This window comes from Streptomyces sp. NPDC036822 (genome assembly GCF_055609145.1).
This window is the reverse complement of the sequence record NZ_JBVJPY010000013.1, coordinates 1-56,890: the sequence shown is the minus strand read 5'-3', so window position 1 is coordinate 56,890 and position 56,890 is coordinate 1. Positions and strand designations below refer to the sequence as shown.

Here is a 56,890-nt window from a genome sequence, read left to right as displayed (position 1 = left end):
GGGCGGCCCGCTCCGATGCCGGACGAGCCGGCCCTCTCGCTGCCCGCGGAGGGTGCGGCGATTCGGGTCATGTCATGTGTTCCGAGTCCGGATTTCAGGGAGCTCACGAGGTCGGCAGCGCCTGCATGGCCTTGATGAACGCGTCCTCGTCCATCGAGCCGTTGAAGAACTGCTGCAGGGCCTGGTACATCGTGGTGGCCGCCGACTGGGGGTACGCCTGGTCCCAGGAGAGCTGGAACGCCGGGGCCGCCTTGACCAGGTCGTACTGGAACTTCGCGTACTCGGGGCTGGCGGCGGTGTCCAGGAAGCCTTCGGTGTTCGTCGTGGTGGGCAGATTGCCGATGGCGAGCTGCGCCTTGACGAACTGGTCCGAGTACATGAGCTTCAGGAACTCGGCGACGGCTTCCGGGTGCTTCGTCTTCTTCAGCACGGAGTAGAAGTTGTTGGTGTTGCCGACGACGTTCGCCGGGTCGCCCTTGCCGCCCTCGACGGAGGGGAAGGTGCCGTATCCGAGGTCGCTCTTGGCGAATGCGGGGTGCGCGTCCTGCTGCGTCGAGTACTCCCATGAGCCCATCAGCTCGAAGGCGGCCTTGCCGGTCGCCAGGAGCGTGGGGGAACCCTGGTCGGTGAACTTCACCGAGTCGTAGTTGGTGCCGAAGGCCCCGGCGTCCACCAGTTCCCTGATCTTGCCCAGCGCCTTGCGGCTGTCCGGGCTCGCCCAGGCGTCCTTGTCGCCGTCCAGGGCCTTCTGGAAGAGTTCCGGGCCGGCGATGCGGTCGTAGAGGTACTCGAACCACATCAGTGTCGGCCACCGGTCGCCGCCGCCCAGTGCGATCGGGGTGACGCCGTCGGCCTTCAGCGCCTTGACGGCCCCGAGCAGGTCGTCCCAGGTCTTCGGGGGTTCGACACCCGCCTCCTTGAGCACCTTGCCGTTGTGGAACAGCAGCACGGGCTGGGTACCGCGCATGGGGACCCCGTAGGACTGGCCGTCGACCACCGCGCTGTTGAACACGGACGGCAGGAACTTCGCCTTGAGGTCGGGGTCCTTGGCGATGAAGGAGTCCAGCGGGAGCAGCAGGCCGGCGTCGACGAACGGCTTGATGCTGCCGCCGCCCCAGTTGAAGAAGACGTCCGGCGCCTGCTTGCTGCTGATGATCGTCTGCAGCTTGGCCTGGTAGTCGGCGCCCGGGATCGTGTCCAGGACGGCCTTGACCTTCGATGTCTTGTTGAAGGTGGCGACGAGTTCCTTCTCCACCTTGTTCGCCGCGTCCCCGTAGACCAGGACGTGGATGGTGTCGTCGCCGCCGGCCGCATCGGAGTCCCCTCCGCACCCGGACAGGGAGAGCAGCAGGGCCAGCGCGGCACCACCGACGACAACGGTCCGCGGGAACCGTGCGCGTTGCTTCATCGACTCGCCTCTCGAAACTTTTCGGTGTGAGTACCGAAACTTCATGAGTCGGGACGCTAGGACTCCGCACCTGAGGGGTCAACCCTCGGTCGCCGCGTTATCAAAGCGTTACGCCTCGGCGGCGGTTGCTGCGTGCTTTATGCTCCTCGCCATGCGCGATGACGAGGAAATGGGCCGCATCACCCTGGCCCAGGTGGCCCAGCAGGCCGGCGTCTCCATTTCGACAGTTTCGAAGGTCCTCAACGGACGGCAGGACGTGTCGCCCCCCACGCGGGTCAAGGTGGAGCGCCTGCTGGAGGCCCATGCGTACCGGCGCACCACACGGTCGGCCCGCGAGGCGCCGCTCATCGAGATCGTGTTCCACGAGCTGGAGAGCATCTGGGCGATGGAGTTGATCCGAGGGGTGGAGAACGTCGCCAAGGCCCACAACGCCGGCGTCGTCCTCACCGAAAGCGGAACGCGCCACTCGCCCGGCCCCGAGTGGATGGAGGCGATGCTCCAGCGCCGGCCGCTCGGCGTCGTCCTGGTCTTCTCCGCCCTGCCCGGCGAAGTGAAACAGCAGCTCAGGGCGCGCTCGATCCCGTTCGTCATCATCGATCCGGCGGGCGACCCCGATCCGGACGTGCCCTCGGTCGGCTCGGCCAACTGGAATGGCGGACTGGCCGCCACCCGCCATCTCATCGAGTGCGGGCACCGGCGCATCGGGATCATCACCGGGCCCGAGGACATGCTCTGCTCCCGCGCCCGGCTCGACGGCTACCGGTCGGCGATGTCCATGGCCGGGCTGGAGGTGGATCCCGGACTCATCCTGTTCGGCGACTTCCACGTGGAGGGCGGATACGACCGCGCCACGGAGATGCTGTCCCAGCCGCAGCGGCCGACCGCGATCTTCGCGGGCAGCGACCTGCAGGCACTCGGCGTGCTGGAAGCCGCCCGGGTGCAGGGCCTGCGCGTGCCCCACGACCTCTCGGTGGTCGGCTACGACGACGTGTCCATCGCCCGCTGGGCCAGCCCGGCACTGACCACGGTCCACCAGCCGCTGCGCCAGATGGCGGAGGAGGCGGCGCAGATGCTGATGCGGCTACGGGCCCAGGAATCGGTGTCCACGCGACTGGAGCTGGCCACGAGTCTGGTCGTACGCAAGAGCACGGCGCCGCCGCCCGCGACGTGAGCGCCAGGGCCCGGTCCACGAGCCGATCGCCCGGCTCGGGCCGGCATCGGCTTCGTGGACCGGGCCCGGCGCGTCAGCGCTGCAGGGTGAGAACGCCCGGCCGGTACGGCAGCCGGTCGTAGTCGCCGCCGGCGGTGGGCGACTTGCCCTGGTAGAGGAACTGGAGGTTGCAGGGGTCGATGGTCATGGTCTGGTCGGGGTTGTCGCGCACCAGGTCACCGTGGCTGATGTCGTTGGTCCAGGTGGCACCGCTGTTGGCCTTACCCGCGAAGGGGTTGCTCTCGGTCGCGGCCTGCGGGGTCCACGTACCGCTCAGGCTGGAGGCGGTGAACGAGCGGAAGTAACGCCCCTGCGCCCCCATCGCCTCGACGATCATGAGGTACTGGTTCTGGCCCTGCACCTTGTAGACCTGCACCGCCTCGAACAGGTTGTTCGTCGAGTCGCTCATGATGGTCGTGTACGACGAGCCGAAGCTGCCCGGGAAGTTCCCGATGGGCATGCTCGCCCGGTAGATCTTGCCGTTGTCACCGGCGAAGAACAGGTACATGTTCTGGCCGTCACCGATCAGGGTCTGGTCGATCGGGCCGGTGGCGGAACCGGAGATGCTGCCGGTGAACAGCGGCTGCGGGGAGGACCAGCCGTGGGGGTTGGCCGGGTCGCTCGACATGCGGTAGACGAAGGCCGACGCGCCCCACTGGTACGCCAGCACCCAGATGTTCTTGGGCGCGAAGTAGAAGAGCGTGGGCGCCACAGCGGCCTGGCTCATCCCCGTCTGGCCCGCCGACGCCATGTCCGACCAGTTCGTGAAGGGACTGAACATCATGGAACCGTACGACATCCCCGACGAGTTGGACGCGTAGACCAGGCGCTTGCCGTTGTGCATCACGCTGGTGAAGTCCTTCAGCGAGACCCACCCGTTCGCCGGCTGCGCCAACGCTCCCGTCGACGTCCACCGGTACGTCGACGGAAGGGAGCAGGTGCCGCCCGTGGAGAGGCCGGTCCATTTCTGGCTGCTTGCGCCGTTGCAGGTCCGGATCTCCACCGCCGTTCCGTTGGCGGTACCGGAGCCCGCTGCGTTCAGACACAGGCCGGACTCCACGCCGACGATCGTGCCGTCCGCGTTCACCCGCCACTGCTGGTTGGCACCGCCGGAACACGTCCAGATCTGCACCCGCGTACCGGCCGTGGTGGCATGGCCCGGGACGTCCAGGCACTTACTGCCGTACACGGTCAGCTGATTGGCGTCCGTCAACGTCCACTGCTGGTTGGTCCCGCCCCAGCAATCGTAGATCTGCAGGTACGTGCCGTCGGCCTGGTTGGCGCCCGGCACGTCGAGACACCGGCCGGACCCGGCACCGCGCAAGGCGCCACTCGTGGCCGCCTGAGCCGGGGCGGCGATGAGCGTCGCCGCCACTGCGACCAGGGCCACGATGCAGGCGGTGAACACCGCGGACAGATGTCTGCGGCCGATACTTCCACTGCGCATGGGGAGTTCCTCGACTGTGAGTCAGTGGTTCCGGGTCGGCCCGTCGAAGGCTGCCCGGACTGTCGATGTGGCGCGGTTCCTCGCGGAGCCACGGTTTGCCCTGCACATGACATACGCACGGCATCGCGGTGGCGCCTGCCGCAGGGGTGGACCCCTCGGCGCCCCGGTCACGTCGCACGCAATCTCACTTCGTCCGATATTTCGAACGTGGTTCGAAGATTCGAGCAACCAGAATGATAGAGAGCGAGCAAGCCGCGTCAACGCTTTTCACATGATTCGCAAAGAACGCCGAAAACTTCGCGGGTCGATGGCTGCCGATCGAGTGCCGACTTGCGCGGTTCGTTTACCTTTGAGAAGAACAGGAGGGTGATGCGCGGAACCGGAAGACGTCGAGCGCGCCTTGCCCTACCGAGGGCGCTCCAGACCTGCCCGGAGCGCCTCGAAACCTTTCGTAGCCTTTCAGCGGCTCTGGCGGACCGAAGGAGGCCACGCCGAAGAGCCGGCCGGCTCGGGGCCGCTGGTGCGGCCGCCGAGCACGGTTTCAGGGCCGGAGCCGGTAGGAGAGGCGGGCGAGAGGCCGGATGTGCTGCCGGCCGTCAGGTGCATTCCTGGGTGGCGCTCACGGGGGTCCAGTCCGAGGGGCCGTGCCGGTTGGCCGCCCGCACTTGGTAGCACTGCCGCTCCGTCGGCTGGTCGGTGAAGGTGAACGACGTGGTGTTCGGGCCCACGCTCACGGTCGTGTTGAGGGTGCTGTTGCGGAGCTGGAAGTGCGTCTCGTCGGTCACCACGTCCTCCCAGTCCACCCGGACCCGGGAAGGATCCGCGGGATCGGGCCTGCTGGCGACCACGCCCGACACCGGGGCGGGACGCCCGGCCCCCATGCCCGAACCGGTCGCGTGTCGCAGGTCGAAGGACACCGAGGCGCTGTCGGGGGAGAACGCTTCGCTGTTACGGACGGACAGTCTCGCGTCCGTCAGGCTTTCGCCCGGGCGCATGCCCTGCTGGATGCCTTCGGACAGGTCGTCGAGGTCGTCGGTGAGGCAGCTCGACCCCTCAAGCAGCCGGAACGTCGGCGTTTCCACGACCGTCTCGTCGGTTCTGAGCCGGACCTGGACGCTCAGTTCGCCCACGGTCTGGTCGGCCACGCAGTGCGAGGTGGTCAGCGTGTCCGTCGGGTTGTCGTGGGTCAGGCGGACCTGCCTCCTGAAATCGAAGGTCTGGGTCGTGTCGTCGTCGAACACGCCACCCGCGTTGGTCACCGTCATCCTTCCGGTCAAAGAGATGGTGTGTGTGGTGGCGGCGGAGGCGGGCGGAGCCAGCCATACGCACAGCAGGGGGATCGGCAGAGCCGCAGCGGCGGCGGCGCGTCGCAGCTTCATCGCACACCTCGCGATCGGGGGAGAGGGAAGTCGGCGGTCGGCGTCCGGCGCGCCGCGGGCGCGGGTACCGTCGGGGAAGTCATCCCGGCACCTCCTTCGCGCCGGACCCTGTCGCGGCGCTCCCTCCAGCATGCCGAGGTCGTTCCGTACCCGCACCCGCAGCTCGGCGCGGCGCGCGGGAGGCCCGGCCGGGCAGGACTCCCGCCCCGTGACACGGTCGGCTGCCGCCTGCCCTCCGGCGAGTAGACCGGCGGCTCGTCGACAGCCCGGCCCTCACACTCCGGGTCAGGGCCGGGCTGTCGATAGCGTGGCCGGGGCCGACACTTCCACCGTGGCGGTGGCGGGGCGTCAGCGGTGGCTCAGGACGTTGACCACCCGTCCGCTGGGATCGCGGACGAAGAAGCGTCGCACGCCCCACTCCTCATCCCGCAAGGGATGCACGATCTCCGCACCGCTCCCCCGCATGACCGTATAGGCCGCGTCCACGTCGTCCACCTCGATGCTCATGTCCGGTGTGACAGGCGCGGTCTTGTCACCGGTCATGACGCTGATCTGTGCCGCCGGGGCGAAGGGGGAGGCGAGCGTCATGATCCAGCCGTGGTTCATCACCTCCTCGAAGCCCAGCAGGCCGTAGAACTCCCGACTCTCCTGGCCTGCCTCCGACTGGATGTTGGGTACGACTCGGCGAACGGTCATCAACGCCTCCATGTGAGTACGAGCGTTTCCCTGTGAGCGTTTTCAGCTTCGCCACTCCAGGGTGACACCGTGGTCTTCGTTTGAGTCCTGGAAGCTCCTCGGCTGGGCCCGCCGGGCACGGTGGGTTGTCTGTGAGAAGACGCGGGCGGTCCCTTCGCTGAGGGCCGGGCTCCGCGCTTCGGGGCGGAAGACGATCGCGGGGGAGATAGAACGCATGCTCGAAGTACCATCCCTGCAAGGTTCTCCGGCCGGTACTTCCCGACCTCCGCAGTGGCGTAGTCGGACGGAGACATCCCTGTGGAGAGGACAGAGAGCGATGAGTGTGGCTGAGAGTTGGTCGCGTGTGATGAGTCTGCTTCGGGAGCACGCGCCGGCCGATCACGCGGATCTGCCGGGGCCCGCTACGGAGCAGATGCTCGCGGCAGCCGAGGAACGGATGGGGATCTCCCTGCATGGGGACCTGCGGACGTGGCTGTTGCAGAACAATCTGGATCTGCCGGAGGAAGATGTCGACGATGAAGTGCAATGTTGCGGTTTCGACGGGTTCCCCGACGAGGGGATCTTCTTTCTGGGCATCCGGGCGATGGAGAGGCTCTACGCGAACCGCTCCACGTCCTGCGGATTCGACCCGCCGGACCAGCCGGACTACCCGTTCTGGCGTAACGAGTGGATCCCGTTCCTGTCGGACCAGGACGGCTGGAGGGGAAAGTTCATCGATGTGCGGGACGGGCGCGTCGGCCGCTGGTTCGTGGGTGCCCCCACGGTCACGGGCGAGTACGAGTCGATGGCCCAGTATTTCGACTCTGTGGCGGAGACGCTGACGAGGATCGCCGGTGGAAGCTCCCGGGTCAGTGGGTTCGTCGAAGGTCGGCTTGTCTGGTCGTGAGACGGTTCCCGACTGGATGACGGCCATTGCCCATCCGTCCTCACCCTGGAACGACCATGAGATTCATCAGCGTTGACGTTCCAGGGTGAGGATGGCTGCGGCGATGACGGTCATGCGGTTGGGGCTGCAGCGTGCCCGGCGGAAGATCTGCCAGGACTTCAGCCTTGCGATGCTTCGTTCGACCGCGAGGGCGCGCTGGTGGGGCGGTCGCTTGCAGCGTCGGTCACCCTCACGGGTGACGATGAGCATGGACACCCACTCGACCAGGGCGTGCGGCAGGTCGAGTGCGGCAGGGCGGCGAACCAATGAGGCTCCTATGTTGATGAGTTGAGATGTCGAACATCTCTCTCAACGGCACGGGAGCCTCGTGCGTTGCGGAACGCTGGCCCGTCACCCGATCGGTGGCCACTCTGAAAGAGCTCTGTGTCTCCCCACGATTCATACGCCGCGTCCACCGCCGCGCGCACGTCAGGGCCCCGCGGGTCGCCCGCTGTCAGTGCTGCGCCGGATACTCGCACCATGTCGAACTCAGGACTCGATGCCGCTGCCGTCTCCTTAAGGGCCTGGCTCAACAGCCGGCATTTCACCGACCTGTCAGCGCCGGAGGTGACGAGGTTCTTCACCGAGTCGATATCCGTGTGGGCCACAGGCCTCGGATACGAGGCCCGGCGGGAGGTCCTCCTGCCCTCCCGACCGGACGTCCATCGCGCCAGGCGGCTCGATCTGCAGCTCAGGCACCGCTCCGGCAAAGGAGCGCCCATCAGCATCGAGATCGACCGGACCAGCAAACTCCTCTCGCTCGACAAGCTCACGCAAGCCGCGGAGCTCGGCCATCTGTCGCTGTGGCTCCGCTGGGGCCGCGAACCCGTCCGTGTGCCCATCCCGCCGAGCGTCCGCCTCATCCGTGCCCACGTACTGCGCCGCCACGTGGTCAACGGCCCGGACCGGGTCTCTCTCCAGGTCGACAGCTGCGGGTAGAGCGGCCGCGAGACCACTCCCCCGGCCTCCGCCTCCCCGCGGCCGGCACCCCGGCCTCAGGAACCGCCGCGCTCGCGCGGGATCTTCAGACCCGCCTCGATCGCCACCGGCAGCCGGTTCTCGGCCGGCGGCAGCGGGCAGGTGGCCAGGTCCGTGTAGGCGCACGGCAGGTTCGCGGCGCGGTTGAAGTCCAGGACGACCGTGCCGTCGGCCGCGGGCGGCTCGACGGTCAGGGACCGGTTGGCGGAGTAGGTGGTGACCCCGGAGGTCGCGTCGGTGAAGAGCACCATCAGCCGCCCGCCCCCATGTCCGGGGAACGCGGTCAGGGACAACTGCCGCCCGTGCAGCTCGAACTCGATCCTGCCCGGGGCGTCGTACACGTGCTCAAGGCCCTCCACGGCCGCGCCCACGGTGGTCGGCCGCGGCTCGTCGAAGGGGACGTACCGGCCCGTCACGGACCAGCGGGGATCGGGGTCGTAGGCCGGTGTTCCGGCGAAGGCGGTGCGCAGCGGCGCGTCCGGGTGCCGGGGGCGCACGATGTCGTGGCCGCCGCGCTTGGCGACCTCGATGACGGCGTCTCCCCAGACCGCGTCGACGCCACTGCGCTCGGCGAGCACGCCGAAGCGGTGTTCACCGCGCACCGGCGTACCGCCGACGACGAGTTCCTCGCCGTCGGCGAGCCGTACCGTGACCCCGTCGCGGCCGGTGTGCCACGCGCCGGGCGCGTCGGGGAAGCGCTGCGGCCGGTCGTCCAGCCAGTGCAGGCCGGTGATGGCCAGGAACCCGTGCGGGTCGGCGAGCCTGGCCTCCTGGGCGCGGTACCAGTCCGCCCAGTTCTCGGTGAAGGCCTGGAGGTCGGTCGTGGTCACTTCGGTGGTCATGCGTTCTCCTTCGTCACGCGAGGCTCGGCCTCGCACAGGGGCGCGGGGCAGCGGCCGGGCCGATGCCCGAGGGGCCCGCTCATCCGGCGAGCCGGCCGAGGAGTGCCCACGTGCGACGGCGGGCCGCCTCTCCCGCGATCTCGGTGCTCGAGAACACGACTTCGGTGGCTCCGGCGTCGCGGTAACGCCGGACCTCGGCCTCGACCGCCTTCTCGTCGCCGATCACGGCCACGTCGGCGGCCCGGCGGCCGCCGGACAGTTCGATGACCCGCGCGTAGGACGGGATCCGTTCGTAGAACGCGAGGCTGTCGATGGCCTTGGCCCGCACCGCGTCCACGTCGTCCGTGACCACGCCGGGCACCAGGGCGACGATCCTGGGCGCGGGACGGCCGGCGGCCTCCGCCGCCGCGGTCAGGGCGGGGACGATGTGTTCCGCCAGGGCGCGCGGGCCCGCCAGGTACGGCAGGATTCCGTCCGCCAGCTCACCGCTGACCCGCAGCGCCTGTGGCCCCATCGCGGCGACCAGCACGGGGACGCCCCCCTCGGCGCCCGGTACGCGTGCAGGGAGCGGAGTGGTCGCGGTGAGCAGCTCACCGTGGAAGTCGGCCGCGCCGGTCCGCGTCAACTGTGTCAGTGCGGTCAGGAATTCGCGTAGGCGGGCGATGGGGCGCTCGAAGGGCAGGCCGAAGCCGGTCTCCGTCAGCAGCTTGGTGCCCAGGGCCAGACCGAGGTGGTAGCGGCCGTGCGTCGCGGCCTGGGCGGTCTGGGCCTGGCTGGAGACGAGCAGGGGGTGCCGGCCGAAGATGGGGATCGCGGAGGTGCCCACCTGCAGTCCGGGTACCGCGCGCCCGACGATCGCGGCGAGCTGGGGTGAGTCCGCGCCGAAGGTCTGGCCGAACCAGGCCGACCGCAGACCGGCGGCCGCGGCCTCCCGGGCCAGCTCCACGCCGGCGTCGACCTGGTTCCGGGCGCCGGAGGCGTTAAGTGCTACTCCAACAGTCATGTCATGCAGAACGGGCGTCCGCCGGACCCGCATTCCGGTCCGCGTGTGACAGCTTCTTGTCAGTCATGTGTACGGAAGACGTACTCTCCGCGAGGGCATACCCGCCGAAACGGAACAGGACGAGGGTGCCGGCATCCCGCACCATGCCCGGCATGACAAGCTGTGCTCGCCCATCCCCGAACCCCAGGAGGTCACCATGACCGCAGAGCCCGTGCCCACGGAAGGTTCGGAGCCGACTGCCTCCGAGGCGTCCCCTCTGGTGCCGGACAGCGAAGGCAACGACGACCTCAAGCGCAAGTTCCGCGAAGCCCTGGCGCACAAGCGCGGTGCGCAGGCGGACGCGGCCGATGTCGCCGCCAAGCCGGGTGGGTCGAAGGTCCGGGCGGCACACGGACCGGCGTCGAGCCAGCGGTCGTTCAGGCGGAAGAGCGGCGGCTGAGTCGACAGCCGTCCCGCCCGGCCGGACTCGGCGTTCCCCGTAGCGTCATCATGGACGGAAGGGGGCCGGCCACGCGCCCGGCTGGTCCGTGCGAGCGCTTCCGGTGGAGAGAGAAGAGACTGCGATGAGTGAACCGACGAAACCCGAGATCGAGCTTCCGGAGGGCGACGCTCCCTCGGAGCTGACCATCCGGGACCTCGTCGTCGGGGACGGGCCTGAGGCGAAGCCGGGCAGGGTTGTCCAGGTTCACTACGTCGGGGTCACCTTCGCGTCCGGCAGGGAGTTCGACGCCTCGTGGGACCGGGGGCTGCCGTTCAAGTTCGCGGTGGGTGGCGGCAGGGTCATCAAGGGCTGGGACCGGGGTGTCAGGGGGATGAAGGTCGGCGGTCGGCGCGAGATCATCGTGCCCCCACGCCTCGGCTACGGCAGCCAGTCCCCCTCGCCGTTGATCCCGGCGGGTTCCACGCTCGTCTTCGTGGTGGACCTGCTCTCCGTGGTCTGAGGTCGTTCTGCCGCTCGCCGCCTGGTGGCCCGTGTGGACCTTGGCCGGGCGGCACCTGCTCGGCCGCACGGATGGGTGCCCGTCCACCACCTCGCGCAGGCAGCGACCGGGGTCCCTGTCCGCCTGTTCCGGCGCCCGGTGCCGAGGTCGACCTCGCTGGCGACAAGATCGCTGGGTTACCGTACGGACGGCTCGCGACGGTGTGAGCCGCCCGGCCCCCTGCCGTACGGCTCGGCTCCCTCGCGCGGACTCGCGGGCGGAGTGCCGCCCACCCGCGGCACGGTCTCCTTCGACTTGCTGTGAGCAGACGACATGAGCGACGACACCCTCTGGAACGTCCTACTGGACGCCGCCCGGCAGGCTCCCGAGCAGGTGACCGTGCACGTGCGTGGCGACGGCACGGAACATGTCGTGACGTACCGGCAGTTGCTGGCGGACGCGGTGCGGGCTGCCCAGGGGCTGCGGGCGTCCGGTGTCGTGCCCGGCACCTGTGTTCCGCTGGTCGCTGAGCGCAGCGAGGACTTCCAGGTGATGTTCTGGGGGCTGATCGGTGCCGGTCTCGTCCCGGTGCCCCTCGCCGCGGACGCCCGGCGGGTGGTGCCCGTATGGGAGCATCTGGGCCGGCCGCCGCTGTTCGTGGACGCGGCGGGCGCGGAGGTGGCGGCCCACCTGCCCGCGGGTGCGGAGCCGGCCGTCCTGCGGGTGGACGGGCTGCTGGACGGCGAGGCCCCGGACGGTGACGTCCTGTCGGGCGCGGTCGTTCCGTGCCGGCCGGACGATCTGGCGTTCGTGCAGTTCTCCTCGGGCAGTACGGGACAGCCGAAGGGGGTGGAACTGACCCACGCCGCGGTGACGGCCAACCTGCGTCAGATCGTCGCCGTCTCCGATCTGGGCGCTGCCGACGTGGTGGTGAGCTGGATGCCGTACTTCCACGACATGGGGCTGATCGGCACTCATCTCGCGCCGCTCGCCGCCCGTGCACGGCAGGTCAAGATCGGGCCACTGGCGTTCGCCCGACGGCCGGGGATCTGGTTCGAGACGGCCACCGCGCACCGCGCCACCCATCTGTCGGCCGCCAACTTTGCGCTCGCGCTGGCTGCCCGGCGGATACCGGACGCGGACATGGCGCTTTTCGACCTGCGAAGCGTCCGGCGCTTGGTGGTCGGGGCCGAACCGATCTCCGCCACGGTCTGGCGCGACTTCGTCCGCCGCACCCGGCCGGCGGGGTTGGCGGCGGACGCTCTCCAGCCGGTCTACGGACTGGCCGAGGCGACGCTCGCCGTGACGTTCCCGCCGCCGAGCGAGGTCGCCGTGCCGCTGGCGGTGCGGCGCGGCGCGCTCAGCCGCGGCAGGGTGGTGGACGCCTCCGAACCCGGCGAGACCGCCACCACCTCCGTCGCTTCCGAGACGGCGGAAGGTGCGGCCGGTGACGTCGTGGAACTCATGGACCTCGGCCACCCCGTGCCCGGCTGCTCGGTGCGGATCGTCGGCGACGACGGACGGGCGCTCCGGGAGCGGCGCGTGGGACACGTCGAGGTGCGCGGGCCGCAGCTCGCCCGCGGCTACCGGGGACTGCCCGACGCCACTGCCGCGGCCTTCACCGCCGAAGGCTGGCTCCGCACCGGCGACCTTGGTTTCCTTCGGGACGGGCGGCTGTGTGTGAGCGGCCGGCACAAGGACGTGCTCTTCCTGAACGGGCTGAAGTTCCACGCCCCCGACCTGGAGGAGGTCGCCGCGGCCACGCCCGGGCTGCCGAGCGGGCCGGCAGCGGTGGTCGGCTCCACCGACCCCGTCACGGGCCACGAGCGCGTGGTGGTGTGCGTCGCCTGGGCCCGTCCGCCGCGCTCGGCCGACGAGGTGCTGCGACGCGTCGCGGACCGGGTGGGCGAGGCCCTCTTCCACGACGACGTACGGGTCGTCGCCCTGCCGCCCGGCCAGTTCCCTCGCACCACCAGCGGCAAGATACGCCGCCACGTGCTGCGCGACCGGTTCGAGGCCGGCCGTTACACCCGCGTCGTCGCCCGCGTCCCCGGTGACACGGCGCCCCCTCCCACCACGCGCGAGACGGGAAGCCCAGGCGTGCCCCGGTCGCGAGCGGCGGTCGAACGGGCCGTGCGCGAGGTGTGGGCCAGGGTGCTCGGGCTCCCCGTGGAGAGGATCGACACCCGTACGCCGTTCCAGGCTCTCGGTGGGACCTCGCTGAAGGCGATGGAGGTACTGGTCACGCTCGAGGACGTCTTCGGCGTACCGCTGGAGACGGCGACGCTGCGCGCCGGGGCGGCGGACACCGTCACCGGTGTCGTCGACCACCTGCTGGAACGGACGGAGGTGGAGACCCGGCCGGACCCGGGGCCGGCGGAGCCCGTCGAAGGGACCGACGGATCCGGCGAGCCCCGTCGGCCGGCGGACGGCACCCTCGCCGTCGTCGGTCTCGCCTGCCGTTTCCCCGGAGCCGCCACCCCTGACGCGTACTGGCGGCTGCTCTCCGAAGGGCGGGACCTCGTCACACCGGCACCGCCCCACCGGTGGGACGACGAGCACGTGCCCGAGGTCCGGTGGGGGGCGTTCCTGAAGGACCCGGCGGGTTTCGACGCCGCTCATTTCGGGATCGGCGACGCGGAGGCCCACGCCCTCGACCCACAGGCCCGGCTCCTGCTGGAGCTGGCCCATGAGGCCCTGGAGCGGGCCGGGTACGCCGGTCCGCGCCGCCGCGGCCGGCGCATCGGCGTCTTCACGACGGCCGGGGACAGCGGCTACCGGGAACTGCTGGAGCGGGCGGCACGGGCCGAGGGCACGGAGCTGCCGCCCGCCGCGCTGACCGGGAACCTGCCCAACCTCCTCGCCGCCCGGATCGCCCAGCACTTCGACCTGGACGGTCCGGCCCTCGCCGTCGACACCGCCTGTTCCTCCGCCCTGGTCGCCCTCCACCTGGCCCGCCGCAGCCTCGCGGACGGCGAGTGCGACCTCGCCCTCGTCGGCGGCGTCAATCTGCACCTCACCCCGACCGCGCATCGCATGCTGCATGCCGCGCAGGCCCTGTCGCCGACCGGCCGCAGCCGGGCCTTCGGTGCCGACGCGGACGGCTTCGCGCCCGGTGAGGGCGGCGCGGTGCTCGTCCTGCGGCGTGCGGTGGACGCCCTGCGGGCCGGGGACGACCTGCTCGCCGTGGTCCGCGGCACCGCCGTCAACAACGACGGCACCTCCCTGAGCCTGCTCGCGCCCAACCCCGCCCGACAGCGCGAGGTCATCACCGCCGCCCACGCCGCCGCGGCCGTCGACCCGGCCGAGGTGACGTACGTCGAGGCGCACGGCACCGGTACGGCCCTCGGTGACCCGGTCGAGGTGGCGTCGCTCGCGCATGCCTTCCCGCCCCTGCCCGGCGGACGTTCACGGTTGTTGGGCTCGGCCAAGACCAACATCGGCCACCTGTTGAACGCCGCCGCGCTGCCCGGCCTGGTCAAGGTGGTGCTGGCGCTGCGCCACGGCCAGGTGCCGCCCTCGCTGCACGCCGAGCCGCCCGCGGCGCTGGTCGCGGGGTCCGGGTTCCAGGTACCCGGCAGGCTCGTGTCCTGGCCCGCGCCGACCTCGGGCGGCCCGCTCGTCGCGGGCGTCAACGCCTTCGGTTTCGGCGGCACCAACGCGCACGCCGTACTGGAGCGGGCCCCCGCACCCTGCGGTCGTACGGCTGCGCCCTCCGGTCGTACGGCTCGGGCGAAGGGGCCGACGGGCAGCCCCCATCTCCTCGCGCTCTCCGCCACCACACCGGCCGCGCTGCGCGCCCTCGTCCGGGACCTCGCGGCCCACGTGGCCGCCCACCCCGACATCACCGAGGCCGACCTGTGCCTCACCGCGGGGACGGCCCGCGACGCCCACCGCCACCGGCTCGCGATCGTCTGCGACGGGGACGTACGCGCACGGCTGGCCGCTCTCGCCGCACCGGACGGTCCCGCCGACCTCCCGACGGCCGGACCGGGCGTGTCCGCCGGCACCGTGCGAACACGCCCCCGTCTCGCCTTCCTCTTTCCGGGACAGGGCACGCAGCGGCCGGGAATGGCGGCGGGTCTGTACGCCACCGCCCCCGTGTTCCGGGACAGCCTCGACGAAGCGTCCGCCTGCCTCGGCCCGTTGCACGGCCGTACGCTGACCGACTGGTGCGTCGACCCCGGTGTCGACCCGGCCGACCTGGCACGCACCGAGATCGCCCAGCCCGCCCTGGTCGCCTTCGCCGTGGCGCTCACCCGGCAGTTGGGGGCGTGGGGCGTCACCCCGGACGCCGTCTGCGGCCACAGCGTCGGGGAACTGGCCGCCGCCTGCGTGGCGGGCCGGCTGTCGCTGTCCGACACGGTGCGCTTCGCCGCCGAACGCGGCCGGCTCCTCGCCGAGCTGACCGAGCACGGCGCGATGGCCGCCGTCCATGGGGCAGACGACGCCGTGGAGGCTCTGGTCGCCGCGTCGGACGGTGCCCTCACCGTCGCCGCGCGCAACGCCCCTGGCCGGCTGGTGCTGTCCGGGACCGTGCGCGCGGTCGAGGACGCGGTGGCCGAGCTGACCGGGCGGGGAGTCGCCGCGCGCCGGCTCCAGGTCACGCGGGCCTTCCACTCACCGCTGATGGAGCCGGCCGCGCGGGCGCTGTACGACGCCGCCCGCGCCTTGACGCCCGGGATCACCCGGGTGCCGCTGCTGAGTACGCTCACGGGCGACTGGGCGTCGGCTCCCGACCCCTCCCACTGGCGGGAGCACGCGCTGCGGCCGGTGGTGTTCGAGGCCGCGGCCCGGCGGCTTGTCGAGGACGGTTTCGACACGTTCGTCGAGATCGGGCCGGGCACCGATCTGCCGGGGGCCGTGCGTCTCGCCGCGGCCGGCCGGCCGGGCCCGGCGCCGGTCACGCTCGCCGCCCTGTCGGCCCCACGCGACGAGGACGGCGAGGGCCGGGGCGGTCTTGTACGAACCGTCGCACGGCTGTGGACGCGTGGAGTCGCCGTCGATCTCGGCGCGCTCGCGCCGACGGGACGACGCGTACCGCTGCCCACCTATCCCTTCCAGCGGCGGGCCTACTGGCCCGGCCGCGACGCCGCCCGGCTGCTGCACCGGGTCGCGTGGAAGCCCGTTCCGCTCCGAGCGGTCGGGCCGATGCCTCTCACGCTGGTCGCCGGGCCCGACGGCACGGCGGTGCGGGAGCTGTCCGCGCGCCTTGCCGAACAGGGGGTGCCGATGGCCGAGGCGGGCACGGAGTCCGCGCACACGGTCGTCCACCTCGCGCGGACGACGGACGATGACACCACCGGTACGGAGGTGGCCGTGGCCGCCTTCCGGGACACGCTGCGGCAGTTCGACCGGGCGGGGGCGCAGCGCTTGCTGCTGCTCACCGAGGACGCGCACGACACGGGCGCGGAGGACGAGGCGGTGCCGCGTCCTGAGCAGGCCCTGCTCACCGGGCTTGCTCTCGCGTTCCCGGAGGAGACCGAGGGCGCCGGACTCGTCTGCGCCGACCTGTCCTCTCGCGACACGCCGGAACGGAGACTCGCGAGCGTGGTGGCCGAGCTGTCCGCGTCGGACGGTCAGGTCTCCGTGGCCGCCTGGCGCGGCGGCACGCGGCTGCTGCGGGGGGTCGAGCCATGGCCCGGGGACACCACGCCGGACCGGACGAAGCCGGCGGGCCGGGTTGTGCGGGCTGTGCGGGCTGTGCGGGCGGATGCTGTGGCGTCGTCAGGCCGGGCTGTACGGGGGGACGAAGCAGCGTCGGCACGACGAGTTGTGCGGGAGGACCAAGCTGCGTCGGCAGGCCGAGCCGGACGGGAGGACCCCGCCGCGTCGGCACGCCGAGTCGGGCCCGAGGCCCAGGCCGCCTCGGCAGACCGAACTGTACGGAGGGACCAAGCGAGCCCGGCTGGGGAAGGAGACCAAGCCGACCCGGTCGGCCCGTTGCCCGCGGACGGTGTCTATCTGATCACCGGTGGCGCGGGCGGCCTCGGCGCCGCCTTCGCGCGGGACCTCGCCGGGCGTGGCCGCCCCACGCTCGTCCTGACCGGCCGGTCCCCGCAGCCCCCGGCCGCCCTGCTCGCGGAACTCGTCGCGCTCGGTGCGGACGCCCGCTACCGGCAGGCCGACGTCACCGACGAACGCCAGCTCGACGCCCTGCTCTCCCAGGTCCCGGCGCCCGACATCGTGCTCCATCTGGCCGGGGTGGTCACGCCCGGCTCCCTGCGCGGCACCGACCAGGACGACACCGGGCGCTCCCTGGCCGCCAAGACCCTCGGGACCCGGCTGCTGGCCCGGGCACTGCACCGCCATGGGCACCGTCCGGCGCTGTGCGTGGCCTTCTCCTCGGTGGCCTCCGTGCTCCCCGGCGCCGCCGGAGCGCTCGGCGACTACGCCGCTGCCAACGCCTATCTCGACGCCTTCGCGGCGGCCGAGCGCGCCGCGGGCCGCCGATGGCTGGCGCTGAACCTCGGCGCCGTCGCCCGCACGGGGCTCGCCGCCACGGCGGCGGAGCGCATGCCCCTGCGCGCCGGGGGCACCCCTCTCGCGCCGGCCGAAGCGCTGCGGGCCGTGCGGGCAGCCTGCTCCGTCGACGCCGCTCAACTTGTGGTCGCCGACCTCCGTGGCTCCGACGACACCGGCGATGTCCATGCTTTCGGCGGTGCCGGCGACAGCGATGGCTTCGACGGTGCCGGCGACGGCGGCCTCGTGGCACCGGTACGTCGTCCTCGACGCCTGGCACCCACTCCGGTTCCCCCTTCGCTTTCCCCTTCGGCTCCCTCATCGGTTCCAGCTCCGGCTCCGGTTCCGGCTCCGGCCGACGCCTCGTCAGCCGATACAGCGGGTGACACGCGCTCCCTCGTACGCACCCTCCTCGCCGGCGCCCTCCAGTTGCCAGCCGAGGCGGTCGACGATGACGCGGCCTTCTTCTCCCTCGGACTGGACTCGCTCACCGCGGTCGATCTGGTGCGGCGGCTGGAGCGTGCCCTGGGGCGGGACCTGCCGACGACGCTGTTCTTCGAGTACCGGACGGTGCGGGAACTCTGCGCCCACCTCGACGCTGCCGCCGCGCCGGCCGAGCAGGGAAGCACCGGCTCGGCCGGCGTCACGCGGAGCCCCGGCGCGAAGGGGACGACGGGCGGCGTCGCGGAGGGCGTGCCGTTCCCTCTCACGCCCGTACAACTGGCCCTGCACACCAGCAGCATCCTGTACCCCGAGACCCCGGCCCGGGGCTGGGTGCGGCAGACCGTCCACGGGCCGCTCGACCCCGGTCTGCTGCGCCGCGCCCTCGCCACGCTCGCCGAGCGGCACGGCATGCTGCGCCTGCGGATCGGACTGGACGAGGACGGTCCCTCCCGCGCACCGCACCAGACGGTGATGTCGGGTACCGACTCCTCCGTGTGGTTCGAGACCCGGCCGTGCCCCCAGGGCGAGGATGCCCTCGAAGCGCTCGAGACGGAGCTGGCCAACCGGCCGCTGGACCTCACCGAGGAGCCGCCCTTGCGGGCGCTGCTGTTGACCGGGAAGCCCGACGTGGCGCATCTGGTTCTCGCCGTGCATCACGTCGCCGCGGACGGATACAGCCTCAACATCCTCTGTACGGAACTCTGGACGATCTACACCGACCTCGTCCTGGGCCGCGCCCCGGCCCCGTTGCCGCCCGCCGCGGACTTCGCCGCCTTCGCCTCCTTCGCCGCGGGAGGAGGGTCCGCCGTCCGTGCCGAGGACACCGCGTACTGGACGGCCCGCCTGGCCGGCCGCTCCCCCATGACGCTGCCTTACGACGGACGTCCCGACCCCGACATGGGCTCCGGACCGCTCGTCGCCGAACACCGCGTCTTGGACGAGGCCCTCGTCGCCGTCCTGCGCGAGCGGGCCGCCCGCGGGAACGTCTCCCTCTTCCACCTCCTGCTCGCCGCCTACGCCCGCTGCCTGGCCAGGTGGAGTGGACAGCGCGACGTCGCCGTCAACGTCGCCCGCGCCTGCCGTGACGCCCGGCTGCCGGGGCTCGACCGGCTGGTCGGCCCCCTCGCCGACACCCTGCCGGTGCTGCTGGATGCCGACCCCGACGAGCCGCTCCCCCGGCTCGCGGCACGCGTGCGCACGGCCTGGCTGGAGAGCGAACGGCATGCCTCGGTCGGCAGCCTCGATCTCGCCCGGCTGCTGCCCGGCGACGCGTCGGGCCCGCGGACGGCGAGCCCCGCGAGCTTCAGCTACGCCCACTTCCCCGCGCCCCTGGACCCGGGCTGTCCCGTCACGGTACGGCCCACCGCGGCGGGCACCGGCTCGGCCGCGACCCGGCTGAGTCTGCTGTGCTGGGAGGACGGGCCCGCGCTGCGGCTTTCCTGGAACTTCCCCGAGCGCCTCTTCATCCCCGCGACGATCACCCGTCTCGCCACCGCCTTCGAGCGGGAGCTACGCGCCCCTGACGCCGGACCCGAGCCATGCCCGGCGGACGGGCGCCGGTCGACCGTGGTCGCCAGGCTCCTCCAGCGGTTCCGCGCCGCTCCCGACGCGGTCGCCGTCGACGACGGCCGACGCGCCCTGACGTACCGGGAACTGGACGAGGCCACCGGTACCCTCGCCCGACGTCTGCGGGAGAAGGGCGTACACCGCGGCGACCTGGTGGGCATGCTCACCACGCCCGGCCCCGACACCGTGATCGCCGTGGTCGGCATCCTCCGCGCGGGCGCCGGATGGGTGCCGCTGGACGCCGAGTCCCCGGTGGCCCGGCTGGCGGACCAGACCGGGCGGTGCGGGGTGCGCTTCGTCATCCACGACGACCGCACCGACGCCACCGCGCGGGCGATCACCACCCTGACGGCCGTGCCCGTCGCCGCGGCGGACTCCGCCGCGGGCACCGGGCCGGCCGAGGACGGCCCGACCGAGACGGCGGATGCCGACGCGACGGCGTACGTCATCTTCACCTCCGGCTCCACCGGCCGTCCCAAGGGCGTGCCCATCACCTTCCGTGCCATGGAGAACTACCTCGACTGGGCTTCGGCCACCTTCGACTACGGCCCCGGCGACCGGCTCGCCAACACGTCCTCGCCCTGCTTCGACGCCTCCGTACGGCAGTTGCTCGCGCCGTTGCTGACCGGTGCCACCGTGGTGACCGCCGACCGCGATCTGGTGCGCGACCCGGAGCTGCTGCTGCACCACGTGGCGCGATCCCGGATCACCGTGTGGAGTTCGGTGCCGTCGCTGTGGGAGCGGCTGCTGTGCGCGGCCGAGGACCTCGTCCGGCGCGGGGAGCCGCTGCCGGACCTGTCCGCGCTGCGCCTCGTCCACGTCGGCGGTGAGGTGCTGTGGGCGGACTGGGTGCGACGCTGGTACGACCTGTTCGGGCCGGGGCAGACGATCGTCAACCTCTACGGACCGACCGAGACCACCATCAACGCCACCTTCCACGTCGTCACCGAGCGCCCGGGCGAGGAGGTCGCGGCCCTGCCGATCGGCCGTGTGCTCTCCGGAACCGAGCTCCTCGTCGTCGGCCCCGACGGCGCGCCGCTCGGCCCGGGCGGCACCGGTGAGCTGCTGATCGGAGGCGTGGGTCTTTCCGCCGGATACCTCGGCGAACCCGGTCTCACCCAGGCCGCGTTCACCGAGCGGGACGGTCGCCGCTGGTACCGCAGCGGGGACCGGGTGAAGGTGCTGCCCGACGGCGCGCTGCGGTTCGTCGGCCGCCTCGACGACCAGGTGAAGATACGCGGCCACCGGGTGGAGCCGGGCGAGGTGGAGGCCGTACTGCGCTCGTGTGCGGACGTCGCGCAGACGGTCGTACTGGCCGACGAGGGACGGCTGGTCGCCTTCGCCGTGCTCCGGGACACCGCTGCCGGTACGGGCGTGGACGCGGTGGCCCTGCGGCGCCACATGGCGCGGACGCTGCCGCCCTACATGGTGCCGGCCCGGGTCACCGTGCTGGACGCGTTGCCGCTGACCGGGACCGGCAAGGTCGACCGGCGGGCGCTGCCGACGGCACGTGACAGGGCCGCGGTGGCGGACGTACCGCCGTCCGCCACCACCCTGGGCACCGAGGAGCGGCTGGGGCGCATCTGGTGCGAACTGCTCGGCGTCGACCGGGTCGGTCCGGACGACGACTTCTTCGAGCTGGGCGGCGATTCGCTGCTGGCGCTGCGGGTGTTCGGCCGACTCGCCCGGCACGGAGTCGGTCCGCTGCCCAGGCCCACCGCCGTGTACCGGCACCGCACGCTGGCCGCGCTGGCCGGGGCGATAGACAGGGCCGCCGGTGACGCCGGATCCGAGTCCGAGGCTGAGGGCGGAGCCGGTGGGGACCACCCCGCCGGCGCCGGTGCGGACGCGGGTGCCGGGGCGAGTGCCGGACCGGGTGCGGGTGCCGGGGCGAGTGCCGGACCGGGCGCGGCCGCCGGGGCGAGTGCCGGTGCGGGTGACCTCGCCTGCGCCGGGGTGTCGGGCCTGGCCGGCGCGTCGGCCTACCCGGTCACCCCGAGCCAGCGCGGCTTTCTGCTCGCCGAGGCCCTCGCCCCCGGCACCGGGGCCTCCTGGCTGGCCCGGCTGCGGCTGACCGGCCCGCTCGACCGGGAGTTGTTCCAGCGGGCCGTGGACATGCTGGTGGCCCGGCATCCGATGCTGCGCACGGTCTTCCCGGCCGGGGCGCGGCCGCCGGTGCAGCAGGAACTGCCCGCGTCGCTGCGGCTGCCTGTCGACTTCGCGGCCGTGTCCGGGCCGGACGAACTGGCGGAACGGTTCGAGGAGGAACGGTGCCGCCGTTTCGAGCCGTGGGCGTGGCCGCTTCTGCGGCTGCGGGTGCTCACCTCGGGCCCTCGCGAGCACGTGCTCGTCGTGCACGCCCACCACGTGATCGGCGACGGCTACAGCGCCGCCCTGCTGCTCGGCGAACTGACCACCGCGTACGACGCGCTGAGCCGTGGCAACGCGCCCGAGCTGCCCGAACTGCGGGGCACCTTCCGCGCGTTCGCGCAGGAGCTGGCCGGGCGGGCGGGAGAACCGCGGGCCGAGGACGCCGACGCGCGGCGACGGCGCACGGTGGTGTCCGCGCCCTACGCCAAGCCCGAGCTGCGCACGGCACCCCGCCGCAACGGGACGGCGCGGCCATCGTCGCCCTCGCCGGAGTTCCACTCCCGCGGCTTCGTCCTTGACGCCACCGCCACCCACGCGCTCCGCCGGATCGCCGCCGACGCGCGTTCCACTCTCTACGCTCCGGTGCTCACCGCCTACCACGAGGTGCTCGCCGCCCACACCGGGCAGCAGGACCTGGTCATCGGCATGGCCGTGTCCGGCCGCGACCATCCCCTGCCCGACATCCACCGCGTCTTCGGGCCGTACGCCACCGCCGTCGCGGTCCGTCCCTTCGGGCCGGGCGCGGACGGTCCCCACGGCGAAGACTTCGCGTGCCGAGTGCGCCGGGTCGTGGAGGAGACGATCGCCGCCCGTGTGCACGAGGACGTCGTGCCCCGTGACGCGAGCGGGCTGCCGCTGACATCGCAGTTCTTCTTCACCTTCCTCGACTTCGGCGCGCTGGGTCCGCAGGGAGGGGACGTCCTGGCCGTGCGCTGGGACGAGGAGGCCGAGGACAGCGGCTTCACCCCGCCCTCGGCCGGGACGGACGTGTTCCTCGCGGCGAGGCCCGACGGGGACCGGCTGAGGGTCACGCTGCGCGGCGCTGCGGCGGCCTTCGACGCGGCCGCGCTCACCGCCCTTGCCGACGGACTGCGCGGACGGCTCGTCCGCACCGCGCCGTCCGCCGGCCACCGGGCCCTGGTCCCCCGGCCCGTACGGCATGCCCCGCGCCTCGCTGGGGATGACCTGGACGCCGCACTCGTCGGCTATCTGCCCGCTCCCGCCCAGCTGAGCCGGTTCACGGGCATGCCGGACACCCCATCGGCGCGGGAGGACCTCCGCCGCCTGCTGTTCCCGGGTGGCGAGCCGCGGCTGCTGGAGACGACCTCCACGCCGCTGGGCCGGTCCGGCTTCGTCGCGCTGCCGCTGTTCGCCGACGAACTCGCCGGCGACCGGGCCCTGGCCGCCCACACCGCGCAGGCCGTACGGACGGCCGCTGCACTCGGCGCCCGCTGCGTCTCCCTGGCCGGCATGATCCCCTCACTGACCGGCTACGGCTTCGACGTCCTGCGCGATGAGCGGATCGCGACGACGTCGCTCACCACCGGACACGCGGCCACGGTCGTCTCCGTGGTCAGCACGGTGCACGCCGCGCTGACCACGAGCGGACGCGACCTGGCCGACCTGGAGATGGCCGCGGTGGGGCTCGGATCGATCGGCGCCTCGTCGCTGGAGTTGCTGCTGACCCTGGCCGAACGGCCACCCGCCCGACTCCTCCTGTGCGACACGCCCGGCAGCGGTCCGCGCCTTCGGGAGCTGGCCAGGTCCCTGCGTGAACGCGGGCTGGCCCAGGAGATCGCGGTCCGCCCCTCCGACCCGGAACTGCCGCAGGCCGTGTACGGGGCGGGACTGGTGGTCGCGGCGGTCAGCGGGCACCGCGCCCTCCTCGACGTGGACCGGTTGCGGCCCGGCGCCATCGTCGTGGACGACAGTTTTCCGCACTGCTTCGACACCGGCCGCGCGCTCGCCCGGATGCGCGAGGACGGGGACGTTCTCGTCGTCGGTGGAGGTCTGCTGTCCGTGGGCGACACCCGGCGCACCGTGGCGGACGGCCTGCCCGACATCGTCGCCGGGGCAGAGGCGGCGGCCGCCCAGCACGGGATCGCCGGCACGCTGGCCTCCTGCCGTGCGGAGTCCCTCCTGCACGCGTCCGGCGCGGACGTGCCCCTGGTCCGAGGCCTGGTCGACGCTCCCACGAGCCTGTCCTACTGGCGGGCGGTGCGGACGGCGGGCCTCACCGCCGGGCCGCTCCACCTGCTCGGCCACGCCCTGACTCCACTCGCGGTGAGGCCGCCCGGCCTCACGACCGCCGACACCGAGGACGCCACGTGACCGTTCGACCCCGGGCCCCGTCGGTCGACCCCACGTGCAGCCGCGTGCCGGGCGCGATGTCCTCGGCCAGGAAACAGCCACGTGTGCGCAGACCGCACGATTGCTGCGTGCGGCGATCACAGCCAACCGGCCCAGCCGAAAGTCAGGAGGTAGGCGCGGGTAACGGCGGCTCGCCCGCGGCGTCCGCCGCTGACAGTCGCAATAAGGGCGACGGTAAACCAGACCGCAAGGGCGCCACCGACCATCAGAGCCCACACGGCGGAGCCCACCGCGGCGAACATGGCCACGAAGAAGACCGTGATATCGGCCAGCCAAGTCCGACGTCCTTGTGGACGCCCCTGCCCGCCATCACGTTGCCCGCAGCGAGTTTCACCACACAACTTCAGCGCACCACGGGCGAAGCAGTAACCCCGCGGTGGCATCCCGGTAGGCGGAGTCCGGACTGACACCAACATCAAGTACTGGCCGCCCACGCCCATACCTCGACGCGCTCCCACATGGAGCCGGGCACGGCCATCTGGCCGGGCCACGCTCGCTGCTGTCCCGTCTTCCAGTTCAGTGGCTGGGACCGGCGGCCTCGCTCCTGCGGCCCCGCTTCGCGCAGGCGTCCTCGAAGGCGGTCAAGCCGAGCACACGCCGGTCGAGGGACAGCCGGTCGAGTTGAGCCGAGGGCGAGTGCCCTTGCCTATCTGCTCGGGCTGCTGTCGCAAGCAGAGCGGAAGAATTGCTGGCAGTTGGCCGAACAGGCTGGTCACGCCCGGCCGGGGCCGATGCAGCGACTGCCGCGCTACGCCCGCTGGGACGCCGACGCCGTCCGCGACGACATCCGCTAGTACGCGCGGCGGACAGGCATCACCCGCACGGACACTGCCCGCCCGTCTATTCCCCTGCTGACCGCCGCAGAGGCGCGGGAGGCGGTTGGGTACATGAACCTGCTGGAGACACTCGACCTCACGCCGCGCGGCGCGGCCGCCGGGCAGCTGGCCTCCGACCTGGCCCGCCGTATCCCCGTCGAGTAGCTGCACCGTGGCTTCGCGGCATCGTGAGGACTGTGGATCGGGCGCTCCCGCCACGGCCGGCAGCGGGCCTGCAGGTGAGCCGCCATCCTGCCGTTGTCACCGCACCGCTGGTAACGGGCGGCCTCGTTTGCGGGCTCGGGATCCACCGCCCAGGGCTCATGCGGCTCAACCTCTAGCCGCTAGCCTCTAGCCTAGGGGTGCGACCACATACGAAGGAGACCTGACTATCGCTGAACAGCCGGAACTACCACAACAGTTTTCCTCCACCGCCTCCACCGTCAACGGCACCCACGTCGTCAAGGTGAGGGGAGAAATCGACCACACCGCAAGAGGTGTCCTCGACAAGGCTCTCCTGCCCAAGTACGGCGCCGGCCCACCTCGGGTCGTGATCGACCTCGGCGCAGTGACGTTCATGGATTCCAGCGGCATCAACATCCTCATCAGCACCTATCACACCGCCACCGACGCCGGCGGATGGCTCCGCCTCGCCGCAGTCCAGGCACCGGTCCTGCGCGTCCTGCAACTCGTCGGCCTGGACAGCATCATCACCTGCCACCCCGACCTCGACCAGGCCCTTTCCGCTTGATCGCCGGCCAGCTCTCGACGAGGCCATGACCTCGTGCAGATGATGACCGGCATCCGCGGCGGCGGACCCGGCCGAGCTGGGTCAGCTCCCGGCGCGCGCCATACGTCGCGTACATCACAGTCAGGCCTACGGCGTCGCTCTTCGGTGCGGACATCTGCGGCGTTGCTGCCAGATCTTCATGCGTCAGTGCATGCCTTAAACGTTCCTGCGGTCCGTGCATATGATCCAGCCACACTTCTACGCGGTGCGCCAACCGTTGAGTCGTCGATACAGGGGGCGGGGCCGGTGGAGCTACGGGACATCGAAATCTTCCTGGTGCTGGCAGAAGAGCTGCACTTCGGCCGGACCGCGCAACGCCTGCACGTCTCCCAGGCACGCGTCAGCCAGGCCATCAAGAAGCAGGAACGACGCATCGGAGCCACCTGTTCGCCCGCACCAGCCGGACAGTTCGGCTGACCGAGTCGGCCGACAGTTCCGCGACGACCTGCAACCCGTCTACACGGGCCTGCACGCATCCCTCGAGCGGGCCCAGCTGGCCGCCCGGGGCATCACCGCACAACTGCGCGTCAGCCTCATGCCCTTCAACGTGGGCGATCTACACCCCTACTGGAAGACCTTCCCCGCGCGCCACCCACACTGGGGACTCCAGATCCGCCAGACGACCTATGCCGATCCGTTCAGTCAGCTCCGCAGCGGTGCCCTGGACGTCGTGGTCCTTTGGCTGCCGGTGGAAGAGCCGGACTTCACCGTCGGGCCGATCCTGTGCACCGACTCCCGGATCCTCGCCGTAGCCGCCGACCACAAGCTTGCGTCACGGGACTCCGTCCACTGGAGCTGTTCGCCGACTTTCCGCACACCTCCGGCCAAGGCCTGCCGGACTACTGGGAGGACAGCTACCTGCCCTTCCACACCCCACGAGGCCGCACGATCGAGCGCCTTACCTCCGCGGCCTCGGACAACGCCGACGAGCTGATCAGCCACATGTCACGGCTTCCCTCCAGTCACCCCGCCACCGACCGGCAGTCCGGAATGATCCAACCGGTCCTCCGGCCGCCGGAATGTAGCGACATCAGCCGAAGCACGATAGCTGCAGTGCCGGACATGGCTGTGGCCCGTGCGCCTGCCCGCAGGGCCCCCGGATCGAAGACGGAGCAAGCTGCGGAGCTGGCGGTATGGCGCCTCTAGTACTCCAGCTGTAGATCGTGATCTTCAACCTGCTCGTCGCTCCTGACGTCCCGTTGAGGCTCGGACATCTTCAACCTCCGGGCATCGATGAGGGTGCCGTCGTACCAGACTCCCGACAGGGCACCTGGCGCGACCCGCCTTGACCAGCAGGCGTCCATCGGACGGCCTCGGACCGTCACCCTTCTCGCTTACGACCTTGTACCTCTTCAGCCCTCACCAGGACTCTCGCTCTCGTCGATGCAGCCCGCCTCGCTCAGGTACATGGCGCCGAGCCTGCTGCCAGCAGCACGCGGTAGAAGCGGGCCGCACACCGATCACGGCGTCTGCCTTCAACCAGCACCATCGGCCGCGGCGAGCAAGGGAGGGGCGCGTCGACCGTCCCCAAGCGTCACTTGGTCGATGCTGGGGCGCCGCGCGTCACCTTCCTCGTGCCGTTAGGTCCACACGGCTTCGCCGGTGCGGGATACTGGTCTTTCAGACAGCAGGAGACCCAGGGGTGACGGCGTGGACGGTTCAGGGGAGGGAGAAGCTCTGCCGGCCTCGTCTGCGGGCGCTTTGTGCGTACGCCCGCTGGCGGACCGGCCAGGCTGGCAAGCGAGCGGCGAGATCAGCCTGATTACGCGCCCGGCCTGGGAACAGACTCTGCAGCAGCTGGCCCTGAGCGACGAAGAGGCTTGCCACTTGGAACTTTCCGCGGTCACCTTCATGGATGTCGCCGGCGTCTCGGCTTTGGCGGTGGCCGCCCAGGGCCTTCCCGCAGGGCGACGCATCGTGCTCGAAGAGCCGCCTGCCGCCCTGCGCCGCGTGCTGGAGATGTTCTGGCCGGACCTGCCCGCCGTCGAGGTGATCGCGTGAAGACTGCCCCGACTACAGAGCCGTTCATCCATCCTGCCTTGTTCTACCGGGGCGAGCAGGAGTACCTGCAGGGCACGGTGCCGTTCATCCGCGATGGCCTGAGGTCCGGAGAACCGGTGGCGGTGGCCGTGCCCGGGCCGAACCTGAAGATCCTCAAGACGGCCTTGGGCGAGGACGCTGCGGACGTCCGGTTTCTCGATATGACCGAGGCGGGGCGCAACCCCGGGCGGATCATCCCTAAGGTGTTGCGTGCCTTCGCCGACGCACACCGCCAGGGGCGTGTGCGGATCATCGGCGAGCCGATCTGGGCCGGCCGCAGCAGTGTGGAGTACCCAGCATGTGTCCAGCACGAAGCGTTGATCAACCCAGCGTTCCAAGGCAGGAACGTCACCATTCTGTGCCCGTACGACGCCGACAGCCTCGACGAGCAGGTGCTCACCGACGCGTACGCGACCCATCCCGTCGTCATCTCCGGCGGTCAGGAGCAGGCCAGCCCTGCCTACGCCCCCGATCATGTGATCGCCCGCTACAACCAGCCCCTGGCACGGGCAGCCATGGGCGAAGAACTCGGCTTCGACGCAGACACGCTGTCGGGCGCCCGGCGCTACGCGGTCGAGCAGGCCGCGCGGTTGGGTCTGTCCGGTATCCGCCTGGAGGACATGGCCCTGATCGTGGCCGAGCTGACCACCAACAGCGTCGTGCACGGCGGCGGTTCGGGCACCGTACGGATATGGGCCGACGACGGCCAGGTGGTGTGCGAGGTCCGCGACCGTGGGCACCTGAGCGATCCGCTGGCCGGCCGTCGCCCACCTGCACCTGGCCAACTGGGCGGCCGGGGCCTGTTGCTGGTGCACTACCTCGGCGACCTCGTACGCATCCACACCGGCCCCGACGGTACAGCCATACGCTGCTACATCGGCCGCGGCTGACCCTGCCGTAACAGTTCGGGGCTCTCCGTCGCAGCGGCCTCGAACGGTCCGCCGGCGGACACGGGCGCTCAGGGTGCACTGGTGCCGCAGAAGCGAAAGCTGCTGGAGCGGGCACCCGTCGCCTGCGGCGACCTGCAGCTTCGCTGTGTCGTGAGGCAGGGGCTCTTCAGGTGCCGACGGCGGTGACACCGAACACCAGCAGCTCTTGTCGTAGCCGCCGGGACGGTAGCGGTCCCAGTCCACGCCGAGCAGGAAGGGGAAGTCGGTGACGGTGCCGGGGCCGTGGTTCGTGCCGACGAGCTTGGTCGGCACCGTCTCGCCGGGGGTAACCGGCCCGGACGGCACGGTCCACGTGAGCCCCAGCTCCGCGGGGTGCTCAACACGGGCCCGGACCTTGCGGTGGGAGGTGTTGTGCTCCTCCTTCCAGGCCAGGAGTGCGGCCTGGCCGTGCTTCCGGCGATGCGGGATGACCAGCCAGGTGCCTCGGTATCCCCCCGTCCGCGATCACCGTCGTCTTGCCGACGGCGACCTGCGCACCGGACAGTTCCCACGCCTTGCAGTCGTTGCGGATTCCGGGCAGCGGCCGGCCGCCGACTATGACGAGGCGGGTATCAGCGTCGATGACGACCTGGTGGTTGGTGGAGTACCGGTAGTTCCTCGACCGCTCGGCGATGGTGTGGCCGCGGGTGGGGACCAGGGTGCCGTCCACGATGAGCACGGTGCCCTTGGTGAACCGCTTGCGGAGCTGAAGAGCGAGCTTCGGTCCGAGGTGGTCGATGATCCGGCCCGCTGCCGAGTTCGACCCCGGCAACGGGGCGAGCCAGTACGCGGCGACCAGCAGGGCCCGGTCCTCCAGCGGAAGACTCCGCGGCCGGCCCTTGCGGACCGTGTCCGCGCCTGCGCGTCGCAGCACCGTTACCAGACTGGCGAAGGTGCGCGGGCTCAGCCCGGAGAACGGGGTTGTCCAGGACGGCTCCGACGCCGTGATTACACCAGCCACTGCGTGATCATTCCACTGCTCCAGGTCCGCCCTGCTCGAACGCTATACGGCAGCGTTCTACCTGGTCGGCCACCTGCTCCATGTACCAGCGCATGACCTCGTAGGGGATGACGCGCTCGCCAGGGCTCCAGACGCGGACGGTCGGCTGCAGATTCGGGTCCTCGTCCGGGACGTGTGTCACCAAGAAGGCAGGGCCGGGCAAGTGGGTGGCCGCGGCATCGGGGTTATCGGCCCCCTCTGCGGCCGCAGGCACAGCCTCGCTCAGCTCCACGGCCCAGGCATCGTCGGACAGGGCGTAGTGGAACAGGACAGCGTAGTGGCGACCTGTGTGTTCTTTGAGTTCCCATGGCATGTCGGCAGGCTGTCACAGCTGGCCTGTTGGAGGCTTGCGGATATTCCGGCTCTCACCTGGGTGCACCGCGCCGGCTGGACAGCCCTTAGCTGTCGCGCGCTTCGTCGCTATGGCCCTGGTGCTGCCGATCGTCTTGGTGACGACGAGGCGACCAAACTGAGGTTAGCGAGGTCACTCGTCCGGCGATCTTGAAAAACCGTCGTGGCAGTGATGTCACAGTGGGTTCAAATCCCACATCCACCGCAGGTGAGCGGCCCTGACCAGGCAGATCGGTCAGGGGTCGTTCGCATGTACGTGCACCGTGGCTGCCTGGTGCTCCACGTGATTCCCCGTTCTCTGGGTCACGGGAGGGGCACGGTTACCGACTGAGAGCCTCAACGAGGTCCACGAACAGCGATATGCCGAAGATGGCGACAGCTACGATCCCGGCCACCAACAGGGTCACGATCAACGCGATCGCCATCGTGATCCGCGTGCGTCTCACAGCCGACCTGTATGCGCTGTCGTCGTCCCAGTCCTGATCATGCATGGCGACCCCCTTGGTAGGCACCGTACAAGAGGCCTGTGGAGCGGCTTTGGGTGGCCTGACGACATGTTCCTCAGCCACGACGAGACCGGTACCGACGCGGGGCGACCACGCCGGCCGGCACCACATCGCGGCAGCAGCTGCTCGCCGCCCGCCCAGCGGAACCCGTCGAACTTCGCTTGGAAGGCCAGCCCGCCAGGTAGCGAACCCGGGCCGTGGACTGTCTCACGGGCGTGGGCCAGCATCGGCTCGACCGGAGGCGTCAGCATTCCTCAGGTCTACGACGCTGAGCGCTGGTCCGCCAGGCGGCTTCGACGCTTGAGTGCTGGGACCAAGCCGTCTTCAGAGAATGCCTCGCCGATGACGCCGCATGCTGAGGTAGCGCCTGACGGGCCGATGCTCCTTCGGATGAAGGACGCGGCGACACGCCGTAGCGAGATCGAGGCTGCCGGACCACATCCCTTTCATCAGCTCGGCTATCGAGTCACGCCACACGAAAAGGGCGGTTGTGCAGGCGCTGTACGCGGCACGCCGAGACTTGTGGTCTTCCAGCGCTGCCTGTCCCCGGTTGTCGACGCCAGCCGCTCTCACTGCCCCTGTAGCGCCGACGAATGCTCCAAGCACCGTTCCCGTCACGCCCACGAGGGCCACTGTCGTCACTGCATCCATCGCAGCATTGCGTGGGTCAGGAGAGCTCCGCCGGGTGGCTTTCGCCCGTGCGATAGCCACTACGGTTTGCGTGGCCTGAGGTCAGAACCCAAGGCCCCCCAGGGCTTGCAGACGTCGCCCAGCTCCATCTCCGGAAGACCCTTGAAGACGGTGACCCCCGCGTCCGCGGGGATGAACCGTACTGCCAGCGATCCAGCGCGCACGCCCCGCGGTGCAGCATCGGATGCCCCTCCACGGCAGGTGACGGCTGGGTCGATCATGGAACCCAACCTGGTCGACATCCTCACCGGCCGTGCCACCGCACGAGAAGCTCTGGAAAAGACAGCCCACACGACCCTGCGCCTCCTGCCCGACTACCGCACGCCCTGACAGCGTTTCGTTTGCCTGTGGCCGCCGCCGGTCAGGGACCGGCACGGCCCTCGGGGGCTCGCTGGCTGAGCGGGACCACCGGCGGCGACGCCACCGTCCAGGTTGCCGAAGAAGAAGGCCGCGGCCAAGAAGACGCCCGCGAAGAAGACGGCGGCCACCAAGTTGGTGTCATCGCTTGCCTGCGCGCAGTCAAGGACATGGCAGACGACGACTCCCCCACCGTGCGAAGGCGCGCGTGGAACTGATGGATTCCCTTCATCCGAAGCCGACTTCCGGGCCCCGTCAGGGTGCGGCCTACCGCTGGGACAGTCTCACCGTTCGGTGCTGTCGGTCGACCTCGACGACGACCACAGCGGGCCTGGAGGGCGCCCTGGAGGCTTTCAGGTGGTGATGACGAGGGTGATTGTCGGGACGAGCGGGGCCAGAACGCTGAGGAGCAAGCATGTGCGTGGAGAGAGCGTCGTTCTGCGCCGTAGCGGCCGGTTGGCCAGCCACCAGAGCAGGCTGTACAGCCCGGCGGCGGGGACGATGATCAGCAGCCAGCCGACCAGTGCTTCGCCATCTGTTCCACCTCTTCCTTCGCGCCGCGCTGCCGGAGCCGCAGATGAGGATGCAGCCGTGGGAAACGCTCATCCACGACGTCCTGCATTCTTGGGCGTGATGGTCACTCGGTGGCGGCCATCATTTCCACGAAGATGAGACCCGCCGTGACGGCCCACAGCAGCAAGGTCCCGATGGTGGCCAGCACACGCGTGGAGGCGGGATAGACACCGACCGGCTGGCCGGGGTCGTCCGGGTGATAGCTGATCTCGATCCGGCTCGCGGACGCGTCCCGGTAATAGCTGTGGGTCGTGCCGCTCGGATCCGTGTACTCGTACTTCCCCGACTTGCCGTACGGACTGCTGCGCACCGCCATCACCGTGATGCCGCGCCGGGGGAGCAGCCACATCTGCAGGACCCGCTCCCCTGCGGTGGCGCTCGCGAGGTTGAGGAACACGCTCACGATCCCCATCGGGATCGCGAGGATGAGCATGCCGGCCTCCCCGTGCATGACGTACAGCACGCTGGTCACGATGAGCGTCGCGAGACCGGGCACGACAGCGAGCAGCAGCCAGGCTGCGGTCCGGGCCTGCTGCCCGGCGGTGCGGGACGGACCGGGGTTACGGGGGTTGCGCAGGGAACGGGTCGTCACGAGCGCGGCGCCGTCGAAGGACGGGCCCGGCTCCGGCAGGGCGGCCAGGGCAGCGCCCACCGCCGTCGCGAACAGGTCCGCCGCGGCCTCGCCGACGCCGTCGATCCGGTGCGTGACTGGCGTGCCACCGGCCGGGACCCGCAGTTTGACGGCGACGGCCCGGCGGTCCGGTACGACGTCGCGGACAGCCTGCAGGGGGATGCGTATCTCTTCCTCCCCGCGGCGCAGCGTCAGTGCGCCGTCCTCGTGGCGGAGGGCGGCGCCGCCGCTGCCGCGCAGGATGGGAGCGGACGGTGTGGTCGACATGGACGTGATCGTAAGGGGTGATCACTGGACCTGACACCGGCCCTCGCCCGGGAGGCGGTCGGGTACCTGGAAGGCCGGCCTTCGACCGCGAGGACTACAAGGCCCGGCACGCGGTCGAGTGTGGGATCAACCGGCTCAAGCGCAACCGCGCGGTCGCCACCCGGTTCGACAAACTTGCCGTCCGCTTCGAAACCAACGATGAGGGCTCGGTACTACGGCGCCGACAGCGAGAACGGCGACCGCATCGACGACCCCTCCGAGGACGCGCTGTTCATGATGGTCAGCGACCTTAACGACTCCGACAGCACGTTCGTCGTCGTCCAGCCCAACGAGGACGCCCCCGTCTGGTTCGCCTCCGTGGCCGTCCTCGGCGAAGGCAGCTACGAGATCGTCCGCCGTGACGCCGCCCGCGACGAACACAAGGTCACCACGGCGACCAGCATCAACGACATCGCCCGCGACCTCACCATCTGGATGGCCGCCCGCGACTTCACCGGACGGCCAACCATGCAGGTCAGGGTGTTCTAAACGGCCTAGGCGAGCAGGCCGGGCCGTGCTCGGCTGAACCGCACGCTGAGCGAGCGGAGGCAGAGCGGGTGCTGCGCGCGTTACGTCTCCTCCTGCCCTTGTGGGACGCAGTGCCGCCGATCCGGGCACTGCGAGGTCGTCCCCGCACCCAGCCGCGGCGTCTGTACGCCGACCGCGGCTACGACTTCGACAAGTACCGCCGTCTGCTGTGGAAAAGCGGCGTCAAACCGATGAGAATCCGGGCGGGGCCGCCTGCACCTCTGTGCGCCGGCGGCACCGCGCGGCAGACTCTGTGCCGGCTCGGCGCCCCCGCAGAGCTCTGTGGTCACGCCGCCCCGTGCGGCATGGGCCAGCGACACCTCCGACAGCAGAAAGCTCCATCCTCGATGACCACACACCCCCTCCACACCGAGCGCAGCGGTGGGCAGACCGCTTCCGTCGTGACCGACCTGCCGTTCAAGCCTCAGCTCGTCAAAGCGGTGTTCAGGGACGTGACTTCGTTGCACGTCTCCCGGCCGGCCGCGTGGGCCGCCGCGTCGGTGACGCGGACCGTGCTGACAGAGATCATCGACGGCGCGAGAAGCGCGGCGGCCGAGGAGGCCAGGACGAAGCTGCTTCCCAAAGACCTCATCTCGGCGATCGACCGGAACATCGAAGTAGAGGTGGGATCCGCGTGGTACCTGCACAGCCCGACCTTCCACGGCCTGATCGGCGAGGTGCGCAACGCCGATGGTGCGCTCGTGTCTCTTCGTGAGCGCCGCGGGGCGCGTACACCGAGTGGTGTGGCTGGCGCCCACCGGTTCGAGGCCGGGGTGAGAAGGCTGCTGGGGAGCCGGGGGGTGAGGGCCGTCCCGGCGATGATCCGCGACCTGGACGGAATCGCGAGCGTGTTCCTGACGGCCCTGGCCCGGGACGCGGCCAAGGTCGTCCGCGAGGGCGGGGTCAAGCGGTCCGGGACGGTCAGTCTGGTGGTGCCGGGCGAGCCGGCCCCGGCCCCGCTACTCAAGGACCCCCTCCTCGGCCTGTCCACCCGCCGCGGGGACGGGCGCACTGTCGGCGGGGACGACGTCCTGGCCGCCGTCACGATGCAGCTATTCGGCGATCTCAGACGACGCGCCGTCACCGAGGCAGCCGAGATGACACAGGACAAGTCGGCCAACTGATCGGACCCGCCCCTGCGCTCTGCCCACTGCGCACGGTTCCCACCTGCGTGCGGCTCCCGGAATCCAACCAGCTTCGCCAGAACGGTGCTCCGTACTCGCCCACCGGATGGGTAAGCGGCCCGTCATGCAAAGCGACGCAGTTCGGCCTAACACGGCGCGCCATGGGGAACGGGCGCTCGTAGCGTCGAATCGACGGTCGCCTGACCGCGAGGAGGCCCAGATGAACCGACGCGCCGCTGTCGCCGGTCTCGCCCTGGCCGTCGGGACACTCGTTCCGACGGCGGGAACCGCACACGCCCAGGATCTGAATTGCATTGACTTCCAGTTTCAGGAGGATGCCCAGGCTGAGTTCAACCGGGACCCCAGCGATCCGCACCGGCTCGACGAGGACCGGGGCGACGATGACGGAATCGCCTGCGAATGGCGTACGCGTAGGGGCGGCGCCGCTGTACCGGTGGCACCCCCGGCGTCTGTTCGGCCGACGGTCATGCCCTCACGGGGCGCCCAGGGCGGCGTGGGCGGAGCCCACGGCCCCACCGACGTCGAGGCCGCCGTCGGCCTCGGCCTCGCCGTCGTATCCGCCGCCGGGCTCACCTACGCATTGCACCGACGCCGCGGCCGCGCCAGTGCCCCGCGCCGGCCGAGGGCCGGCCCCCTCACCGGTCTGGCCGGTGATCAGACATGCGTGGCGGTGCTCACCCGGGCATCATGCCTGACTGCCTACAGCCATGATCGGCAGGACGAGTCCTAGTTGAGCGGAGGCAGCCGGTTCAGCCACGGGGAGGGCTCGACACCGTTCTCCGTGAGGACGGTCACCCCGGCCGCATTGCCTGTGCCGGGCCCGAAGGCGGAAGCGGAGGACCCCGCGAAGGGCTTCGCGGAGACCACCTGGGGAGCTCCGGACCCCGAGATGGACAGGCTCAGTTCGAACAGGGTGGCGCCGGTGGTGAGGGTCCGCGCTACGGGAGCCGTGGCGTCCTCCCAGGGCGCGCCGATCAGGAGCTCGGCCCGGCCGTCCGCGGTCAGGTCCTGGAGGGCGACGGTATACCCGAAGCCCTCGCCCTGCTTGGCGACCGCGGACAGCGGAGCAGTGTCCTCGGTCAGGGTGGTGCTCGGCCGGGCGGTGAGGCCGGCCGGGTCGCCGGTGAAGACGGTGACACTGCCCGTACCGCGGGCCCGCAGCGCGCCGACGGCGAGCTCGTCCAGACCGTCGCCGTTCACGTCGCCCGCGGACAGCGCGCCGCCCCAGTAGGCGCCGGCTTCCGGCGCCGACGCGGCGAGGACGGTGAGAGCGGGCGTGGCCGCCGGGCTGATGCCGGTGGCTCCGCCGCGCGTGACCACGACCACGCCGGAGTTCGGTGCGGGGGAGGCGACCGGACTCTGGTCGGCGAAGACGGCGAGGTCGGCGTAGGCCGAGCCGTGGAAGCGGCCCGCCACCAGTGCGCGCAGGTGGCCGGTCGTACGGGTGTGGTTGACGTTGACGACCGCCGCGCCGGCGCCGTCGATGCCGGTTGCGGTACCGCGCAGGACCATGGCGGCGCCCCAGGCTCCCCTGGTTCCGGAGAGGTACTCGCCGGCGGCGAGCACGGCCAGGTCGTCGTGGCCGTCGTCCCGGAGATCGGCGGCTGCGAGCGAAGCGCCGAAGTGGTCGTAGGGCTCGGCGGCGCCGGCCACCGTGCCGTCGAACATTTTGGCGCTGTCCGCGGTGAGCCCGGTGGGGCCGCCGTAGAGGACGGTCACCCTGCCCGCCTCGAAGGCGGTGCCCACGGCCTCGCCAGGGGCACCGATGGCGAGGTCGGCGTAGTCGTCACCGTTGAAATAGCCCGTGACCAGGCTGCTGCCGAACCGGTCGCCCGCTTCGTTGTCGCCCGGAACCGGCCGTCCTGCAGCGTCGACAGCGTTCTGCTCGATTCCGGTCATCCCGCCTTTTCCGGCGCCGATGTAAGGCGCGGCGCTCTGGCCGTACTGGACGGCGACCGTGCCCGCGTCCACGAAGGTGCCGACCGTCTCGTGGGGGTTGCCGATGGCGACATCGGCCCGGCCGTCGTTGTCGAAGTCGCCGGTGGCGACCGCCTGGCCGAAGGCGTCCTCGCGCTCGGGGGTGCCGGGGACCGTGCCGTCCTGGCTGAACAGGGCGGGGGCCGGTCGGGACGCCTGGCCGCCAGGCAGGACGTGGACGGAGCCGCCGAGATCGGGCGTGCCGAGGGGCGCCGCCGTCCAACGGTTCAGCCGGGCCGCGGACGCGACCACGAAGTCGCCGGTGCCGTCACCGTTGATGTCCGTGGCACGGGCCCGCTGCCCCGCGGCCGCCTCGGCCTGCTCGGGCAGCGACACCACGACGCTCGTCGCCGTCAACATCAGCGCGACTGCCCACCGGTTCCACCTCCACGAACCGACTCCCGCTCGCCCTGTCACGCAGACCCCCTCCGCCATGTGTTCGATGGCACCCTGTACTCCGGTTGATCATCAGGGGGCATGGAGGTGAACGTGGTGCGTCGTCAGCTCGGTGCGGCCGCAGCCGTGGTGGCTGTTGCATCGCTTGTCTACGCGGGGGGCGTGCTGCGCGACAGCGCCACGGAGGCGCCCGAGCAGAGCGCGGCGGGCACCACCGCCACCATCCGGGTCCTCGATTGGAACGTCTGCGGCGAGTCCGGCTCGTGCCCGTCGTCCGTCGTGGCCGGGAAGCCCGCACCGGAGGTGCAGCAGGAGCAGCTCGCGGCCCGCGTCGCGGAGCTCGTGACGAAGAAGAACGCCGAGGCCGTCTTCCTCCAGGAGGTGTGCGGCGACGACGCGAAGAACGACAGGTCCTACGACACCAAGCGGGTGGACAAGAGCCTGGTGACGTGGGTGGGCGACAAGCTCAACGCCGGCAAGACGGGCGCCGACCGCTGGGACGTCGCGTTCGTGCCGTACACCCGTCCCGCCGAGAACCGCTTCGCGACGGACGTTCCGGTCGCCCCCTATCCGACGGCCTCGAAGCCCACGGAGAACCCCGAGTACCCTCCCCGGTACGACAATCCGTCGGCCACCAGCGACTTCCGCTGCCGCGGCCCCTACAAGGTGGGCGTCCAGGGCATGGCCATCGCGGTGAGGGGCTCTCTCGCAGCCGACAAGCGCGAGGAGTACGATCTGGACTCCCCCGAGGCGGGATTGTGGCTGAAGGTCCTCTGCGTGACCCGGGCGACCGGCGCACAGGTCCGTCTCTGCACCAGTCACCTCACCCCCAAGGCCGAGGACCGCGACCACCGCGCGGGCTACCGGTACCGCGGGGAGCAGGTGCAGCGGCTCACCGAGATCGTCGGCGACGGGGCCGACACCGTGTTCGGCGGCGACTTCAACGCCCGTCCTCCGGCCGACAACGAGATCATCGACGGGAACGTCCTCGCCCCGCTCTACTCCCGGTACCGCGAGTGTGAGCAGAAGACGAGCGGCACCGTGGCGCAGGGCTCCGGAACGATGTGGAACTACCCCACGCCGACCGCTTCGGGCGCGCCCATCCCGCCTCCGTACCGCAGCGACCGCAAGTACGACTACCTCTTTTCCAAGAGCTCCTTCATCTCCTGTGAGGTCGTGGCGGACGCCGCCCTGATCCCCTGGTCGGACCACCTTCCCGTGGTCGGCGAGGCGCAGGTGACCGTCGGCTGACACCCGTGGGGCACGCGCGCCTGGTCTACGGCGAGATCCACCCCGACGAGAAGGTCGCGACCTGCGCGGCCTTCCTGACGGCCGCCTTCTTCCACAGCCAGGGCATCGACCGCATCGAACGGGTCCTGACCGACAACGCCTGGGCCTACCGCAAGGGCCTGGCCTGGAGGAACGCGCTCGCCGACCTCGACGCGACCGGCAAGCTCACCCGGGCCCACCGGCCGCAGACCAACGGCAAGGTCGAACGCTTCAACCGCACCCTGCTCGACGAGTGGGCCTACCTGCGGCCCTACACCTCCAACACCGAACGGACCGAAGTCCTGGGGAACTTCCTCCACACCTACAACCACCACCGCTGCCACACCGCACTCGAAGGCAAGCCCCCGATCAGCCGCGTCAACAACGCTGCGGGTCAATACACCTAGGGCGTGTCCGACGATTCCCGCCGGGCCCGGCCCGTCAGTCGCGCGTGTACGCCGAGAAGGGGCGCACTCCCGAGCCCCATCGCACGGCGACGACCAGGTCCTCGTACACGCGCACGCCCGCCAGTTCGCCCTTGTGCCGGTCCACGTCGGTGCCGGTGTCGATGCTCTCCTTCTCCTCACCGGTGGCGGCGTCGAGCACCACCAGTTCGTCGAGGCTGTCCTGCCGGGAGCCGCGGTCTGCGAGGACGGTCACCCGGCCGCCGGTCACGTCGAGGGCGCGCAGGCCGCCCGCGACGGCCACGTTCTCCAGCCAGACCTGGCTGCCGCTCGCGAGGTCGAAGGCGACCACCCGGTCCCGGTACGACTTGCGCTGTCTGATCTCGGCGCCGGCGTAGAGCCGCCCGTCCGCGACGGTCACGAGGGCCGGCGCATGCGCCTGGATGGTTCCGTATCCGCCGGTGGTCTCGATCCGGCCGGCCGCCTTCCCGTCCTCGCCGAAGAGGAGGAAGGCGCCCTGCCCGCCCTCCGTCGTCCCGCCGTTCTGCACGACCGGCGGCTCGGCCGACAGCAGGGCCACCTGCCCGTCCGGTGCGGGCGCCGTCCGCCCGCCGAGGGAAGCGGTCCACCGCAGCCCGCCGCCGGCCGGGTCGAACGCGGCCAGCCGCAGTTCGGTGCGGCCACAGGCGAGTACGGCGACGACCTGCCGAACCCCGGCGGCGACCTGCTCGGGCACACAGTCCTCGGGGACGGCGGCCGTCCAGCGCGGGGCGCCGGTCCGCAGGTCGAAGGCGCGCAGCGCCTTCGTTCCGGAGACGGCGGGCCGGGAGTCCGGGGTCCACAGGTCGTCGTCGAGGGTCCACATCTCGTCGGCGTCCCGCAGGACGGCGACCCCGCCACCAACGGCGACCATGTCCGTGAACGTCTCGGTCAGGATTCCCCCGGGGGTGCGGGGTGTGTGCCACCGCTCGCGGCCGCTCGTGAGGTCGAGCGCGGCGACCGTTGAGCAGCCCGCGTTCATCACGTTCCCCCGGGCGATCAGGAGGACGGAGCCGGCCGTGCGGCGGCTGACGGCGCAGATGTGCTCCTGCCCGGGCGGGGCGTACTCCCAGCGGACCTTGCCCGTCCTCGCGTCGAACGCGCCGACCGCGTCGTACCGGCTGCGGACGAGCGTCTCGCCGACCAGCCATGCCCCGTTGCCGTAGTTCCTGGCGCCGTTGTCGACCGGGGCCTCCCAGACGAGGCGCAGCGAACTCCCCAGGGCGGAGCAGCCCGTGACAAGTCCGAGGGCGCACAGCGCGGTGACGGCCGCGAGCAGGGGGCGGAGCCCGCGCCCCGACCCCCGGCGGCCCGACGGCCACCGCCCCCGCCCGCGTCCCGTGTCGTCGGTCGTGCGCGCTGCCATGCGGATCCCCACCCCTGGCTCGAACGGTCGAATCCCCGTCAGGCTAGAGCACACCTGATCAGCGCCCCGCGGGCACTGGCCCGCTAAGCCATGTCCGATGGGGCGAGTGACGCTGTCGCTGGGAAATCGTTCCTTGAGACATGGGGCGGGGAGATCTTTCGGATGAAGAGTGAGCTCGGCGGGAGCCTCACCTGCCGACGAAAGCGGACGCTGGCGATGCCACCGTCGGATGATCAACGGGATTCTGTTCCGGCAGCGAACCGGCCTTCCATGACGGGATCCGCCTCCCTGCTTCGGCAGTTGGAAGACGGTCCACGACCGTCATCGAAGGTGGTCGGCGGACGGCACGTGGGAGAGGATTCTGCGGGCCGTCCAGGCGGATGTAGTCGTCATTTGCGGGACAGCCCTTAGGTAGGCAGGGCTACCCGCCAGGGTGAGAACTCATGAAGTGGTGACGGGGACTTCCAGCGGGACTATCCAATCGCTGCCCTTGGACCTGGCGGTGCTGCTTAGGCGCACGGGCTCGTTTTCGTAGTCGCTGTGCCACGTGGTGGTCCTCGACCACGGAGGCGGGGAGGCGGGGGTCAGGCCGTACTGCGTCCACTCGCCGACGGCCAACTGCTGCGGGGCGACCGTCCGGCCGGTGTCGTCGCAGTCCGCGCTGAACTTCCACGGCCCCCAGATGTGCGCGCGGACCTCTTCGGGAGGCGGGGCCCCGCCCACCAGGAGCCGAGAGCGGCAGCGGCAGCGACGATCGCGACGGCCAGGGCCAGAGCCGCAGTCGTGTCGGTGGTGGTCATGGGGCAGGACGCTATCGCCACCGGGGCGCCTGCTCCTGGCCGATGCGCGGGACGCTGGTGGCGGGAAGTTGTATCGCGCGATACGTGGTCGAGAACTGGATCATGCGGAAAGCCCGTACCTGGGCGGTGCGGGCCTTCCGGTGGTGCGCGTCGAATCAGGGGCGGGGGGCATGCCGCTCATCCATCCAGCGATTTCTGGGGACTGCTGCAGCGCGACCAGCCGGCGCCAGGTGGACACCCAGGTATCGATGCTCGCGTCATCGATGCCGCACGCCCGTAGGAACGCCAGGTACCGGTCGTAGTCCGGGACCAACGGTTCCGCGCCGCGCAGCATGTCGCTGATCGTGCTGCGGCGCAGCACGCCGTCGCTGCGCTTCTCCAGGTCCCGCAACGACGGCGAGCCTCCCCAGACGTGGACGGCCCGGAGCGCCTGCTGGAGCTCGGCCGGGCTGGAGACACCCGTCGGGTCGGGCTGACCGGACTTCGGGACATACCGGCTCTGCTGGGGGCCGGTACTACGGCGGCGGCTGGCCGATGGTTCGACACGGGCCGGGCGCACGACCTGGTCCAGCGCGCCTTGCTGCTGCAAGGCGGCCACGGCGTCCGTGCCCTGGCGTGTCACCCAGCGGAACCCTGCTTCGATCGCGGCGCGGGAGGTATAGATGTCGCGCGCCTCATCCGGAGCTATAGGCAGAAGAGCGGTCCCGGGAGATGAACCCGTACTGCCGGCGGTCCAGCTCGCACGCCCCGCGGTGCAGCACCGGATGCCCCTCCACGGCACGGGAGGGCTGGATCTTCCAGGACGACTCCCGCGGGGTCGGTGGGTGCGGGCTGCCGCCGACCCCTGGGGCATATACGGCGCTGTACTGAGATCGTCGGGGCCGCCGAAGATCACGCGTTCCGGCACTATGCCGAGTCTGCGTCCACTGACCCGGCTCCTGCCGCACTGTCAAATCATTGTCCCCGGCAGCTCCAATACTGCGCCAAAGCACGATAGTTGTCACCATTGACGACCACTGACCTACGGCATCAGCACGGCGAGACACTGCAGTTGTCACCAGGTCGGCATGCTATTTGTCACCATCAGCGCGGAAGCATAGCAGTTGTCACCGGCTCCAGCGCTCCGCCGCCATGCGACCTGCACGACGGTTCGGTGTGACTGAGCTGCTGGACATGGACTCATCAGCGCCTTCATGCCCACTGCTAGGAGTCGAGGGATGCGGTGTTGCGTCGGGTCTCCGCGAGGTGGATGTCGATGTACCGGGTGAGGATCAGCGCGTCCTGCGGCTCGTCAGCCTGGAAGGTGACGCGACGCAGCAGGCTGACTCCTCCGAGCGTGACGCCCTCGCGGGCGAGCACGAAGACGAGGGCGAGGAGAGCGGACCGGGCGTTGCCGTCGTCGAAGGGATGGAAGAAGCACACGTCGAGATAGGCACGTGCGGCGCGGGCGATGAGGGGAACGGACCGATCGGCATGGCGCGCGCTCTCGGCCAGGCAGGTGTCGAGGCGGGCTCGGGTGCCCGGGCCGATGCCGTAGCGTTCCCTGCCCCCCTTCGCGAAGGCCGGCAGGTCGCGGAACGGCGGCGGCTGCGGCGTGCCCAGCACGTGCTGCTGCCAGCGCTGGAGCAGCTCGAAGTCGAGGGCGGCGCCGCGCGCCGCGTCGATCCGCAGCAGGTCCAAGGCGGCGAGCAGGCCCCGTGCGCGGGCGGGATCCAAGGCGCCATCGAAGGTGCGTATGTCCTCCGCCACGCCGTCGCGCGACGGAACCACCGGTTCGTTCCCCCCGCCGTCCGGAACGTCCTGCCATGGCACTGTCTCGCGCACCGCGAGCCAGCATTCGAGGTGGTCCGGCGCGGGTCCGGCGGATTGTGCGCCGTCGTCCGGTCGCAGCGACAGCGCGAGCCGCTCCGCGACGTCCTCGACCAGCACGATGTCGGGGCCGGTCCAGCTCGCGAACCGCCCGCCGATCGCCTCGTCGACCAGCTCTTGCGCGAGGTCGGGCGCGACGCCCCAGCGACTGAGGAACCAGGTGAGCACTTGACGGCAGTGTCCGTGCCAACCGCTGCCGCAGCCTGTGCGGTCGGTCACTTGCAGGATCAGGTTCCGGGCGGCACGCTCCCAGAGGATCCGCTGGTCCTCGATGCCGGCCAGGTCCAGCGGATACGCGTCGAACCACCCGGCGAGACTCTCCAGCCACTCGCGCCATTCGCGCAGCGCCGCGACGACACGGGCGAGCGTCTCCTGCGGTGTGGTGATCAAGTCCCGGGGGCAGCACCAGTTCCCGACGGGTCCTCCGTCGAAGTCGCCTTCGTCGTGTGACCAGCGCCAGCCCACGGTCCAGCGGCCGTAGTGCTCGGCGAGTGCGTGCGACATGGCGTCGGCCCAGGGCTCTCCCTCGCCCCAGCTCCAGGCGCTCATCGCCGGGTCACCGAAGTGGATGTCCGGGCGGCTGGGTACCGTCCGCGCGGGCCCAAGCGACCACACCACCTGCGATGCCGACGCGCTGTCGAAAAAATGACGCGCGGGATCCACATCGTCCCAGGTCAGAAAACGGGGGGCCAGCTCGACAATCACCGCGCAAGCCTGCCACGTCACCTCGACTGTGGTGCAAGCGAATTGCCACGGGAGGTGCCAGCCGAAGTGTTCGGTCTCATCCCGGAAACCGCGTCCGACGTCACGTAGCCCACGATGAGGAGCCGGCCCGGATTGTCCTCGCTTGTCATGCGGGGCTGATCAGCCGGGTGCGCGAAGGACGGGCCGGGCGCTGGTCTTTCTTCCGGAGCTCTGCAGATGAGCAAGCTGGAGATCTGCCCCCCGTCTTGCCTCCAGCGCCCCGGCCGGCAGAGGCCAGCGAAATGCTCCGGGAGGTGGAGGTATCGGGATGCGGGCCGTGTCGGTGAAGTTTGTGGTCCTGGTCTCATGAGCTCATTCCTCCACCGGCCGCTTCTTTCCTCCAATGACCTCCTTCGCCGCCTGCAGATATTCTTCCCCACCGCTGAGGTCGACCGGGCCGTGACGGCGGCGGGCATCGACATCGTCGGGGTGCGCGTGCCGCGCGAGGGGACCCGGGAGGTGTGGGAGGAATGGCGCGGCAGGCACGGCGAGACCGGCTGGTGGCCGTACGTCACGCTGAACTCGCCGACGGATATGGCCGAGGGGCGCAGGGAGTCGAGGCAGGACGTGGAGGTGGTGGAGGAGCTGGTCGAGGGCGCCGTCTGCCAGGACCATGACGCGCAGGCGGCGTCCATGCTGGTGTCGGCCTGCCGGTGGGCGGTGGAGGAGGTCGCCAATGCGGACGACGACCTGGACCTCTGGCGGGCCGACTACGACCCCGCCTGGCTGGGATCGCTGCTCGCACCGCCGGTGGAACGGCCGCCGAGCGGGGTGTCGCACTGGGCGACCGGGACCCGGGACTTCTTTGAAAAGGACGAGCGGTGGATACATTTCGTGGCCGCGCGCGGCGGCTTCGAGGTCCCGGTGCTTCTGCCATTCGTCTATACGATGTGGAACTGGTGCGGATACGGCGACCGCTGCCACACGCCTCTCGACCACTCCGCGCTCCTGCGGCGCTGGCACGAGCAATGGGGCGCCGAACTCTTCTTCGCCGCGCGGCCCCTATCTGGAACTGGTCGTCGACCGGCCGCCCCTGGACCCGCACGGCGCCGCGCAGGCCGCCGCAGAATTGCACGCCTACTGCCATGACACCGTGCAAGACCCGGTGAAGACCGGCCACACGATCGCCCGCTCGACGATGTGGTCGCTCTGGTGGGACTGAACCAGACGCAGGCCCCATGGGATGGTGTGCGGCCACCAGCCGCACACCACCGTTTTGTCAGTCCGGCACGGGCTCGGAGGGGAAGCTGACTGCCCGGTCGCTCCTGCAGATCTCGGCCTCTGGGTCGAGCTGCCGTCCGTACCCGGGGTAGTCGAACGTCAGAAAGGTGACCATCCGGCCCGAGGCGAACCTCGCGACCGCCTGGTGCACCGGCCCCATCCCCTTACTGCCCTTGCCGTGGCCGAAACGCTTCGGACCGCCCTCAGCTATCACGAAGCTCACTCGGCGGACCTCGGAAAGATTGTCCTCGCTCGTCACCCGGGCATGGTTATCCGTCTGCGTGCAGAGCAGCCCAGGCGCCTGAGCCCGGCTGGGCAAGTCACAGCGGCGGCGACTGCGCATGAAGGACCCGGCGGGTGTACAGGCCGCGTTCCACCGGTGCGTGCGGCCGCGCAGCTCGACCGGGCGGGATCGTCGATCACTCTCTTCAGAGGGCGGTTCGTGACTCTTTGAACAGCTATGCCATCGTGTCCGCCCGCATCGAGGGCGGAGTATGGTTCGAGACCGTCGTGGTCGAGAACTCCCCGGATTGGCAGACGACATGGTGAGGGTCGAAGAGCTGGAGGCCGCGCTGCCTTCAATGACACGGTGGCGTGTGCCAGGCGCACGCAGCATGGACTGGGCCGCCCTCGAGGCGGCCCTCGGCACGGCGCTGCCTTCGGATTTCCGCTCTCTGGCCGAGGCGTACCCGACACTTGTCATCGATGATTTCCTCATGGTGTCCCTTCCGACGCCCGGCGCCGAGGCGCCGTGGGCGTCCGCGTCCAGGGACGACGAGATCCTTCAGGATATGTACGAGATAGGCGACACCGAGGACTACGTTCCCTACCCACAGCCGGGGGGCCTGATCTCCTGGGCGTCGTCCAATTCGGGGGACACCTTCTACTGGAGGACGAGCCCTGCGGATCCGGACGCATGGCCGGTAGTCGTCCGCACGGACAACGCCGACTGGATCGAGTTCCCAGTCAGTGCCATCGAGTTCCTGGCCGGCGTTTACGGGCATACCATCGACGTGCCGGGTATGCCCAGGAGCTTCCCCAGCGAGGACCCGAAGGTGCTGGGTCTGAGCGACCGCATGGACTGATCGGCAACTCAGAGGGCTCTAGGGCTCTAGCTTTCCGCAGGCCAGCAGGCCGTCAACCGCTCCCACGCCAAGATCCGCGCGCTCGTCGAGCACGCCATGGCCACTCTCAAGACCTGGCGACTCCTGCGCTAGCTGCGATGCTCCACAACCCGCATCACCAGCCTCGTACAGGCCATACTCACCCTGCACCTGACCTGCTCAAACTGAAGGTGGAAAACGCTCACTGCTTTCACCGGGCAATTGGCTGAAGGGCCCCACCGTTCGCGAAGGGGCCCTTCGGCGTTGGCGGGCTCAGCCTTCGGCCGGCTGCCAGATCGTGCTCCGCAGGTCCGAGCCCCTGACCAACTGGATCCGCCAGGGTTCGATCCGGATCACGTGATACTCCGGATCCTCGGGTCCGCCCCGCCAGTAGTGGACCGGGTCGTAGCCCACCCCCGGCGGACCGCCCTCGAGGTAGAGGTCCCAGGCGTGCTGCCGGTCGGTGTCGGTCTCGACCCAGGTGGAGAGGGCGTCGACGTGGACGGTGTTCTGGCGGGGGTTCCAGTACGAGTACGTCGTGTACGGGCTGTGGGCCAGGTGCGCCGCCTTGACCGGGGTCTTGTAGGCGGCCAGCCAGCCGACCGGGCGGCCGTCGACGATCTCCCAGACGGGGAGGAGGACTCTGGCCCGCGGCCGGTTCTTACGGTCGACAGTGATCATCGTGGCGTACTTGACGTCGCGGATGTAGCTGAAGAAGGTGTCCTGGACGTCGGTGAACGTGTCGGTCTTGGTAGCGGGCACGGCGGGTGCTCCTTCCCCTTGGGCGAGGGTCACTTGGCGGTGGTGAGTTCTGGCGACGGCTCGCGCTCCGAGACCACATGGCCCTTGCCCGACCGCACTCCGAAGGCGCTGACCAGCACCGCGCCCAGTGCCGCGGCGAGCGGTACCCAGAGCGCGGCCTGGTATCCGTCAAGGCGTGCGGCAGCCGAATCCGACGCGGTGGCAGCGACGTTGACCGCGGCGGCCCCCGAGATACCGAGTGCCGCGCCGAACTGGAAGGCGGTGTAGAGGAGCCCGCCGGCCAGCCCCTGCTCCTCCTCCTTGGCGCCCTCCGTCGCGACGATGGTCAGCGGACCGTACGTCAGGGCGAAGGCGATACCGAGCAGCAGCAGGCTCGGAAGCATCGCGAGGTAGGTCCAGTCGGCGCCGAGCGGCAGGAAGAGCGCGTACGAGAGGGAAGCGAGGACCAGGCCGCCGAGGATCAGGCGTCCGTTGCCGAAGCGGTCGACCAGCCTGGGGACGACCGTCGGCGAGAGGATCGCGTCGATACCGATGACGATCATCGCGAAGCTGGTCTCCAGGGTGGACCACCCGCGCAGCTCCTGGAGGTAGAGGGCGACCAGGAACTGGAAGCCGAAGAACCCGGCGGCGAAGAGCAGACCGGCGAAATTGGCCCGTACCAGTGGGGCGCTGCGGAAGATGCCGAGCCGGACCAGGGGTGCGGCGGCGCGGCGTTCGATGACGACGAACGCGGCGAGGGAAGCCAGGCCGGCGCCCAGCGTGACGACGGTCGAGACGAGCGAGGCGTGGCTCACCCGCTCCACACCCAGGACCAGGAGCAGGATGGCCGCGGTGATGGTCAGGCCGCCGGCCAGGTCGAGGCTCTGTCCGGTCCGGTCGGGCCGCGGCGACTTCGGTACGAAGGCCAGCGCGCCGATCAGGATCAGCGCCGAGAGGACCACCGGCGCGAAGAACACCCATCGCCAGTCGACCGAGGCGAGGAGTCCACCCACGACCAGGCCGATCGAGAACCCGCCGGCGGCCGTACCGGAGTAGAAGAGCAGAGCCTTGTTACGGCGCGGGCCCTCCGCGAAGCCGGTGGTGATGACGGAGAGCCCGGCCGGGGTCATGAAGGCCGCCGCGACACCGGTCACGAACCGGGCGGTGATCAGCTGCCAGCCCTCGGAGGCGAATCCGCCGAGCCCGGAGAAGACCAGGAACACCGAGAGCCAGAACACGAACATCTGGCGCCGTCCGAAGAGATCCGCCGCCCGGCCGCCGACCAGCATGAAGCCGCCGTAGCCGAGGACGTACGCGCTCATCACCCACTGCAGCATGCCGGTGGACAGTCCGAGATCCGCGCGGATGGCGGGCATCGCCACGTTCAGCATGGCGACGTCGATGCCTTCGAGGAAGATCGCGCCGCAGAGGACAAGCAGCACGCCCCATTCCCGGGCACTGAGCGCAGCGGCTGCCGCCTTGGTCGTACTCATGACAGGTCAACTCCTGGTTGGAGACAGAGGGTGGTAACGAGGTGTGCCGTCTGCTGGGAGGGCGGCTCGTTCACCTTCGGCCAGCAGGCGCGGGCGGAACAACGGCCAATATCTGGACGTTCGTTCAGCAGGGCTTACCGATCCGGCTCACCTGGGGGAACCGATGGAACGCGACGAGATCGAGTGCTTTCTCCTGCTCTCGGAGGAGCTGCATTTCGGGCGCACCGCAGAACGGATGCACCTCTCCCGCGCCCGAGTGAGCCAGCTGATCCAGTGTCTGGAACGACGCGTCGGAGCCCCGCTGTTCATCCGCACCAGCAGACGGGTGGCGCTGACACCCGTCGGCGAGCAGCTCCGCAGCGATCTGTACCCCGCCCACCAGCAGACCCGGCGCGCGCTCGCGCGGGCCGTCTCCACCGTACGAGGCATCACCGGCCCCCTGCGGATCGGCTACTCGAGTCCCATGACGGCCCGCGTCCTGTTGAGCTTGGCCGAACGGTTCAGGACGCGCCACCCCGACTGCGAGATCGAGATCCAGGAGGTGCAGCTCTCCGACCCCTACGGCCCGATCCGCCGCGGCCGGATCCATCTCCAGGCCACCGAGCTGCCGGTTGAGGAACCGGACCTCGCCGTCGGCCTCGTCCTGTCCTCCGAAGACCGTGTGCTGATGGTTCCGGCCCACCACCCCCTCGCGCGGCGGGAGTCCGTGTCCCTGGAGGATCTCGCCGACACCACCCTGCTGACCATCTCCGACGCCACCGTCCCGGAGTACTTCCTGAACCACCACTTCCCCCGGCACACCCCGTCCGGAAGGTCTGTCCCGCAGCTCCACGCCGGCACCTACTGGACCGAGATCCTGAACCTCGTCGGGGCGGGCCAGGGCGTGGCGCCGGCGTCCGCTGGATCCGAGCGCTATTACAGTCGGCCCGACATCGCGTGGGTCCCCTTCCGCGATGCCCCGCCCGTCGAGTACGGGCTCGTGTGGCCGGCCTCATGCGAGCACGCCGGGGTGCACGCCTTCATCGAGCTCTGCACCACCTCTCAGCAGCGGTCGTGAGGCGGGGACCGCCGCCACCACGCCACCGCTGCCGCCGCCGGCCCCCGGAACAACGGCGAGGATCCGGGCGTTGACCGGACCGGGCTTGCCGATCCGGTTCACCTGAGGGGGTCCGTCCCATGGAACGCGACGAAGTCGAGTGCTTCCTCCTGCTCGCCGAAGAGCTGCATTTCGGGCGCACCGCCGACCGTATGCGGCTCTCCCGCGCCCGCGTCAGCCAGCTGATCCAGCGTCTCGAACGGCGTGTCGGAGCACCGCTGTTCATTCGCACCAGCCGCCGCGTCGCCATCTCGGCGATCGGCCGCCAGCTGCGTGCCGACCTCGAACCGCTCCACCGCGCGATGGACGCCGCTCTGGCGCGCGCCACCACCACCGCGCGCGGCATCGACACGGTCCTGCACGTCGGATTCTCCAACCCGCTCACCGGCGAGATCGTGATGAAGGTGACGGAGGCGCTACGGATCAGCCATCCCGGCCTCGCGGTGGAGATCTGCGAGGTGCCGATGACCGATCCGTACGGGCGTCTGCGCAACGGTGAATTCGACGTCCAGCTCCAGGAGTTCCCGGTCCGGGAGGATGACCTGGGCGGCGGCCCGCCCCTCCTCACCGAGGAGCGTGTCCTCGCCGTACCGTCCGCGCATCCGCTCGCCGCCCGCGACACCATCTCCCTGGAAGATCTCGCCGACGTCCTCCTCCTCACCGTCGAGGGCGAGCTGCCCGATTACTGGCAGGAGCACCACACCCCCACCCACACCCCGAGCGGCAGGCCCATCACCCCCGGCCCCTCCGTGACCCAGATGCAGGAGGCCCTGATGCTGGTCGCGGGCGGCCGGGGCGCCCTCCTCACCGCCGCGCACACGGCGACCTACTTCGCGCGGCCCGGCGTAGCGTACGTCCCCGTCACCGACGCGGAGCCGACCGGCTACGGCCTCGTCTGGCGCGCCGGGAACACCACCGGCGCCCTGAAGGCCTTCGCGGGCGCGGCCCGCGCGGCGGCACAGAAGATGGCGCAGGGGGACCCGCGGACGGCCGCGCCGGTGTGAGCCGCGCGTGGACTTCCGACATGCTGCGCTTGGACTTCCGGCGTACCGAGGGCTCGTCTCCTCCGCCGTTGTTCTCACCGGGCAATTCGTTGAAGTCCCACCGTTCGCGGTGGGGCCCTTCCCGGTGGGGCCCTTCGGCGTTTCCGGGGGCGGGGGGATGCGCGGGCGGGGCAAGGTGGTCAAGCCTTCGCGCCCGGCTGGGTCGCCGGGGTGGGCACGTCGCCGAGGCCTCCGAGGCCGCCGACATCTCGCTTCGCCGTGGACAACGACCCGGGCAGCCCGTGGGCACGGGCCGGTCCGATGGTCTTACGGGGCGGGCGTGTCGTGCACGACCGCGGCCTCGCACGGCCCCTCGGCGTATACCTTCAGCGCGTCGATCTCGGCCTGGTCGACGCTCAGGCCCCAGCGGAGCTTGGTCGCGGTCCACTCGGAGACGTACCGGCACTGGGCGTCCGGGTGCGGGGGCATCCACTGGGCCGGGTCCTGCTCGGCCTTATGCCGGTTCGTACGCGCGGTGACCGCGATGAGGCTCGTGGCGGCGTCCTGGTCGTTCGCGTACGCCTCCCGCCGGGCCGCGGTCCAGGCGGAGGCGCCAGCTGGCGGGGAGCGTCATTCGAACCGTGCGGTATTCCCGGCTCCGGATCAGCTGACAGGCACAGGTGGAAAGGTTCAGCGGCCGTCGCGGCGCCATTCGTAACGCCACACCGCGTCGAGGTAGCCCTCCTCTTCCAGGGAACCGCGCTGCGGCGGGCCGAGAAGGCGTGCTGCTTCCACGCACCGTTTGTCGTCGTGGAGGGCAAGCCCGTAGACGGCAGTCAGCTGGACCAGACGGTCCGTATCGTCCAGCACAGCTGCCATGGCGTCCGCGAACACGGGATCGTGGTCCCTGCCCTCGGCAACCACGCGGCAGGCGGTCTTCCGTACCACCGCGTCCGGATCGGCCATCAGCCCCAGCAACGCCGTGCGAGCATCGCCGGAAAAGGCCGGCGGCGAGGAAAAAGCACTGAGCCCATGCGCCACCGCACGCCGTACCCGGGCATCGGGATGGCCGGCGTGCGGCAGAAGGGCCGCCCCCGCGCGGGGGTCGCTATGTTCTCCAAGAGCGACCAGCACCTCGGTGAGGACGGCGACGTCCGTCTCTGCGGCCGCCCAGCCGGTGAACAGGTCCAGAGCGGGACCAGCGAACGCGTCCTCGTCGCTGTCGTCGAACAGATGAATAAGGCGGAGCACCTCGGCACCGAACAATCGGCGGGATGGGTCCGGGCTCGTACGCAGTACCGCCGCAGCGGCCCAGGTCGCCTCCTCTCGCCGTCCACTCAACTGGAGGGTGGCACGGCTCCACGTTGCATGGTCCTGCTGATCGACCTGGGCCAACGCGCGGTCCATCAGCTCCTCGAACGAGGTTCGTTCCCCGAGGAGTTCCTCGACGTACGTGAGGATCGCCCCATGGCCGTCCCGCGCACTCATGCCACCAAGGGTGAACTCGACGACGCTGTCGTACTCGCCGTCTTGAACCCGCTTGCGGCCGACGGCGTCCCGGGATCCGGTACGGCGTCGCAGCTCGGCCTCGACCCCCGTCTCGTGCCAGCTGCGCGCGAGGTCCCGGGCCTCCAGGAGTTCGATCTCGGGATACCTGCCGCGGATCTCGTGGTCCAGGAGCGCCTCGAACAGAGCGGGCGAACCCGAGTCGACCGCCTCGCTCAGGGGGATGAGGTCATCGGGGCGGCTCTGGCCCGAATCCGCACCGTACTGAAGCAGCAGTTGGGCGATGCGCCCGGCGTGCATCCGGATGGCCAGGCAGAACGCGGCGTCCAGGTAGTCGGAGTCGATGTGCTCGTGGAGAAGGATCCTCACCAGGTCCGTGTCTCCAGCCTGGACCGCGGAGATCAGGGAGGACTGGCCGTCCACCGCATTGCCCGTACCCGTACCCACGCCCATGATCCTGTTCCCCCGTAGCGTTCTCGCAGCTCAGTGTAGATCTGCCGAAATCGGCCCGACGGGGCGGATAACAGCCGGCACGGCCTGGCGGACTTGCCTGACGAACGAATGGGCGACGGTCCGCTCCAGGTGTCGGACGATCCTCACCGCGAGTTCGTCCCGCGGCTCCAGAACCTGGTAGGCGATCAGCATGCCGCGCAGGTACTCGGCGGTCATCGCCGTGCCACGGCCGTCGATCGTGGCATCGAGGTCGGTGTGGGAGAGCGGGCGGCCAGTGGCCATGAGGTCGCGTAGGAGGCGGGCAGACCGGGAGCCGCGCAGCCAGTTCAGGACCGTTCCCGCATCCGGAGCCTCGACCAGCGCCGCCCGCATCGCCGCGAGCGGCCCGGTGCCCACCACTTCGGGTAGGTCGGTGAACAGCTCCTCCAGGTGGTCGGCGACGGCGCAGCGGTCGCAGAGTCGGCCGACCTTGTAGGAGCGCGGTCCGGCGCAGCGTTCGCAGGCGTAGGGGACGCCTACGCAGGGCCCGCAGACCCGGCGGTGCTCGGCGCCGGGCGCCACGGCGGCGCGCAACCGGCGACCGGGACGGATGGGCTGTCGCTCGTCCTCGGCCCCGTTCGTGCGCGGATCCTGCGCCATGTCCCGCACCGGCCAGCCGTCGGCGATCTCGCCCGCCAACTGCACATCGGCGTCAGCACGATGACGTACCACTGCAGGCAACTCGAGGGCGCCGGACTCCTGCAGCGCGTACGCCACGGCCGGGAGGTACGGCTCTACCCGACTGAGCGAGGCACCGCCCTGACCCACCTGCTGGCCTCAGCACCCACCGCGCCGCGACGGGACGAGGGCGTGTCCGGCGGCTCGACGCGGGCATAGTCGGCACCTTTCGACGAACTTCGAAAACATGGCGGCTTTTTCACGCCCTCGCGCAGAATCAGGAGGGCAAACACCACCACGAGACAGCCACGTGGCCTTTGCGCGCATTTTCCGAGCCGGCCTCGCCCTGCGCATCGGTCGCGATTGCAGAGGAGATCAGATGAAATTCCGAAGCATCAGAAAACGAGCGGCTGCAATGGTCGTGACGATGATCGCCGCAGGCCTTCTACCGCTGGCGGCACAGGCCCCAGCACAGGCAGCACCGAACGTTGCGGCCGGAACGGCCGCATGGACACCGCAGATCTACCCGCTGTTCTCAGGCGAGTGGGTGCAGCGGGGCGTGGCCGATCGGGCATGGGGGCTGTACGCGTGCTCCCGGGCAGAAGGAGTCGCGTGCGTGTCGATCGGCCAGGGCGACGGCACACACAGCATCTTCCACCTGTACAAGTGCGATACCCGGTCCCTCTCGAACTCCATCGATGCGCTCGCTGTTCGCAACCACCAGACCAATCAAGCCCACGTCAATTTCTGGGGGCCCCACCACCGCGCCTCGGTCCCTGCGGATGACAATCCCTACAGGATCGAGGACTACATGACGTACGACTTCCATAGCCTCGATATCTGCTGACGCCTCTCGGGCATGGTGAGCCTCCGTGCGGCCCACCGGCCTATCCGGCGAGGGCGAGGTTGTGCATGCGGGCGATGCCAAGCATGGTGGGGTGGACTCCGTCGCCTTTGAGGCGGCAGTCGCGGAGGATCTCCCAGGTCTTCATGCGGGCGAAGACGTGCTCGACGTGGGTGGGGGCGCCCGCTTGTGAAACCCGTTGTGGTCCTGCCCAGGCCGGAAGTTCGGTCTGGACGCGGTCGCGGCGGTGCGGGATGACCAGTCCAGTGCCCGGGGCGCCGCCGTCGGCGATCGTGAGGGTCTTGCCGACGGCGGCCTTGGCACCGGATTCCTCCCATGCCTCGCAGTCGTTGCGGTTCCCGGCGAGCGGCCGGCCGACCACGACGACCAGGCGAGTGATCGGGGTTCCTCTCCAGTCGAGCATCCAGGCCCTCGGGGTACCTCCCGTGGGGTGTGTCTTCGGACTCGGCGGCGTGCCACTCCCTGCCGGAGAGGGTGCGTGGGGTGGCTCGAGACGGCAGGTGGGTTGATGTCCGAGCTGGCACGGCTGCGGACTGGGAGCACCGGCTGGTGCTGTCCCTGGACCAGTGACTCCGGAACTTGGAGGTCCTGCGCGGGCCCCTCTGGCGCTTCTGTGGGAAAGGACCGTTTACGAGAACCAGCTGATGGTGCCCCAGCACGACACGGTCTGGATCACCGGCTGTCAAAACATCTGACAGCAACACCGGCTTCCCAGGGCCGTTTCCGATTCCGACCCCGTATTGGCATGCGACTGCTCTGAACGTCCGGCCCTGCCCTCCCAGGCTGGTTGAGAGGTCACTGCGCCTGCTTGCGGGTCTGCTTCACTTCCTGATCCACGGCCCAGGCGTCGGCGACCGGGCCGAGGTGGCCGAGCTTGTCGGGGTTGATGACCGAGCGGATGGTCTGGATCTGCCCGTCGAGCACGTCGAGGGCGAGGATGTGGAGGACCTTGCCGTCGCGATCGCGGAAGAGCGCGCCCGGCTGGCCGTTGACCTCCTGCGGATCGAACGTGATATCGACCCGTGCCATCAGCGGGTAGACGGTGGCGAGCAGCCTGGCCACGTTCTCGGCGCCGGCGACGGCCCTGGCCAGCTGCGGGGCCTTGCCACCGCCGTCCCCGACGAGCTGGACGTCGGCCGACAGCAGAGTCTGCAGACCGTCCACGTCTCCCTGTGCCAGTGCCTCGAAGAACCGTCTCGCCAGCTCCTGCCGCTCCTGGCGGTCCGCTTCGAACCGGGGCCGTCCCGCGTTCATGTGGCGGCGTGCCCGTACGAGCAGCTGTCGGCACGCCGCCTCCGAGCGTCCCACGGCCGCGGCGATCTCGTCGAAGCCGAAGGCGAAGACCTCCCGCAGCACGAACACCGACCGCTCCAGCGGGCTGAGCCGCTCCAGGAGCAGCAGCGCCGCCATTGACACCGAGTCGGCCAGTTCCGCCGCGCGGGATGGGTCCTCGTACGGATCGTCCAGCAGCGGCTCGGGGAGCCACGGTCCGACGTACTTTTCCCGCCGCATCCGGGCGGAGCGCAGCACATCGATGGCAATCCGGGTCACCGTGGCCGACAGGAACGACTTGGCCGACACCGGCCGTGTGGTCGAGGCGTCGTAGCGGAGCCAGGTTTCCTGCACCGCGTCCTCCGCCTCGCCCACGCTGCCCAGGATCCGGTACGCGATCGAGAACAGCAGCGGCCGCAGCTCCTCGAATTCTTCGACCTTGCTCACGCCGACTCCCCCTTTGCGGTCTGTGTGCCCGGCCGGACCGCGCCGGTGAGGCATCCTACGAAGATCATTCAATGTGTGGGCGGGGCGGACAAGGCTCGTGCCGGGACCGCCCTGCCCGCCTGACCACAGCGTCCTGGCCCGGCGGGCCTGGCCCGGGCCAGGGTGCGGTGGCGGTTCAGTGGAACTGGCCGACCTGGTAATCGCCGGCCGGCTGATGGGTGATGATGTTCAGCCGGTTCACCATGTTCATGAACGAGACCAGCAGCACGAGGGCCGTGATCTGCTCCTGGTCATAGTGCTGGGCGGCACGCGACCACGTCTCGTCGCTGACCCCGGTGGCCGCGTCCGCGACCCGGGTCCCCTGCTCCGCCAATGCGAGCGCGGCGCGTTCAGCCTCGGTGAAGACCGTTGCTTCCCGCCAGGCCGCGATCAGGTTCAGCCGCACCGGGCTCTCGCCGGCCGCGGCGGCTTCCTTGGTGTGCATGTCGATGCAGACCGCGCAGCCGTTGATCTGGCTCACGCGCAGCGCCACCAACTCCTGCGTCGTGGCCGGCAGCGGCGATTCCTTCAGCTCCCGGCCAGCCGACATGAAGTACTTGAGGGCCTTGCCGGCGGCCGGGTTGGCGAAGTAGTTCAATCGCGCGTCCATCGTGTGCTCCTCCTCGTTCGTCGATGCCTTCACCTCCGAGACGAGGCGGCCCTCACTCCTGTGACACGGCACGGTGTGACCCACGTCTCTCTGCCGTCTGGGTTCGGGCATGTCACAGCCCCAGTCGCTGCCTCGTCTCGGGTGCGGAAGTCCACGATCAGGGAGTTGATGATGAACGTCGCGCTGTGGATCATCGCTGGGGTACTCGCCGCTGTCTGCCTGGTGGGCAGCTCCAAGATGTTCGTGCCGCAAGAGAAGCTGGCCGCGATGGGCACCTCTGCGCAGTGGGTCCTGGAGTTCAGCCCCGGCGCCCTCAAGGCCATCGGCGCCGTCGAGCTGCTGGCTGCGATCGGTCTGCTTCTGCCCGCGGTGCTCAACATCGCGCCGGTGCTGGTGCCGCTGGCCGCCACCGGACTTGTTCTGCTGTTTGCCTGCGCGGTCACCATGCGTCTGCGCCGTGGCGAGAAGGCCACGATCGCCGGCGACCTGATCTACCTCGCCCTGGCTGTCTTCCTCGCATGGGGCCGCTTCGGCTCCATGCCCTTCACCGGCTGAAACCGGGGTCGATTACCCTCCAGGCCCGGCTTACTTCTCCTTGCCGTCGTCGTCATCGTCGAGGTCGACGGCGTCCGGGTCACGCAGGGGCCGCGGCCCGCTGATCGGCTGGGAGGCGGTGCGATCAGGGCTTCCTCGCAGTGGGCGTAGAACGAGCGGACGGCGGAGGCGGAACGAGCTCGCGGTGCGTCGCTCATGAGAGTGCCGTCGTGGTTGGTGAGACTGCTGGTCCAAGCCGGAATGGCGTGGGGGGGCGGGGCGAGATGCGGGGGCCGATGTAGGCGAACCAGGATGGGTCGTGCGGTGCCTGTCCGGGCCCTGTGGATGAGCCAGTGGACCAGGGCCGTGTCGTAGCCGGTACTTGGTGTCCTCGTCCCAGACGCGGCCGGCTACGGGCTGGCCGTCGACGCGGACGTAGCTGCGGCGAGCTAGGGCCTGTGTGATGTCGTGATCATTGGGTGCTCTTGAGCAGGTCGTCGATCCAGATCATTGCGGCGCGGAGGTGGAGACCGGCGAGGTAGCT

The 56,890-nt window shown here is 70.4% G+C and carries 44 protein-coding genes and 10 pseudogenes (1 of these 54 cut by a window edge); 29 read left to right on the top strand and 25 right to left on the bottom strand.

The window, feature by feature from the left end; all coding sequences use genetic code 11:
* Both ACZ68P_RS26265 and ACZ68P_RS26260 read right to left on the bottom strand, forming a co-directional pair.
* Positions 1 to 71 carry the beginning of a carbohydrate ABC transporter permease gene (locus tag ACZ68P_RS26265; protein ID WP_471010267.1) on the bottom strand. 856 nt of this gene lie to the left of the window's left edge, so the window shows 71 of its 927 coding nt (coding positions 1-71); it begins with the start codon at positions 69 to 71; the stop codon falls past the left edge of the window.
* A 32-nt stretch (positions 72 to 103) separates the two neighbouring features.
* The gene (locus tag ACZ68P_RS26260; protein WP_471010266.1) at positions 104 to 1,408 is read right to left on the bottom strand and encodes an ABC transporter substrate-binding protein; all 1,305 of its coding nucleotides are present in this window, start codon (positions 1,406 to 1,408) and stop codon (positions 104 to 106) included.
* Between the two features lie 139 nt (positions 1,409 to 1,547).
* Here ACZ68P_RS26260 and ACZ68P_RS26255 point away from each other — a divergent pair, with 139 nt between their 5' ends.
* Positions 1,548 to 2,579: a LacI family DNA-binding transcriptional regulator gene (locus tag ACZ68P_RS26255; protein ID WP_471010263.1), complete on the top strand. Its 1,032-nt coding sequence runs from the start codon at positions 1,548 to 1,550 to the stop codon at positions 2,577 to 2,579.
* Between the two features lie 73 nt (positions 2,580 to 2,652).
* On the opposite strand, the gene ACZ68P_RS26250 is transcribed toward ACZ68P_RS26255, so the two are convergent.
* The 3 genes from ACZ68P_RS26250 to ACZ68P_RS26240 form a co-directional block, all read right to left on the bottom strand.
* Positions 2,653 to 4,065 carry a non-reducing end alpha-L-arabinofuranosidase family hydrolase gene (locus tag ACZ68P_RS26250; protein ID WP_471010262.1) on the bottom strand — a complete coding sequence of 471 codons (1,413 nt, stop codon included), beginning with the start codon at positions 4,063 to 4,065 and terminating at the stop codon, positions 2,653 to 2,655.
* 596 nt (positions 4,066 to 4,661) lie between these two features.
* Positions 4,662 to 5,444, bottom strand: a complete 783-nt coding sequence (locus ACZ68P_RS26245; RefSeq protein WP_471010261.1) for a hypothetical protein — start codon at positions 5,442 to 5,444, stop codon at positions 4,662 to 4,664.
* 348 nt (positions 5,445 to 5,792) lie between these two features.
* Complete coding sequence (locus ACZ68P_RS26240) at positions 5,793 to 6,140, bottom strand: VOC family protein (protein ID WP_471010259.1); 348 nt, start codon at positions 6,138 to 6,140, stop codon at positions 5,793 to 5,795.
* Between the two features lie 316 nt (positions 6,141 to 6,456).
* On the opposite strand from ACZ68P_RS26240, the gene ACZ68P_RS26235 reads away from it, so the two are divergent.
* Positions 6,457 to 7,026, top strand: a complete 570-nt coding sequence (locus ACZ68P_RS26235) for an SMI1/KNR4 family protein (protein WP_471010256.1) — start codon at positions 6,457 to 6,459, stop codon at positions 7,024 to 7,026.
* Positions 7,027 to 7,212: 186 nt separating this feature from the next.
* On the opposite strand, the pseudogene ACZ68P_RS26230 reads toward ACZ68P_RS26235, so the two are convergent.
* A pseudogene (locus ACZ68P_RS26230) lies at positions 7,213 to 7,332 on the bottom strand (IS5/IS1182 family transposase); the annotation flags it as partial.
* 213 nt (positions 7,333 to 7,545) lie between these two features.
* Between ACZ68P_RS26230 and ACZ68P_RS26225 the strand changes: the two are divergent.
* A complete protein-coding gene (locus ACZ68P_RS26225; protein WP_471010253.1) occupies positions 7,546 to 8,004 on the top strand; it encodes a hypothetical protein in 459 nt (152 codons plus the stop codon).
* Between the two features lie 56 nt (positions 8,005 to 8,060).
* Here the strand turns inward: ACZ68P_RS26225 and ACZ68P_RS26220 are convergent, their stop codons facing one another.
* Positions 8,061 to 8,885, bottom strand: coding sequence for a DUF1684 domain-containing protein (locus ACZ68P_RS26220; RefSeq protein WP_471010252.1), 825 nt, complete (start codon positions 8,883 to 8,885; stop codon positions 8,061 to 8,063).
* A 79-nt stretch (positions 8,886 to 8,964) separates the two neighbouring features.
* Positions 8,965 to 9,888: an LLM class F420-dependent oxidoreductase gene (locus tag ACZ68P_RS26215; protein WP_471010250.1), complete on the bottom strand. Its 924-nt coding sequence runs from the start codon at positions 9,886 to 9,888 to the stop codon at positions 8,965 to 8,967.
* 196 nt (positions 9,889 to 10,084) lie between these two features.
* On the opposite strand from ACZ68P_RS26215, the gene ACZ68P_RS26210 reads away from it, so the two are divergent.
* From ACZ68P_RS26210 to ACZ68P_RS26170, 9 genes and pseudogenes are all read left to right on the top strand, one after another.
* Positions 10,085 to 10,327 (top strand): DUF5302 domain-containing protein, encoded by a 243-nt coding sequence (locus ACZ68P_RS26210; protein WP_471010248.1) that lies wholly within the window; start codon positions 10,085 to 10,087, stop codon positions 10,325 to 10,327.
* Between the two features lie 124 nt (positions 10,328 to 10,451).
* Positions 10,452 to 10,829 (top strand): FKBP-type peptidyl-prolyl cis-trans isomerase, encoded by a 378-nt coding sequence (locus ACZ68P_RS26205; protein WP_471010246.1) that lies wholly within the window; start codon positions 10,452 to 10,454, stop codon positions 10,827 to 10,829.
* A gap of 312 nt (positions 10,830 to 11,141) precedes the next feature.
* A complete protein-coding gene (locus ACZ68P_RS26200) occupies positions 11,142 to 23,762 on the top strand; it encodes an amino acid adenylation domain-containing protein (RefSeq protein ID WP_471010245.1) in 12,621 nt (4,206 codons plus the stop codon).
* A 689-nt stretch (positions 23,763 to 24,451) separates the two neighbouring features.
* Positions 24,452 to 24,592 (top strand): annotated as a pseudogene (locus tag ACZ68P_RS26195) (IS701 family transposase); the annotation flags it as partial.
* A gap of 409 nt (positions 24,593 to 25,001) precedes the next feature.
* A complete protein-coding gene (locus tag ACZ68P_RS26190) occupies positions 25,002 to 25,367 on the top strand; it encodes an STAS domain-containing protein (RefSeq protein ID WP_471010551.1) in 366 nt (121 codons plus the stop codon).
* A 285-nt stretch (positions 25,368 to 25,652) separates the two neighbouring features.
* Complete coding sequence (locus ACZ68P_RS26185) at positions 25,653 to 25,823, top strand: LysR family transcriptional regulator (protein WP_471010243.1); 171 nt, start codon at positions 25,653 to 25,655, stop codon at positions 25,821 to 25,823.
* Positions 25,824 to 25,941: 118 nt separating this feature from the next.
* The gene (locus ACZ68P_RS26180) at positions 25,942 to 26,340 is read left to right on the top strand and encodes a LysR substrate-binding domain-containing protein (RefSeq protein ID WP_471010241.1); all 399 of its coding nucleotides are present in this window, start codon (positions 25,942 to 25,944) and stop codon (positions 26,338 to 26,340) included.
* 716 nt (positions 26,341 to 27,056) lie between these two features.
* Positions 27,057 to 27,407 carry an STAS domain-containing protein gene (locus ACZ68P_RS26175; RefSeq protein WP_471010240.1) on the top strand — a complete coding sequence of 117 codons (351 nt, stop codon included), beginning with the start codon at positions 27,057 to 27,059 and terminating at the stop codon, positions 27,405 to 27,407.
* Positions 27,404 to 28,336, top strand: coding sequence for an anti-sigma factor RsbA family regulatory protein (locus ACZ68P_RS26170; protein ID WP_471010238.1), 933 nt, complete (start codon positions 27,404 to 27,406; stop codon positions 28,334 to 28,336). Before ACZ68P_RS26175 ends, ACZ68P_RS26170 begins: the two co-directional genes overlap by 4 nt.
* A 368-nt stretch (positions 28,337 to 28,704) precedes the next feature.
* On the opposite strand, the pseudogene ACZ68P_RS26165 reads toward ACZ68P_RS26170, so the two are convergent.
* The 4 genes and pseudogenes from ACZ68P_RS26165 to ACZ68P_RS26150 form a co-directional block, all read right to left on the bottom strand.
* Positions 28,705 to 29,336: pseudogene (locus ACZ68P_RS26165) on the bottom strand (transposase); the annotation flags it as partial.
* A gap of 7 nt (positions 29,337 to 29,343) precedes the next feature.
* A complete protein-coding gene (locus ACZ68P_RS26160; RefSeq protein WP_471010236.1) occupies positions 29,344 to 29,688 on the bottom strand; it encodes a hypothetical protein in 345 nt (114 codons plus the stop codon).
* 358 nt (positions 29,689 to 30,046) lie between these two features.
* Positions 30,047 to 30,217, bottom strand: coding sequence for a hypothetical protein (locus ACZ68P_RS26155; protein WP_471010234.1), 171 nt, complete (start codon positions 30,215 to 30,217; stop codon positions 30,047 to 30,049).
* A 1,699-nt stretch (positions 30,218 to 31,916) separates the two neighbouring features.
* A complete protein-coding gene (locus tag ACZ68P_RS26150; protein ID WP_471010232.1) occupies positions 31,917 to 32,750 on the bottom strand; it encodes a hypothetical protein in 834 nt (277 codons plus the stop codon).
* 56 nt (positions 32,751 to 32,806) lie between these two features.
* Here ACZ68P_RS26150 and ACZ68P_RS26145 point away from each other — a divergent pair.
* The 5 genes and pseudogenes from ACZ68P_RS26145 to ACZ68P_RS26125 all read left to right on the top strand — a co-directional run.
* Positions 32,807 to 33,043, top strand: a pseudogene (locus ACZ68P_RS26145) (hypothetical protein); the annotation flags it as partial.
* On the top strand, positions 32,949 to 33,278 hold the full coding sequence (locus ACZ68P_RS26140; RefSeq protein WP_471010231.1) for a hypothetical protein: 330 nt from the start codon (positions 32,949 to 32,951) through the stop codon (positions 33,276 to 33,278). The pseudogene ACZ68P_RS26145 and the gene ACZ68P_RS26140, both read left to right, overlap by 95 nt.
* Before the next feature lie 89 nt (positions 33,279 to 33,367).
* Positions 33,368 to 33,526, top strand: a pseudogene (locus tag ACZ68P_RS26135) (IS5/IS1182 family transposase); the annotation flags it as partial.
* Between the two features lie 138 nt (positions 33,527 to 33,664).
* A complete protein-coding gene (locus ACZ68P_RS26130) occupies positions 33,665 to 34,441 on the top strand; it encodes a hypothetical protein (protein WP_471010548.1) in 777 nt (258 codons plus the stop codon).
* A gap of 220 nt (positions 34,442 to 34,661) precedes the next feature.
* Complete coding sequence (locus tag ACZ68P_RS26125) at positions 34,662 to 35,192, top strand: excalibur calcium-binding protein (RefSeq protein WP_471010229.1); 531 nt, start codon at positions 34,662 to 34,664, stop codon at positions 35,190 to 35,192.
* On the opposite strand, the gene ACZ68P_RS26120 is transcribed toward ACZ68P_RS26125, so the two are convergent.
* The gene (locus tag ACZ68P_RS26120) at positions 35,189 to 36,799 is read right to left on the bottom strand and encodes a hypothetical protein (RefSeq protein WP_471010228.1); all 1,611 of its coding nucleotides are present in this window, start codon (positions 36,797 to 36,799) and stop codon (positions 35,189 to 35,191) included. The two genes, ACZ68P_RS26125 and ACZ68P_RS26120, sit on opposite strands and share 4 nt — an antisense overlap.
* Before the next feature lie 117 nt (positions 36,800 to 36,916).
* On the opposite strand from ACZ68P_RS26120, the gene ACZ68P_RS26115 reads away from it, so the two are divergent.
* Both ACZ68P_RS26115 and ACZ68P_RS26110 read left to right on the top strand, forming a co-directional pair.
* Positions 36,917 to 38,086 (top strand): endonuclease/exonuclease/phosphatase family protein, encoded by a 1,170-nt coding sequence (locus tag ACZ68P_RS26115; protein WP_471010226.1) that lies wholly within the window; start codon positions 36,917 to 36,919, stop codon positions 38,084 to 38,086.
* 11 nt (positions 38,087 to 38,097) lie between these two features.
* Positions 38,098 to 38,511, top strand: a pseudogene (locus ACZ68P_RS26110) (integrase core domain-containing protein); the annotation flags it as partial.
* A gap of 34 nt (positions 38,512 to 38,545) precedes the next feature.
* On the opposite strand, the gene ACZ68P_RS26105 reads toward ACZ68P_RS26110, so the two are convergent.
* Positions 38,546 to 39,913 carry an outer membrane protein assembly factor BamB family protein gene (locus tag ACZ68P_RS26105; protein WP_471010224.1) on the bottom strand — a complete coding sequence of 456 codons (1,368 nt, stop codon included), beginning with the start codon at positions 39,911 to 39,913 and terminating at the stop codon, positions 38,546 to 38,548.
* Positions 39,914 to 40,104: 191 nt separating this feature from the next.
* Here ACZ68P_RS26105 and ACZ68P_RS26100 point away from each other — a divergent pair.
* Positions 40,105 to 40,295, top strand: a pseudogene (locus ACZ68P_RS26100) (transposase); the annotation flags it as partial.
* A 518-nt stretch (positions 40,296 to 40,813) separates the two neighbouring features.
* Here ACZ68P_RS26100 and ACZ68P_RS26095 read toward each other — a convergent pair.
* Entirely contained in the window at positions 40,814 to 41,335 is a 522-nt protein-coding gene (locus tag ACZ68P_RS26095) for a hypothetical protein (protein WP_471010222.1), read from the bottom strand.
* A gap of 581 nt (positions 41,336 to 41,916) precedes the next feature.
* Positions 41,917 to 43,245, bottom strand: coding sequence for a Fic family protein (locus ACZ68P_RS26090; RefSeq protein ID WP_471010547.1), 1,329 nt, complete (start codon positions 43,243 to 43,245; stop codon positions 41,917 to 41,919).
* Between the two features lie 387 nt (positions 43,246 to 43,632).
* On the opposite strand from ACZ68P_RS26090, the gene ACZ68P_RS26085 reads away from it, so the two are divergent.
* Both ACZ68P_RS26085 and ACZ68P_RS26080 read left to right on the top strand, forming a co-directional pair.
* A complete protein-coding gene (locus ACZ68P_RS26085; protein ID WP_471010570.1) occupies positions 43,633 to 44,415 on the top strand; it encodes a hypothetical protein in 783 nt (260 codons plus the stop codon).
* On the top strand, positions 44,360 to 44,488 hold the full coding sequence (locus tag ACZ68P_RS26080) for a DUF4253 domain-containing protein (protein WP_471010545.1): 129 nt from the start codon (positions 44,360 to 44,362) through the stop codon (positions 44,486 to 44,488). The genes ACZ68P_RS26085 and ACZ68P_RS26080 overlap by 56 nt, the downstream gene beginning before the upstream one ends.
* Positions 44,489 to 44,545: 57 nt before the next feature.
* On the opposite strand, the gene ACZ68P_RS26075 is transcribed toward ACZ68P_RS26080, so the two are convergent.
* Entirely contained in the window at positions 44,546 to 44,806 is a 261-nt protein-coding gene (locus ACZ68P_RS26075) for a hypothetical protein (RefSeq protein ID WP_471010220.1), read from the bottom strand.
* Positions 44,807 to 45,161: 355 nt separating this feature from the next.
* Between ACZ68P_RS26075 and ACZ68P_RS26070 the strand changes: the two genes are divergently transcribed.
* Both ACZ68P_RS26070 and ACZ68P_RS26065 read left to right on the top strand, forming a co-directional pair.
* Positions 45,162 to 45,632, top strand: a complete 471-nt coding sequence (locus ACZ68P_RS26070; protein WP_471010217.1) for an SMI1/KNR4 family protein — start codon at positions 45,162 to 45,164, stop codon at positions 45,630 to 45,632.
* A 30-nt stretch (positions 45,633 to 45,662) separates the two neighbouring features.
* Positions 45,663 to 45,839: pseudogene (locus ACZ68P_RS26065) on the top strand (transposase family protein); the annotation flags it as partial.
* Positions 45,840 to 45,923: 84 nt separating this feature from the next.
* On the opposite strand, the gene ACZ68P_RS26060 reads toward ACZ68P_RS26065, so the two are convergent.
* Both ACZ68P_RS26060 and ACZ68P_RS26055 read right to left on the bottom strand, forming a co-directional pair.
* Positions 45,924 to 46,412 carry a pyridoxamine 5'-phosphate oxidase family protein gene (locus tag ACZ68P_RS26060; protein ID WP_471010215.1) on the bottom strand — a complete coding sequence of 163 codons (489 nt, stop codon included), beginning with the start codon at positions 46,410 to 46,412 and terminating at the stop codon, positions 45,924 to 45,926.
* Between the two features lie 29 nt (positions 46,413 to 46,441).
* Positions 46,442 to 47,884 carry an MFS transporter gene (locus tag ACZ68P_RS26055; RefSeq protein ID WP_471010213.1) on the bottom strand — a complete coding sequence of 481 codons (1,443 nt, stop codon included), beginning with the start codon at positions 47,882 to 47,884 and terminating at the stop codon, positions 46,442 to 46,444.
* A gap of 163 nt (positions 47,885 to 48,047) precedes the next feature.
* On the opposite strand from ACZ68P_RS26055, the gene ACZ68P_RS26050 reads away from it, so the two are divergent.
* Positions 48,048 to 48,941 (top strand): LysR family transcriptional regulator, encoded by an 894-nt coding sequence (locus tag ACZ68P_RS26050; RefSeq protein ID WP_471010211.1) that lies wholly within the window; start codon positions 48,048 to 48,050, stop codon positions 48,939 to 48,941.
* Positions 48,942 to 49,060: 119 nt separating this feature from the next.
* The gene (locus tag ACZ68P_RS26045) at positions 49,061 to 49,984 is read left to right on the top strand and encodes a LysR family transcriptional regulator (protein ID WP_471010208.1); all 924 of its coding nucleotides are present in this window, start codon (positions 49,061 to 49,063) and stop codon (positions 49,982 to 49,984) included.
* Between the two features lie 306 nt (positions 49,985 to 50,290).
* On the opposite strand, the pseudogene ACZ68P_RS26040 reads toward ACZ68P_RS26045, so the two are convergent.
* The 3 genes and pseudogenes from ACZ68P_RS26040 to ACZ68P_RS26030 form a co-directional block, all read right to left on the bottom strand.
* Positions 50,291 to 50,581, bottom strand: a pseudogene (locus ACZ68P_RS26040) (HNH endonuclease); the annotation flags it as partial.
* 72 nt (positions 50,582 to 50,653) lie between these two features.
* Entirely contained in the window at positions 50,654 to 51,916 is a 1,263-nt protein-coding gene (locus ACZ68P_RS26035) for a HEAT repeat domain-containing protein (protein ID WP_471010205.1), read from the bottom strand.
* A gap of 36 nt (positions 51,917 to 51,952) precedes the next feature.
* Positions 51,953 to 52,321 (bottom strand): hypothetical protein, encoded by a 369-nt coding sequence (locus ACZ68P_RS26030; RefSeq protein WP_471010202.1) that lies wholly within the window; start codon positions 52,319 to 52,321, stop codon positions 51,953 to 51,955.
* A gap of 30 nt (positions 52,322 to 52,351) precedes the next feature.
* Here ACZ68P_RS26030 and ACZ68P_RS26025 point away from each other — a divergent pair, with 30 nt between their 5' ends.
* Both ACZ68P_RS26025 and ACZ68P_RS26020 read left to right on the top strand, forming a co-directional pair.
* The gene (locus tag ACZ68P_RS26025) at positions 52,352 to 52,798 is read left to right on the top strand and encodes a helix-turn-helix domain-containing protein (protein WP_471010200.1); all 447 of its coding nucleotides are present in this window, start codon (positions 52,352 to 52,354) and stop codon (positions 52,796 to 52,798) included.
* Positions 52,799 to 52,958: 160 nt separating this feature from the next.
* A complete protein-coding gene (locus ACZ68P_RS26020) occupies positions 52,959 to 53,426 on the top strand; it encodes a hypothetical protein (protein ID WP_471010197.1) in 468 nt (155 codons plus the stop codon).
* Positions 53,427 to 53,466: 40 nt separating this feature from the next.
* On the opposite strand, the pseudogene ACZ68P_RS26015 reads toward ACZ68P_RS26020, so the two are convergent.
* The 3 genes and pseudogenes from ACZ68P_RS26015 to ACZ68P_RS26005 form a co-directional block, all read right to left on the bottom strand.
* Positions 53,467 to 53,820 (bottom strand): annotated as a pseudogene (locus tag ACZ68P_RS26015) (transposase); the annotation flags it as partial.
* Between the two features lie 419 nt (positions 53,821 to 54,239).
* A complete protein-coding gene (locus ACZ68P_RS26010) occupies positions 54,240 to 55,163 on the bottom strand; it encodes an RNA polymerase sigma-70 factor (protein ID WP_471010195.1) in 924 nt (307 codons plus the stop codon).
* 175 nt (positions 55,164 to 55,338) lie between these two features.
* Positions 55,339 to 55,812: a carboxymuconolactone decarboxylase family protein gene (locus ACZ68P_RS26005; RefSeq protein ID WP_471010192.1), complete on the bottom strand. Its 474-nt coding sequence runs from the start codon at positions 55,810 to 55,812 to the stop codon at positions 55,339 to 55,341.
* A 171-nt stretch (positions 55,813 to 55,983) separates the two neighbouring features.
* Here ACZ68P_RS26005 and ACZ68P_RS26000 point away from each other — a divergent pair, with 171 nt between their 5' ends.
* On the top strand, positions 55,984 to 56,367 hold the full coding sequence (locus ACZ68P_RS26000; RefSeq protein WP_471010190.1) for a DoxX family protein: 384 nt from the start codon (positions 55,984 to 55,986) through the stop codon (positions 56,365 to 56,367).
* Positions 56,368 to 56,890 lie beyond the last annotated feature (523 nt).

What these genes read in the sequence shown, in the direction of transcription:
- ACZ68P_RS26125 (WP_471010229.1), top strand. Translation starts at nt 34,662, where the DNA reads ATGAACCGACGCGCCGCTGTCGCCGGTCTCGCCCTGGCCGTCGGGACA.
- ACZ68P_RS26255 (WP_471010263.1), top strand. Translation starts at nt 1,548, where the DNA reads ATGCTCCTCGCCATGCGCGATGACGAGGAAATGGGCCGCATCACCCTG.
- ACZ68P_RS26105 (WP_471010224.1), bottom strand. Translation starts at nt 39,913, where the DNA reads ATGGCAGCGCGCACGACCGACGACACGGGACGCGGGCGGGGGCGGTGG.
- ACZ68P_RS26225 (WP_471010253.1), top strand. Translation starts at nt 7,546, where the DNA reads ATGTCGAACTCAGGACTCGATGCCGCTGCCGTCTCCTTAAGGGCCTGG.
- ACZ68P_RS26210 (WP_471010248.1), top strand. Translation starts at nt 10,085, where the DNA reads ATGACCGCAGAGCCCGTGCCCACGGAAGGTTCGGAGCCGACTGCCTCC.
- ACZ68P_RS26150 (WP_471010232.1), bottom strand. Translation starts at nt 32,750, where the DNA reads ATGTCGACCACACCGTCCGCTCCCATCCTGCGCGGCAGCGGCGGCGCC.
- ACZ68P_RS26020 (WP_471010197.1), top strand. Translation starts at nt 52,959, where the DNA reads ATGAAATTCCGAAGCATCAGAAAACGAGCGGCTGCAATGGTCGTGACG.
- ACZ68P_RS26070 (WP_471010217.1), top strand. Translation starts at nt 45,162, where the DNA reads ATGGACTGGGCCGCCCTCGAGGCGGCCCTCGGCACGGCGCTGCCTTCG.
- ACZ68P_RS26240 (WP_471010259.1), bottom strand. Translation starts at nt 6,140, where the DNA reads ATGACCGTTCGCCGAGTCGTACCCAACATCCAGTCGGAGGCAGGCCAG.
- ACZ68P_RS26140 (WP_471010231.1), top strand. Translation starts at nt 32,949, where the DNA reads ATGAGGGCTCGGTACTACGGCGCCGACAGCGAGAACGGCGACCGCATC.
- ACZ68P_RS26220 (WP_471010252.1), bottom strand. Translation starts at nt 8,885, where the DNA reads ATGACCACCGAAGTGACCACGACCGACCTCCAGGCCTTCACCGAGAAC.
- ACZ68P_RS26250 (WP_471010262.1), bottom strand. Translation starts at nt 4,065, where the DNA reads ATGCGCAGTGGAAGTATCGGCCGCAGACATCTGTCCGCGGTGTTCACC.
- ACZ68P_RS26215 (WP_471010250.1), bottom strand. Translation starts at nt 9,888, where the DNA reads ATGACTGTTGGAGTAGCACTTAACGCCTCCGGCGCCCGGAACCAGGTC.
- ACZ68P_RS26055 (WP_471010213.1), bottom strand. Translation starts at nt 47,884, where the DNA reads ATGAGTACGACCAAGGCGGCAGCCGCTGCGCTCAGTGCCCGGGAATGG.
- ACZ68P_RS26005 (WP_471010192.1), bottom strand. Translation starts at nt 55,812, where the DNA reads ATGGACGCGCGATTGAACTACTTCGCCAACCCGGCCGCCGGCAAGGCC.
- ACZ68P_RS26260 (WP_471010266.1), bottom strand. Translation starts at nt 1,408, where the DNA reads ATGAAGCAACGCGCACGGTTCCCGCGGACCGTTGTCGTCGGTGGTGCC.
- ACZ68P_RS26000 (WP_471010190.1), top strand. Translation starts at nt 55,984, where the DNA reads ATGAACGTCGCGCTGTGGATCATCGCTGGGGTACTCGCCGCTGTCTGC.
- ACZ68P_RS26200 (WP_471010245.1), top strand. Translation starts at nt 11,142, where the DNA reads ATGAGCGACGACACCCTCTGGAACGTCCTACTGGACGCCGCCCGGCAG.
- ACZ68P_RS26180 (WP_471010241.1), top strand. Translation starts at nt 25,942, where the DNA reads ATGCCCTTCAACGTGGGCGATCTACACCCCTACTGGAAGACCTTCCCC.
- ACZ68P_RS26160 (WP_471010236.1), bottom strand. Translation starts at nt 29,688, where the DNA reads ATGCCATGGGAACTCAAAGAACACACAGGTCGCCACTACGCTGTCCTG.
- ACZ68P_RS26130 (WP_471010548.1), top strand. Translation starts at nt 33,665, where the DNA reads ATGACCACACACCCCCTCCACACCGAGCGCAGCGGTGGGCAGACCGCT.
- ACZ68P_RS26205 (WP_471010246.1), top strand. Translation starts at nt 10,452, where the DNA reads ATGAGTGAACCGACGAAACCCGAGATCGAGCTTCCGGAGGGCGACGCT.
- ACZ68P_RS26245 (WP_471010261.1), bottom strand. Translation starts at nt 5,444, where the DNA reads ATGAAGCTGCGACGCGCCGCCGCCGCTGCGGCTCTGCCGATCCCCCTG.
- ACZ68P_RS26235 (WP_471010256.1), top strand. Translation starts at nt 6,457, where the DNA reads ATGAGTGTGGCTGAGAGTTGGTCGCGTGTGATGAGTCTGCTTCGGGAG.
- ACZ68P_RS26120 (WP_471010228.1), bottom strand. Translation starts at nt 36,799, where the DNA reads ATGTTGACGGCGACGAGCGTCGTGGTGTCGCTGCCCGAGCAGGCCGAG.
- ACZ68P_RS26155 (WP_471010234.1), bottom strand. Translation starts at nt 30,217, where the DNA reads ATGCATGATCAGGACTGGGACGACGACAGCGCATACAGGTCGGCTGTG.
- ACZ68P_RS26050 (WP_471010211.1), top strand. Translation starts at nt 48,048, where the DNA reads ATGGAACGCGACGAGATCGAGTGCTTTCTCCTGCTCTCGGAGGAGCTG.
- ACZ68P_RS26045 (WP_471010208.1), top strand. Translation starts at nt 49,061, where the DNA reads ATGGAACGCGACGAAGTCGAGTGCTTCCTCCTGCTCGCCGAAGAGCTG.
- ACZ68P_RS26115 (WP_471010226.1), top strand. Translation starts at nt 36,917, where the DNA reads ATGGAGGTGAACGTGGTGCGTCGTCAGCTCGGTGCGGCCGCAGCCGTG.
- ACZ68P_RS26085 (WP_471010570.1), top strand. Translation starts at nt 43,633, where the DNA reads ATGAGCTCATTCCTCCACCGGCCGCTTCTTTCCTCCAATGACCTCCTT.